The organism is Algibacter amylolyticus (assembly GCF_014202225.1).
GTDB classification, from domain to species: domain Bacteria; phylum Bacteroidota; class Bacteroidia; order Flavobacteriales; family Flavobacteriaceae; genus Algibacter_B; species Algibacter_B amylolyticus.
In genome coordinates, this window is record NZ_JACHGE010000006.1 from 115343 (window position 1) to 173013 (window position 57671).

Consider the following 57671-nt stretch of genomic DNA (forward strand, 5'->3'; position numbering starts at 1 on the left):
CCATTATCTTCACGCTGCTTTACTTCGGCCATTTTATCTATATATAAATTAACTAATAATCTGGGTAATTGGATTTTACCATCTTCCATGAGTATTAATATTTTTCCATATTCAGTAGGTAACCCTATTTGATTGGCGAAAAAATTATTAAATTCAAAATCGAAAAAATCATCTTTCCAATATTGAAGAGCAAGTACTATTTTATTATATAAATTAACATCTTGATAATGCACACTTTCATCGCTAATATATCCAGCTACCATGGTAAATATCCTTGTTATATGCTTTTTTACAAAAGCCGATTGTACATTGCGATTGGCAGTTAAATAATAATTAATATCATCACTATTCACGGTAACACCATTGACTACGTAAGTCCCTTTCATATCAAGAAACTGCCCATTGGTGTCAACTAAACCCATATGCTCGGTTATAAACGGATCATAAGTATCTTTAGTTTGGCTAGTAAATTTATAATCATCAATTAACGTGTTTTTATAAATTTCAAAATCAATATTTTGGGTACTAGCACTAGTGCTTAAAATAATAAAGAATAAAAAAAGTAAAACTAGCTTACTATAAAAGGATAAAAATCTTGCTTGCATTAAGTTATTAGTTTCCATGGTTTAGTTTCGTTTAAATTATTATTAATTTTTTTGAATAATGGCTATTTACAAATATCTTATAGAGTTATAAATAGTTTTTTAACCTTATTTAATTCTGAACCCTTGTGGATTTTGAAGCAATTCACTTAAATTTATAGGACCTATAGGTATAGGCGCTATATATTGAGCATCTGTTGGAATTCTAACTAAATTGACCGCTTCAGAAGGATCTCTTTTATTAGCCATTTCTGCTACGCGCTCTGTTCTAACCAAATCAAACCATCTTTTATACTCCGCGGCCAATTCCCAACCTTTTTCGTCTACAATTTCATTTGCAGTAGCAGTAGCAACATCTACAGATCCATTTGGACTTAAATAAGGTAGGCCCGCAGCTCTTCTTTTTACTTGATTTAATGCTTCAATAGAAGTTACATTCTCACCAATATGCGCTTGAGATTCAGCATAAATTAATAGAACTTCTGCATATCGATATAAGTCAATTGCTCTGAAACTTTCGGGTCTATTACTAATGGTTAAATCTTCTGAAAGCACATATTTTTTATACATTGGGTGCCCTCTATCAGAATCTGGCCAAGGGATAGTTGCTGGATCTCTAGAAGTTATTACACCACCTGGAGCAAACCTATTAGGAATGTCTAAAATAAATGTAGCATCTTTTCTAGGACCTTCAGGGAAATCATTAAAAAATTGTAATTCTGGAAAACAATCTGAAAAGCCTCTTCCTTGATGAAATGTGAATGCTGTGGCCTGATTTCCACTAATACTTTGATCATCTGAATATCTTAATGAAAAAACGGTCTCTCTACTAACGGCACCTTCAGTTGTCCATAAATCCTCAATTGGAATTAATTCATAATAATTAAAATCTATCACTTCTTTTGATTTAGTTGCTGCAAGTTGATATTTACTAGCATCTTTAACTGGCCATCCAGCCCATGTTAAATACAAATCGGCAAGAACTGTTTTGGCAAACCCTGCAGATGCACGTCCGGTATCTTCTGTCCCTGGTACTGGAAGTATAGCTTCGGCAATTAGTAAATCACTTTCTATTAGTTGGTAATTCTCTAAAACAGTTGCACGTCTTTCGTTACCAGTTGGCAATACTCCATCTAGTATTAATGGCATATTACCATAAACTTTTACTAGATTAAGATAAGCAAGAGCTCTAAATACTCTAGCTTCAGCACCAGCTAATTCCAAAAGATTTTCAGAAGCACTAGAAGATTTTAAACCATCTATTAGTGTATTACAGTAGTAAACGGTTTGCCAATAGGCATTCCATGGTTCATCCAACCAATTAATATCTGAATTTTCTCCACTTCCATAATCAAACCTATCAAATACTCGCAATGGTGCTTTATTACCCGCGGCCCATGTAGTGATATCGTCTCCACCGTATGTGCCAATTCTTGCTCGATGAGGAGCTGCGTGCAATTCTAGCAGTCCTCTATAAATAGGTGCGATATTGGCTTGGATATCTGAATCTGTTTCTATTTTACCTATGGTAAGTAAACTACTAGTATCTTCTTCTAAATCTGAGCATGAGTTGCCTAAAAAAACAACTAATACAATTAATAAAATTTTATTTAAATTTTTCATGTTATTTAGTTTATGTTTTTAAAATGAAAGATTAACTCCAAACGTTACAGTTCTATTAAGCGGAAAAGTATTAAAGTCTATCCCTACAACAGCGTCTTGGTTACTTACAGACGCAGACGCTTCTGGATCAAAACCTGTATAATTTGTTATTACGAATAAATTTTCTACACTCGCATATACACGTGCATTAGAACATCCTATTTTTTCCAAAAATTGGGTATCTATATTATAGCTTAATGCAATGTTTTTCATACTTGCATAAGATCCGTCTTCTAAAAACTGTGTAGATATGGTCTGAGTTCCATCGGTTCCTGAAGGAATATTGCTTGGGTTGGTAGGTGTCCATCTATTTCTATAATCACCATGTACAGCATGAAATTGTTGAGCACCTAATCCCATTAATCGAGCTCTTGCGAAATTATAAATATCGTTACCTTGAGAACCTGTAATTAAAAAGTTTAAATTCCAGTTTTTATAACTTACATCCCAATTCCATCCCCAAACAAAATCTGGATTACCATCACCAACTTTAGTGATATCATCCGTGGTTATAGCATCATCTCCATTTATGTCTTTGTATTTTGCATCACCAGGAACTCTATTAAACAAAGCCGCTTCTGCTTCTTCTCCTATTTGGTAAACGCCTTCAAAAATATAGCCTCTAAATGTGCTAATAGGTAAACCAACTTCAACTCTTGTTGGGCTTATTGGAGAATCTACATTTGAGCCTATTTCTATAAATTCAACATCATCGTTAAGACTTAGTACTTTATTTTTATTACTTGAAAGATTTAATGTTGAGTTTATGCTCCAATTATGGTTTCTTAATATTCTGGTTCCTAAAGTAATTTCAAAACCTTTATTCTCTATTTCACCTGCATTAACAAACTTTCTTGTTGGTCCAACAAATTCTGGTAATTGGGTATCAAGTAATAAATCGCTTGTGTTTTTTTTGTAATAATCTAATGATAATGTTATGGCCGAATTGAACACCCCAAGATCTGCACCTACATTTATTTGTTCTGTAGTTTCCCATGTTAAATCTGGATTAGAAACTCTATTAGATGGAGCAACTCCTGTTGTTATTGAACCATCGAACGGATAATTAATATCTGCACCTAGTACAGCTCTTGCTCTTGTACCAAAAGGGTTAATACCTTGATTACCCACTTCACCATAACTTACTCGAAATTTAAGATTATTTATGGTTTCTATATTTTTAATAAAATTTTCTTCAGAAACTTTCCATGCCAAAGATGCAGATGGAAAATAGCCCCATTTATTTTTCTGAAAAACACTCGTACCATCAGCTCTTAAAGATGCAGTAAGTAGATATTTATCCATAAATGAGTAATTAATACGTCCAAGAAAAGATTCTAAATCTCTGTTACTTTCCGAATTCTCAACAACTTGAATATTGGCTGCAGACAAATCTTTAAACGTTACAACATCTGTAAAGAAATTACTTGCGGTAATATCTGTACTGTTACTTTTGTTTACCACCAACTCATGTACAGCATCTATTTTTAAACTATTATTTTCATTAATATCTATAGAATAGGTTAATCTATTTGTATTGAACAAATTAGATATAGATGTGTTTTCTAGAAAAGCAACACCAATTGAACTAGAAATTAATGGATCATAAGCATTATTATCTCTTTCAGTTCTTACAAGTCCTAAAGAGGAATTAAATACTAAATTCTTAGCGACGTCCCAATTAAAATATCCATTTACACTTAAACGATCTGTTGTGTTTTCTCTAATATTATTTTGTGCACCAACTAAAGGGTTTGTATTAGACGTGGCAACATTTTTAATAGAATTAAAATTATAATCACCATCTTCATTAAAAGAAGCTGTTGTTGGATCCCAAGCTAAACCTCTACCTATATCTGCTTTAAAACCATTTGTTTCTTCTTGTCCTAAATTGAAATTAAGACCAACTTTTATTTTATCCGATAGTTTGGCGTTAAAATTACTTCTTAAATTAAGTCTTTTAAAGTCCTGATTAATTACTGTAGATTCTGCATCATAATAATTTCCAGAAATATAATAGTCCATTTTTTCACTTCCTCCACTAGCTGAAATTTGAAAATTATTGGTATATCCTGTTTTTAATAGACGTTCTTGCCAATCTTCTCCACCAGAAGCACGCAAAGCCTCTATTTCTTCGGTAGTGTAAAAAGGGTTTGGTTGATTTGGATCTACGCCTTCAACAAAATTAACACCTTCTGCAAATTGGACAGCGCTCATTAAATCTAGTCTTTGAGTGACGCTAGATACTCCACTAAACATATCCACACTTATTTTTGCCTTTCCAGGTTTACCTTTTTTTGTAGTTATCAAAATCACACCATTGGCTCCTCTTGTTCCATAAATAGCAGTAGCCGAAGCGTCTTTAAGCACCTCCATAGATTGAATATCATTGACATTAACCGTTGAAATAGAAACAAACTGCCCATCAACTACATACAATGGATCATTACCACCCGTAATAGAGTTTGCTCCTCTAATACGAATTTTAAAATCGCCTCCCGGCGCTCCTCCCGTTTGAGATACCTGTACACCTGCTGCTCTACCTTGTAAAGCCTGACTTACGTCACTTAAAGGCTGCTTGTCAAAATCTTTTGATGAAACTGATGTTAATGCACCGGTTAAATCACTGCGCTTAGCAGTACCATAACCTACTACTACAACGGCATCTAATTGAGCGGCATCTTCCTCCATTATTATATCGATTGTTGTATTGTTACCAACAACTTGTTTTGTTGTTTGGTAACCTAAAAAACTAAATACTAGTTTGTCTTTTGGTAATGCATTAATCCTGTAATTACCATCAAAATCAGTAGCTGTTCCAATATTAGTGCCTTCTACGATCACATTAACTCCAGGTAATACTATGCCATTTACATCTTTTACGATTCCTGTAATAGTACTCGTATTTTGAGCTGACCCCAGAATACTAGCAAAACATATTACAACTAGAATACATTTTTTAAAAATACGTTCATTCATAATTACTTAAATTTAGTTATAGTTAGTTTTTAGTTAATTTCAATATTTCAGTTCCTAATAACACATAAGCACCAGCACCATAAGCCATGGTCGTATTTTTATCTGTATCGCCAGGTGCTGCTCCTATAGGTTGTACCCATCCTATCATACCGGTTTCTTCATTTATACATTGTGATAAACTCACCCACGCCTTTTCAACTACAGGTCTATAACTTTCTTCATCTAACAAACCATTATTAATACCCCAAGCCAAAGCAAACGCATTAAATGCAGAACTTGATGTTTCTTTTTTGGGAACGTCATTTGGATCAAGTAAATTACTTCTCCACATGCCATCTTCTTGTTGTAAACTAGCAATCTTTTTTGCCATGTCTTTAAATAAGTTTATGTAGGGTTGCTTCATTTCCTCATCATTAATAAAAGGGATTTGTCTAGCTAAACCAGCAATCACCCAACCATTACCACGCCCCCAAAAAACTTTTTCACCATTAGGACTTTTTTTATTAAAAAATCGAGCATCTCTGTAAAACAAGTTCTCATCTTTATCATATAAATAATCATACACATCCCAGAACATTTTATCGGAGTAATCAAAGTATTTTTGATCATTTAAAATTTCACCGGACATCATATAAACAGGAGGAGCCATAAATAAAGCATCGCACCACGACCAGTCTTTTCTTCCTGGAATTGCTGTTACTATAAGGGAGTCCATACGTTTTTTTAATTTTTCAACGTAGAAAACATTTTTTTTATGCCTATATAAATCTAAGAATACTTGACCGCATGCTAAATCATCTGCATGTCTTAACCGAGGAGCACAATCCCAATCAAACGAATTTCCCCAATCTTCAACAGCATTTAAATACTTTTCATTGTTTGTCGCCTCATATAAAGGAACAAGGGATATATAAAAGGTTGACGGAACCCATCCATTATCAAAATCATTATTTTTCTTTATGTTATTTCTTGAAGGATTTGCTAACTCGTAATCAGCAACTTTCTGCATATTTAAAATAATCGTTTCTTTTTTCAAATATTCTTTATCACATTTACTAGAAAGAACTAAAAAGAATAGTAAAATAATTGTCAAGTACTTCATGCTAAAATATTGTTTAACTAATTTGTAGAATTACAAATGTGAATATTTTAAACGAAAATTAAATGACGACAAATTCCAAATATTAGTTAATTGTGTCAAATCAAATAATTATTAAAAAAATTGACCAAATATTCGGTTATTTGTTTCAAAATTTAATATTTAAATTTCACCTTAACCTATATTGGTTTGAAAATCAACAAATTAAAACACACAGAAAATCAATTTTATAAATCTTTGTTAATTGACAGCATGAGCAGTTAAAAGCTTCATGTTTTTTTAACTAAATTTGAGAATACTAGTTTATAAAGGAATGAACAAATTTATTCATAGCGCCTTCTTAATTATTGTTTTAAACACAACAAGTAATTTATTTGCCCAAATTCATTTTGAAAACCTGAATACAAGAGCTGGTTTATCACAAAACACAGTTCTATCTGTTTGTCAAGATAGTTTAGGTTTTATGTGGTTTGGAACCGGAAAAAATGGCCTTAACAAATACGATGGAAACTCTTTTACGTATTTTAAACATCAACAAAACAATATAAACAGCTTATCATCTAACCATATTACAAAACTTCTTTCGGGTAAAAATGGATCTCTATGGATTGGAACGGAGAATGGTTTAAACTATTACAATGCCTTTAACGAAACAATTACTAGAGTTAACTACAAAACCCAAAACGGAATAATATATAGCTTTGATAAACAAGTGGTAAGGTCGTTAAAAAAAGAAAAAAATGGCACCCTTTGGTTAGTTACATCGGCCGGCTTATTTATTAAAAGCCCAAAAGACCCCATTTTTAGGGAATATACAACACCTTTGACTTCTCCAATTTTAGAAATAGAACCGCTTAATGATGGTAAATATTTAATTTCTTCGGGTAAGTTTGTTTATCTATTTAACAAGAACAAAAATGAACTTCAAAAAACAAGTTTAATAGATTCTAATAAAGTAGCAGCTATTACAACAATCTATAAAGATATCTCAGGAAATCTTTTTTTTGGTAACAGCAGGAATGGTTTTGCCGTGTTTTTAAAAAATGAAAATAAAACGATTTACTATTTGGCAGGAGAATCAAATGGCTTAAAAAACGGTGTAATTAGGTCGTTTTGTGAAAATAAAAAAGGTGAGGTTTTTATAGGAACTGCAAATGGATTATATATTTTTAATTCTGAATCTTTAAAATTAAAAGGCTATTTTTCTGAGCAAAAGAATGATGTAGGTCTCAGTCATAACTCCATACACAGTATTGTTAAAGATGTTTCGGGCAATTTATGGTTTGGTACATTTAGTGGTGGTGTAAATATTAAATATGCTACAAATTATTCTTTTAAATCCTTTAAACATTCTGAAAACTTAAACAATTCAATTTCATCAAATATAATTAATACCTTTTATGAAGATGAATACGGTATGTGGATTGGTACAGATGGAAAAAGTATATCACTACTTAATAATGGAAAGTTTAAGAACTTTGTAAACTCAAATTTATCTAGCCATATAAAGGCAGTTTATAAAAAGGATAAAAATCACCTTTGGCTTGGTAGCCATGACTTAGGAAAAGATGATTATGGACTTGTTTTATTTAATGAGGATTCTGGACTAGTTGAAAAAAAACTATTTCAAAACTTTTCAGTTTATGGAATTCAAAAAGATAAGAGTGGCATGTTATGGCTCGCATCAAATACTAAAGGACTACTCTTCTTAAATGAAAACACATTACAATTAGAAAAAAGATTATTACCAGATGAATTAAAAAGTAAAACTAAAGTTATAACATATTGGAAAAAAAAGGACATAATGTTTATTTGCTCTACCAATAATATCTTTATTTATAATTTTAACCTGAATCAATTTATTGAAATACAAGACAATCCACTAAAAAATTCTACTTACGAAATAAATGACCTATTTATTGACTCAACCGATAATGTTTGGATAGGTACATCAAATGGCTTATTAAAATTAACGCATTTAAACCTAATTAATGGGAACAATACTATCCATAAATTAGAAACCTTAAATATAAATGTGAAATCAATAAATGAAGGTGTAAATAATTCTATTTGGGTTAGCTCTTTTGAAGGATTATCTCATATCTCCAAAGACTTTACCAAGATTCAAACTTATGATCAACAATATAAAATTCAAGGTAACGAGTTTATAAACAAATCGAGTTATAAATCTAAAGACCATACACTTTGGTTTGGTGGAAATGAAGGATTTACAAAATTTCACTCTTCAAAATTAGAAAAAAACTTATACGTACCGCCAATAGTACTTACAAAAATTGAAATTGACAATAAAAACTATTTACCAAAAGATAGTACGGGATTAGATATTGAAACTATTACATTTAAAAAAAGAATAGATTTAAAATATTACCAGAAAAACATAACCCTAACTGCAGCAGCTTTAAATTATATTATACCAAATAAAAACCAATATGAATGGGTTTTATCTAAGGATAATGAATCAATTATTAACGGAAATAGTCCAATTATAAATATAAACAACCTAAATACGGGGAGTTATATTTTATCCATCAAAGCATCCAATAATGACGGTGTTTGGGTGGATTCTCCTTTAGAGTTAGAATTAAATATACTTCCACCGTGGTGGAAATCTAATTTTGCATATGCGATATACTTTTTTCTAGGAGCTTGCATAGTTATGCTAGTCAGAAAAAAATATAAAGACAGAAAAAAAATTCTACATGAATTAGAATTAGAAAAAATAGAAAAAATAAAAGACAAGGAATTACAGGAAGAAAAACTAATGTTTTTCACAAATGTTTCGCACGAAATTAGAACCCCATTAACACTTATTTCTGGCCCCATACATCATGCTTTATCAATTTCAAACAACAATGAAATTACAGAAAATCTATTAATAGCAGAAAAAAACACCAATTACTTAAAGGAACTTGTTAATCAAATTTTAGATTTTAGAAAAATAGAAAAAAATGCTAAATCGTTAAAACTATTTAGAACAGACATTAATGCTTTTATAGAAAATATCTGTTACTCATTTAACAATCCATCTGCAAATAGCAATACAAACATAACTTTCAATTCTACTTTTGAAAATAGAATATTTATAGACAGAGATGTGATAAACAAAATAGTACGCAATTTAATATCGAATGCTATTAAATTCAATTTAAATGAGTCTCCAATTTTAGTCAATTTAAGTGAAAAGCCCCTAAAACAAATTTCTAAACTTCATAATTCTTTTTCGGTAGGTAAAATAAATAAAAAAGAACAAATAGTAATTATTACTGTTGAAGATAGTGGTATTGGTATTACAAAAAACTTGCTTCCTAAAATATTTAATCGCTTTTTCCAAGTCGATGATTCAAAAAATAAACATTTAGGCTCCGGCATTGGTTTATCTTTGGTTAAAAGTCTTGTTCTTCTGCATAAAGGAAGCATTAAAGTTGAAAGTGAGCACAATAAAGGCACCAGATTTACGGTAACTTTACCTATAAATAAAGATTACTACAATTCAGAGGAGTTTGTGTTTAAAAGTGAAACAATTGAGAAGCAGAAAACCGAAAAAATAGCCTATAAAATTAAAGAGAATAAGCTAGAAATAATCAAGAATAAAAATACAGTTTTACTTGTAGATGATAACGAAGAACTTTTAAATTGGATGGTTTCCTTCCTTTCTAAAGAATTTAATTGTTTAACAGCAGAAAACGGCAAGAAAGCCATAAACATCGCAAATAAAATGAACCCAGATATTATAGTATCAGATGTTATGATGCCCAAAATGAATGGTTTTGAAATATGCAAAACATTAAAAAACAAAATTAATACTAGCCATATCCCTATTATTCTGCTTACAGCCAAAACCTTTGAAGAAGATGTTAAAGAAGGGTTCGACTCAGGTGCAAATTCATATATCAATAAACCATTCAATCCAGAAATATTAATAAAAACAATAGGAAATTTTATTAATTTAAAGAAAACCATAGTTGATAAATATAATGCCAATTATAGGGATTCTTCTTTAATAGAAAAACTTTCTATACATGATAGAAAAATTATCGACAAGGCTAATTCTTATATTGAAAGTAACATATCTGACACAAATATGAGTGTTGAAAAAATGGCAAGTGACTTAGCCATGAGTCGATCTACTTTATTCAGAAAAATTAAAGTGATAACAAATACATCGCCTAATGATTATATAAAGAACTACCGCTTATCTATAGCATTAGAATTAATAAAAGAAAAAGAATATTCGATAAACGAAATATCTGAAAAAGTAGGGTTTAATGACTTTTATTACTTCAGAAAATGCTTTATTCAAAAATTCGGCGTTAAACCTGACTATGTTTAAACTACTTAAAATCATTTTTGCGTTTCCACAAGAAATGGTATTTGAGCAGCTAATTTGTTATTACTTAACATATAGAATGGTTAATTCTATAAAGCGATACTAAATGTTAATCAACTATTATTAAATAAAATTATTTTACTCACTAATGGACACTAAACTGAACAGATTTTTGAACACCAGTATTCGGAAAGAAATACAAACAAGCTCAGTGAAATATTCATTCAAATAAAACAAAAATTGATTTAAGAAAATAAAAAAACAAAGAGAGGTACGCAATTCCGTACGTAAAAAGCCATACCACTTGTAACGCCCTATAAATACTATAAAAAATAGCATCTGGATAGTTAATCATTCTCCCGACCCTAAAAACAATTTTCGAAAGAATTTAGAAATCAATAACTTTTTCTAATGCAGCATCCGTTTCATTTTGCATAAAATTCGACTGATACAAAATCGTAGTTGTTACTGAAGAATGCCTATATAACTTTTGAAGCATTTGTATTGGAATTCTATCTCCAGAAATATTCCCAAAACTATGTCTTGCTATATGCATGCTCAGTTTTTTTATCAATACCAGCCTTTTCAGCTACTATTTCTAATCTTCGATTAAAATTTCTGGTTGCAGTCTTTATTCTTGTTCGTAATCTTTTATTATCACTTATATTGACCCCCTCTAACTCTTTAAATAGATAGATTGAGTTTTTATCCCTTTCAAGTCTATCAAGAATATTCTGAACTTTTTCTGGCACCTTTAGTGAAACTAATTTACCATTCTTATTCATTCTATAATACAAACGATTATCTAAAAAATCTTCCCATTTTAATTGAAGTACATCACTAACCCTAATTCCTGCAAAATAGAAACTCAATAACCATGCAGAAAGTGCATATTTTTGTGCTACTGTTATGTTTTGAATGTTTTCTAGTAGGGTTATTTCATTAGTATTCAATCCTATTTTCTTTGTTTCTGGAAACTTAATAGAATATTTTCCTTTGCCAAACGGATATAACTTAATATCAGTAAATGAATTTCTTATTGCAAGATTGAAAATAGTCCTAATCGTAATCATATAATTCACCATTGTGCGCCTAGAAAGATTAAGCTTAATTATTAAATAATTTTCAAACTTTTTAAGTAATTCAATGTTCAAATCATTGAAAAACAGTTTATCCCTTTCAAGAAATTCTTTAAATACTTCTATCCTCTTATATTCAATGGCTAATTGATGAGATTTATTTCTATTCTCAATATTCTTTAAATATATCTTTGCTACATTAAAAAATTCACCAGAATGAGTTTTAATTACTTTATTTTTTATACTTATAGATGACAGGTATTCATCTTTAATTTCTGCCTCTAATAATCCCCTATTTGCTTTTGAAAGTTTTTTAAATATTAGTTGATTAATATTTAAAGCGTCCGGATGCGATTTTTTCACCTGTCCCTTATTTTGGTCCCATTGGTTCTTATGGATGTATTGACCTGTATACAGAAAAGAAGTTTTTCTATCTTTAATAATCCGTATTGCAATAGGAAATAATTTCTGAGAATTAGGTTTTGTTCTTAGAACTGCTTTTACTGATGACATGTTTTTAGAATTTATAATATTCTAAAGATAAACATTTTAGGTACAACATAGGTACAACATTTATTGATATTGCTTGATATAAAACAATATCAAATATTATTAAATAACTATAAATCAGTGTGTTTTACTATGCTATAATGATTTTTACTTCATACCGCTTAGAGTTCATAACTCGGAGGTCGCGGGATCGTGCCCCGCTCTCGCTACAAGGTAATTAAAGGAAAAGCTGAAGATTCGTCTTCAGCTTTTTTATTTTAGGTACAACAAATGACCTTTTTTTTATTGTGCCATATCAAACAAACACAAACCTCTTTAAATTTAATTATCTACTACATAACAAAAATTGGTAGGTATTCTGCATCTACAAATTAATAATCAATGTTACTCTAAATAATTTTAATCATAACCACAACACTTAATATTCCCTTGAAAAAAAAAATTACCTATCTCAACTATATACAAGTATCCTCAATTGATTTATTTAACTATTTAAATACTCAATTTTGATGTTCTAATTTATGACTATAAACACTATATAAACATTTTTATGGATAGTTGCTCATTCTCCATAGCAAATAACTTAAATTACACAAAAAAAAGCCCATAAACTTTATGTTTATGAGCTTTTTTCATTTTTATTGTTACTTATTAAAATACAGGATCCCATCCAGCTTCATAAGTACGTGACCACAGTTTCATTGCTTCTCTATTGTACATCATTCCTGTTTGGTTGTCGATATCAAATCCGCTATTTATTCTATAGGCAATATTAGCATAATGCACCATAGCCATACTTATGCTTGCATCGTCTATAGGAGCAGTTAATTTAGCTTTGCCTCTAATAGTATCAAAAAGGTTTATAACGTGTTTTGTAGTGGTATCGCCACCGCCACCTAATGCAGTTCCTGCTTCATTTGATGAGGAATTATATTCTTTAACTAGTTTACCTCTGCGGTCGTATAGCATATATTTACCTCGATCTACAAAAACCGAACCTTCTGTACCATAAATTACTGTTCCTCGCCCTGTGCCGTATGTTTTATAGCTATTTCGTGATTTCCCATCCCACTTTATAACCTTATTATCTTTAAACTTAAAGGTAGCTTCCATATCATCATACATTTCCCAACCATCATTTAAAAAATGGCGCTTTTCTGCTTCCACATAAACGTGTTGCGGAAAATCGACTTGTAATGCCCAACGTGCTACATCTAACTCATGAGTTCCGTTATTTCCAGCTTCGGCAGTGCCATATTCCCAGCCATACCAATGCCAATTATAATCCCATGTTTCCGATGTGTAATCGCGCCTTGGTGCTGGTCCTTGCCACAATTCCCAATCTAAACCTTGAGGAATCGCTGCGTTTTTTTGCAAAGGTACTTGGCCTCTACCATTATTGTAAAATGCTACAGCTTTATAAGGTTTACCGATAACACCATTATGAATTTCATTTATAATCTCGATGGTGTGCCCTGAGGAGCGTTGCTGATTCCCCATTTGCACCACTTTATTGAAATGCTTGGATGCCTTTACCAATTGCTCATTTTCATACATATTATGACTACAAGGCTTTTCGACATACACATGTTTACCTGCTTTCATGGCCATTATAGAACCTGGTGTATGCCAATGGTCTGGTGTTGCATTAATTAAAACATCTACATTTTTATCATCTAGAACTTTTCTAATGTCATTTTCCAATATTGGATTATAATCGATATGCTCTCTAAAGGCCTTTAAACCTTTTGCACGCTGGCTTTCCATAACATCGCACAAATATAAAAGTTTAGCATTACTTTCTTTTAACGCTATGGGTTGTTTAAAAGCAGTCATTCTTCGTCCTAACCCAGCTATAGCAACATGTATACGCTCATTAGATCCCACAATGTTATTGTAACTTTTAGCGCTCATTGCCATAGCTGAATGTCCTATTGTAACAGCTGCTCCGGCTAAAGTTGTTTTTTTTATAAAATTTCGTCTTGATGTCATAATGCTTATAAGGATTTAATTTTAATGTTTTTAAATGCTACACGGTCGCCATGGTCCTGTAATAAGATTTGTCCTTTTTCTAGCAATCCAAAATTTGGCCATTTAGCATATTTACTTTCTGAAACAAGCTTTAAAAACGCTGCACTTCCTCGTTCGTATTCTAAAACTTTCATCCCATTTAACCAGTGTTCCACATGATTGTTTTTTGAAATGATATAAGCGCTATTCCACTCTCCAATTGGCTTAATTGGTTTTTCAGGATTGGCTTGAATTAAATCGTATAAAGAGCATACCGTTCTGCTACCTTCATGACTTCCAAGTTTAGCGTCTGGATGCATTGCATCGTCCAAAATTTGATACTCCAAGCCTATAGAAGATCCAAGACCTTTATTAAGGTTTGTATCTACATAATATTTTATACCGCTATTAGCACCTTGAGTTAATTTAAAGTCTACTTTTAATTCGAAATCGCCATACAACTCTGTAGTAACAATATCGCCGCCTGCTGCTGATTCTGCTCCACCAGAAGATAAAACAATAAGTTCGCCATTTTCTATTACCCAACCTTTATCAGGAAACGATTCTAGTTTAGCACCTCGCCACCCTTTAGTTGTCTTTCCGTTCCAAAGCATTTTCCATCCCTTTTTACTTTCGTCCAATGTTAGTTTGTTTTTAGTAATTACGGGTTGTAATGGTGTTTTTTTGGTATACTTATCTAAATCCTTAGTTAAAATTTTTACATTTTTCCATGAAATTGTCGTGCCTTCTTTTTGTTTTCCGTGAATACTATGCACTTGCAATCCTATAAATCCAGAAGCCGTTTTATCGTCAATTAAATAAGAAGCAGGCACACCGTTTATCCACGTTTTTATGGTGTCTCCAATCGCCTCAATTCTATAATGATTCCAATCATTTTGTTTAAATGCTTTTTGAGCTTCTTCATTACCTTCTAATGTATTTAACCATTTTCTTCTCCCCTCATCAAAAATACCAGCACTCCAAGCTCTTTTAGATGGATCGATTTCTACTTGGTAACCATGTACTCTTCCGTCCTGATAGTGAGGAAAACTATTACTACGAATTTGGATTCCGGAATTCATTGTGGAATCTACTTTATACTCTAATTCTAAAATAAAATCATCGTAAAATTTATTTGTTGTTAAAAAGGTATTAGGAGTTTCTTTTACTGTAGTTCCAGTAATTACACCATCTTCTATACTATAGGTCGCTTTACCTCCCTTTATGTTCCACCCATTTAAGGTGTTATTTTCTATTAAATTTTCCCAAGGTGTTTTGTCTTTTTTATCTCCCGAACAACCTGTAAAACAAGTTACCGCAAAAGCCAATAAAGCCCAATTCCTGAATTTCAACATACTTTTTTTTATTTAATGATTAAAAATTTAAAACAATTTATAGTATTTACTATTATTCTCTATCCTGTACTAGTGGCTTTTATTTATTAAAAAATAACATGTACCCCCGAAAATAAAGGATAGCATACTAAATCCTTACAATGTAATTTTGAAAAAAATGGTTAAAAAAAAGAATCATAAACTAATGTATATGATTCTTTTATATAATTATTTAAGTGTTTTGTACACTTATTGTTTTTGAGAATATTTACTTAAAACTAAAAATAAAATACCACATAATAACCAAGCAGGAAGTGTTACAAAAGATAAAAACACATCAAATTGAATGGATATAAAATAAAACACCCCAAAGCTTATGGCCCATGCCCAAAACACAGACTTATTAAATGAAAGATTAGCTACTTCTGCATAATTCTTGATAATACCCGCCTTTTTATGGAAGAAGTGTTCAAAAACTATAATTGCACCAAAAGGAGCCAATATAAAACCGTATAAAGCCACAAAGCCTAATAATTTCATTGCAAAAGCCGGAAACAACCCTGCAATTGTAGCAATAGAACCTGCCAAAATAGTCACTTTAGCCGTTGAAAGCTTTGGTAAAATAGCCTGAAATGCTAAACCTGCTCTATAAATTGTTGGGTTTGCGGTAGTCCATCCTGCAAGTACTACTGCAATAATTCCAAACACTCCTATAGCGTTATAGGCCATAGGACCTGGAGCCACTGGTGGTGCAGAGTTAGTTGATAAAAATGCTTGTGCTTCGGGAGATTTTAAATAAACTGCATATAACAATGCGGCGGCTATCCACGCCATATAATGACCTACATACATTCCTGCAGCTGTTGCCCAACCTGCTTTAGCTTTTTTAGCAAACCTAAACACAGATAAATCGGACATACCAATATGCATGGCGCCATTAGCAAACCAAGACCAAATAACAACATGCCAAAATGTAAATTTTGTTTGTCCCGGAAAAGGCTCTCCACCGTCTCCCCAAATGTTCCAAAAGTCTGAAAAACTATCCACTCCTAGTTGACCAAGAGCAACTATACCACAGGTAACAAAAGCTAGTACAATTACAGGAGACATCCAGTTTGCTGCTTTTGTAACCGTATCGTAACCTCTGGCTGCAATTACAGATATAACCGCACCTATTATTATAACTATAATAACCCACGTCATTCCATTAGGAAGCGTATCATCTAACTTAGGCATTGGCATATCAAAAGGAATACCAACTGCCGTTGCAGAAACGGTTATCATAGATCCAGCTAAAAAACAAAATAATATACCATTAGCAAGATTATAGCCCGTTACCAACTTTTTACCACAAATTTTTTCTAATTGAAAGTATAGTGTTAATCTGTTTTTAACAGCGATTTCCGCTGTTAAAAATCTCCAACTTAAAACCGCTAAAAGGTTTCCAATTAATAACCCAATAATTAAATCGAAGGCACTAACCCCAGCAGTTAAAAAAAGAGGCCCAATCATAAATTCTGTACCTGCAGCATGCTCGCCAGCATACATACCTATAAAACTTTTCCAGCCTTTTAGTTTAGATTGTGGTACAGGAGTTCTTTCAAATTCTCCTCCCGAAGCTTCTTGTAAAATGTCTTCTTCTTGATGATATTGCGTCATAATTGCGGTTTAGTTTAGTTTTTTTAATAATTAACTTTTTAATAAAGTTACTAAATTATACTCACGAAAATATACTGTACAAATTATAACTCTATCCTGTACTGTGCCGTAATAAAATACCATAAAAAAAACTCAGCCAAAATTTAGCTGAGTTTTTTACAATTACTTTAAAAATATATTATTTAATAGTATTGCGCATAAACTACGCGAGTATGCAAGTACTCTTCCATACCATGTTTGCCATCTGCTCCACCTATTCCAGATTTTTTCCAACCAGCATGAAAACCTTGAATGGCTTCAAAATGTTCTCTATTTACATAAGTTTCACCAAAATGCAGTCCATTTGTTGCACGCATAATGTTATTATAATTTTCAGAAAATATAGAAGATGTAAGTCCAAATTGGCAATCGTTTGATAATGCAATGGCTTCATCTAATGTACCAAACTTCATGACCGGCAAAACAGGTCCGAATACTTCTTCTTGAATAATCTCCATGTTTTGAGACACATTCGTTAAAAGTGTTGGTTTGTAGAAATACCCTTTATCGAATTTCTCGTCGCGTTTTCCTCCTACCAAAACTTCTGCGCCTTCTTTTTTAGCAAATTCTACCATTTCAGAAATTTTATCTATTTGAGATTTAGATACTAGGCTACTCATATCTGCATTAGTTCCTGTTAAAGCATCCTCTACTGTTACTTGACTCATTTTTTTAGTCAATTTATCGACAAACTCATCATAAATACGGTCTTCCACATAAACGCGCTCTGCACAGTTACAAACCTGTCCGCTAAAAATAACTTTAGACGCCACTATGGCATTTACAGCTAAATCTATATTGGCATCAGCACAAACAATTGCAGGAGCTTTTCCTCCTAATTCTAAAGAAACCTTAGTAATGTTTTCGGCCGCGGCACTAATAATTTGTTGGCCAGCACCCACGCTACCTGTTAAACTAATAATACCTGTAATAGCACTTTTTGATAACGCATTACCCACAGTTCTACCCGATCCACAAACAAAATTTAAAACGCCCGCAGGCAAATCTATTTTTTGAATTAATTCTGCAAATTCCATAACGGTATTAGGAGCCTCAGAACTAGGTTTAATAACGCAAGTATTTCCCGTTATAAGAGACGCGGCAACCTTTCTAGCCATTACGAAAAACGGAAAATTCCATGGGCAAATACCAACAGCCACACCAATTGGGACTTTATGAAGGTAAATGTGTTCATTTTCTCGATCACTTTGAATAATTTCACCTTCAATACGTCTTGCCCAACCCGCATTATAATCAAAATAATCGGCTGTTACATCAATTTCAACTTGTGCTAACCCAATAACTTTAGCTTGTTCTTTAGATAATGTTTCTGCTAAAAACACTCTGTTTTCTCTAATAACATCTGCCATTTTATGTAAAAAGGCCGCTCTTTTAATTGCTGGTAAAGCTTCCCATCCCGGTTGAGCTTTTTGTGCTGATTCTAAGGCATGATTAGCATCTTCCACAGTACCTGTAGAGATAGTACTAATAATTTCTTCTGTACACGGATTAAGTATTTCAATAACCGATGTGGCATTGGAAGCTATAAACTGCCCGTTTATATACTGTTTATAATGTTTCATAAGGTTTAAATAGGATTAATTTATATTTAAAAAAAGTCAATAGTATTGCCGTACAATACTCTTTTAGATGGTTTCTAAAAGCATATCATAAATTATAATTAGCAAATATTAATAGTTATTATGGCACTAAATGATATGGAAAATCTGTAGTTTTTTCGCAACATAATTGTTCCATAACTTGCTGTAATTCTGTTTTTAGTAAAGATATGGTATGGTCTCCTCCTTTTTTACCAAGTGCAGAGACTCCGTACATAAAGGAGCGCCCCATAAAGGTAAACTTAGCTCCGCTTGCCATGGCTCTAGCTACATCTGGCCCAGAACGAATACCGCTATCCATCATAACTTCAATTTGGTCTCCGTATTTTTCTGCAATTGTTGTAAGCGGTTTAATTGTAGATTCTCCTGCATCTAATTGGCGCCCACCATGATTAGAAACAATTATTCCATCAATACCAAGCCTTATTGCTTCTTCTGCGTCATACTCTGAAGCCACACCTTTTAAAACCAGTTTTCCTTTCCACATATCGCGAATTGGTTTAATTTTCTCTTCATTTAATCGCCCGCTAAAGGTCTGGTCCATAAATTTACCTAATTGTTTTAAATCTAAACCTTTAGGCATATAAGGTTTAAGCGTTGCAAAATTAGGCTGACCATACTTAAGCGTTTGAAGCGCCCAATCTGGCCTACCAAAAGCTTGTAAAATATTAGATATATTCATTTTAGGCGGCATTGCTAGCCCATTTCTTATATCGCGAGGTCTAAAACCAAAAGTAGGTACATCGCACAAAATAACAAGTACAGGACATTCTGCAGCTTCTGCTCGTTTAATAATATCGTCTCGTAAGGCATTTTCTGTAGGATGGTATAATTGAAACCAAGCTTTGCCTTCAGTTAACTCGCTAGCACGCTCTATACTTGTTGTTGTAACCGTACTAAGTATAAAAGGTATATTATGTTCGAAAGCCGCTTTAGCTAAAATTTCTGGCGAGTTAGGCCACATTAAACCTTGAAGACCAACAGGAGCTATTCCAAAAGGTGCATCATACTCCATTCCAAACAATTTTGTTTTTAATGAAGACCCATGATGTGCTCTTAAATAATTTGGTTTTAATTGAACATCTCTAAGTTCTGAAGTGTTTCGTATTAAATTCACATCTTCATTACAACCACCATCTAAATATTCGAATGCAAATTTTGGTATTTTCTTTTGAGCTCTCGTTCTCAAATCATCTATTGAGGGATAACGGGTATCAAACTTTATAGCCATAATATTTCTTTTTATGATAAAAACTTTTTTCTTAAATCCTCTACCTGTTCATCATTAATAGGCACTAATTCTCCTAACGAATTACCCAAAACAATAGACTTTGCACTAAACTCTGCTACCTCCAAATAATCGAAAGTTTGCAATAATTTATCGCCTGTAATTATTACCGAGTCGTTTTCTATTATTAATGCGGTATCACAATTATCTACAATTTCTGAGCTACAATTTTTTCTGAAATGATTCCCATATTTTACAGCATTAATGTCCTGTAAAAAGATCCAGCTTTCTGGAATTGTTCGCACATTTAAATAGCTATTTGTTACTCCAAATGCCATTAAATATGGCGATTGCGTCATGATTATGGAATTAACATTTGGGTTACGATTATATATTTCTTGATGAATCCAAGAGGCTCTACTAGGTTTTTTTCCTGCTTCGCGTTTACCATCTTTTATTTGGACAATATCATCAATTTCTAAGTCCCATCTATTTACACCTGTTGGCGTAATAAGAAAGTCATTATCCTTCCAACGCATAGACACTGTACCATACGAACTTATCATTAAACCTTGCTGACAAGACCGTTGAACAATCTTGCAAATTTCTAAACGTTTTTCAACTTCGTCTGCAGGATAGGAAGTCGATTCCATTTCTGGTAAAACTCCTGTAGCTTGAGCCTCAAACTCATCTATCTGCTCATCGGTTAAATAATTTGGTGTTCCTATTTGAGAACCGTACAATATCGTTTTAGCACAAAACTCTAGGGCTTCAAAACGTTCAAAAGCATCGGTTAGATTACTACCACCTAAAACCACACCATGGTTTTCCATAATAACCGCCTTGTATCCTTTATTAAATTCGTCTGCAATAACCTCACCCAAGTCTTCACTTCCTGGTAATCGATATTTAGCATAACCAATTGGTCCGCAAATATGTTTTGCTTGAGATATAATATTAGTATTAGGGATTTGGCGAACAATACTAAAAGAAACTAGTGCAGGTGGATGCGCATGAATAACCGATTTAATATCTGGTCTTGCTTCGTAAATGGCTTTATGAAATGGAAATTCTGACGAGGGTTTATGTTTACCAATAATAGTTCCGTCTTTTTTTACGCAAATAATATCCGATGGTCTTAAAGAGCCTTTATCGATTGCCGATGGTGTTACCCATATATCGCCTTGCTCGTCAATAATAGATATATTACCTCCAGAGGTTGTAGTCATTCCCCGTTTATAAATTCTATCTATAATTTCTGTAATCTGATTTCTGGGGTGTATTAATTTTATGTTTTTAGACATTTTTAATGATTTGGAGTTGGAATATTTGTTTTATAAACTGCTGCTTTTTACGCTCCTTTTTTAAAAACATTTAACCGCTAATTATAAAAGGCACATGCTTTTTTAGTGCGTAGTTTTTTTTAAGAAATTTAGAATTTAACTTGGTATCCGATATAGAAATTGCGGCACCCAATGCCGAGCCTAACGAGGCATTTGTTGTTCTTAACTTTTTATCTCTAAAATAATGTGATAGTAATTTAATATAAACATCGTTATCACTAAAACCACCATCTACGTAAAGTCTAGAAATAGTATCGTTTCCTATTGCTTTTTTAATACACTTAATTTGAAGCAACACTAATTCGGTCATTAATTGATGGTAGGCGTACTCATATTTGGTATAAGCAATTTGAGTTTGCTGTGGCATATCTTCGTCCGTTAAGCCTTCCCACTTATAGCAATGCTTAAAGTCTTTCATGATTTCAGAATACATATCATAATCAAACTTTACAGAGCGATGATAATCGTCGTTAACACCAAAATGCTTATCTAATTTTGCAACTTGTATTTTATATTCGTTACCTAAAAATAAACGTGACGCTTTTACAGGTTTTCCATTAATACGCATATAGTTAATAGCGTCTTTATCATTAGTATCTTCGGAAATAGGGTTTTTGGTAAATGGATTAAACGCAATACTCCACGTTCCTGTAGAAATTAATATGAATTTCTTTTTAATACTTCTTACATAAGGAAGCAATGCCGCAGAACTATCATGAATACCCACACCTATTTTAATGCGATTTCCGTTATAGTTCATATTTATACTTGTTTCAGTTGAAACAATAGGCGGTAAAATTTTATTGATTTCGGACTTATAAACCCAAGTATGATAATCTTTTTTACCATAATCCCACAATGCTGTATGGCACCCTATACTTGTATATTCACTTAATGGAATACCGGTAAAAATGTAACTTAAGTACTGCGGTAAGTGCAAGGAATACTTAATTTTTTTATACACTTCTGGTTTTTCGGTTTTTAACCAATACAGTTGCATGCCCGAATTTAGCATACTCAAATCTGCACATCCGGTATTCTTTAAAAATTCTTCTCTAGGACCATACGCATCAAAGAATGCCGTTACTACTTTTTTCGGCAGTGGTTTTGTGTAGTTATAGAGTGGTGTTAAAGGTTCACCGTTTTCATCTATATGTACAAAACTAGCTCCGTAAGTAGAAAAATTAATGGCTTTAACATCAAACTCTTTAGCGTTTAAAATTCTGTTGAATACCTGCTTAAGCCATTTTTGTAACGCAGGAAGATTTTCGGTTGGATGTCCGTCTTCATCTGTAATTTCATCAAAAGAGATATATTCTTTATAGACTTCTTTAAAATCCTTATCGAAAAGAAAAAACTTTTTATTGGTTTTACCTATATCAAAAACTGCGGTTACTTTTGTTCTCATCCTTAAAAAATTATAGTCCTGTGGCTACAGTATTTTTACCTCTTTCTTTAATAAGATGACCTCTAACATCTAAAGATCGGTATGCGTTTATTGGATTTAAAACCCCACCCTTATTTAAGCGAGCTTTTTCAAGTAGTGGTCTTACATCAGTGCGGTAAGCGCCTTGTAAAATTTCTTGACATTTAACAACATCATTATCCAATTGTGCCGCTTTTAATGCTTTTTGGTCTATTAATAACGCTTTTGCATAAGCTTCCTGAATAGCTTCTAGAGATTGAATTAAATCTTCTAAAGGATCTTTAATATTATGACTAGCATCAATCATCCAAGCTAAATCTGGGTTTTGAGGGTTGTTTTCCATACCATAAACGAGCTCGTTAAAAATTAAGAAAAGTGCATATGGCTTAATACTTCCAACAGTTAAATCGTCGTCTCCATATTTACTATCGTTAAAATGGAATCCTCCTAATTTACCTTTTAATTGTAAAATTGAAACTATTTGCTCGATATTACTATTAGGTAAATGGTGTCCTAAATCTACCAATGTATACGCTTTATCCCCACACCCATTGGCTAACATTAATGATGCGCCCCAATCTTGAATAACTGTACTGTAAAAGTTTGGTTCGTATGGCTTGTACTCCACTAACATTTTCCAGTCGTCCGGTAAACCTTTGTATATGTCTATTAAGCTGTCTTGTGTGTTTTGGAAAGCCGTTTGAAAGTTGTTTTGACCAGGAAAACTAGAACCGTCTGCTAACCAAACCGTTAAGGCTTTAGAACCTAACTTATCTCCAATTTTAATAACATCTAGGTTATGTTGGATGGCCTGTTCTCTAACCGCTTTACTTATATTGCTTAACGACCCATATTTATATGTTTCGGCAGCATCTTTCTGATCTTGAAACGTATTAGAATTAACGGCATCGAACTTAATATTTAAAGCATCTGCTTGCTCTTTAATAGCAGCATAATCTGTAGGAATATCCCATGGAATATGTAATGATACGGCTCCGGCAGTTTGAGTTAAACTATGTAAAACAGCAATATCATCAATTTTTTGCTCTAGTGTTGAAGGTTCGCCGTAAAAAGAAAAACGACCAAAACGCGTACCTCCTGCACCTAATGCCCAACTAGGGATAGCCACTTGAAATTCAGCTAATTTTGAAACAATATCAGAAACATTATGTCCTTGTTTACTTAATTTATTAGCTAAAAAATCGAAATTATCATTGTGATTTTCTAAACCTTTTTTATTGTAATCTGAGATTTGTTCTTTTTGTATTTTCATGTGGTATTATTTTATTTTTTTAAAGGTAATATACCGAACATATATAGCCCTTAACTTAAGTATTAATTTGAATTATAGAGTTGAATAATAATTTTAAAATTTAAGAAAAAAAGAAACTCCCATAAACTTCAATTTGAAACTACGGAAGTTTTCTTTTACTAACTAAACAACTACTAAACTAATTTCTATATTTTATCTAACAAATGCATTTGCCATTCCTCCATCTACATTAATAATGTTTCCTGTAGATTTATCTAAAATACCAACTAAAGTAAATACACCATTAGCAATATCGTCTGGCGTAATAATTTCATTTAACAAGTTTCTTTTAGCATAAAATGCTGGCAACTCATCAACAGTAATGCCGTTTGCTTTAGCACGACCTTCTGCCCAAGCACCTTCCCAAATTTTACTTCCAACAATAACACCATCTGGGTTTACGGTATTCACTCTAATTTTATCTTTTGCTAATTCTGCTGCTAATAAACGTACCATGTGCTGTTGCGCCGCTTTAGCTGTTCCGTAAGCCACGTTATTTGGACCCGCAACTAAACCATTTTTACTTGCTATAGAAATGTAGTTTCCACCCAAGCCTTGCTTACGCATAATGACCGCAGATTGTTTTGCTAAATCGAACTGTCCTTTAACTAAAATATTTTGTAAAATGTTCCAATCTTTATCGGTAGTATCTTCTAAAGGTTTCGAAATTGCTAATCCTGCACTGTGTACAATAATATCTACACCTCCAAATTCAACGCAAGCCTTTTTATAAGCCGAGGCAATTGATTCTGTACTAGTAACATCGCAAATAGCATAAGTAGACACGTCTCTTTTGTAAGTAGCGTGTGCTTCTTTTAAACTATCTTCATTAATATCTGTAAGAACTACATTGGCACCTTCGGCAGCTAATTTATCTGCAATAGCTTTACCAATACCTCCTCCGGCACCAGTAACAAATGCTACCTTACGAGATAATGGTTGTTCTTTTGGCATACGTTGTAGCTTAGCTTCTTCCAATAACCAATACTCAATATCGAAGGCCTCTTGTCTTGGTAACGATGTGTACTCGGTAATAGCTTCTGCACCACGCATTACATTAATAGCATTAATATAAAACTCGTTTGCAACACGCGTAGTTTGCTTGTTTTTAGCAAAACTAAACATACCAACTCCTGGGTAAATTATAATAACAGGGTTTGCATCACGCATAGCAGGACTATTTGCTTTTTTACAAGTATTATAGTAATCCGCATACTCTTTTCTGTAAGCTTCAAAAGCAGGTTCTAATTTCTTTAAAACAGCATCTGTATCTGTTAAATCTTCATTTTTATCTAAATCTAATACTAATGGCTGGATTTTTGTTCTTAAGAAATGATCTGGACAAGATGTTCCCATAGGAGCTAAACGCTCTAAATCGTTACTATTAATGTATTCCATTACCACATCGGTATCAGAGAAATGCCCTATCATTCTATTTTCAGAAGAACATAACCCTCTTAATAAAGGCATAATTTGAGCCGCTTTATCTAAACGCTCTTCTTTTGGTAAACTTTCTATTTTTTGTCCGCCAAAAACAGAACCTTTTTCTTTAATTTTCTTTTCTATAAACTCAGAAGCCATTTCAATAACCTCTAAACTATTCATATAACATTCAAAAGAAGTGTCTCCCCAAGTAAATAAACCATGAGAACCTAAAACGATACCTCTAATACCAGGATTATCTGCTAAACATTTTTCTATTTGAAGTCCTAAATCGAACCCTGGACGTTGCCAAGGCACCCATCCCATAGTATCACCCCAAATTTCTTTGGTTACTTTTTCGCTATCTTTTGCTGCAGCCACGGCAATAAGTGCATCTGGATGTAGGTGATCAATGTGTGCAAATGGTAATAAACCATGTAACGGCGTATCAATTGATGGTGCTTTACTATCTAAATCAAAAATACAGTGATTGAATAATCCAACCATACGATCTTCATCTTCTAAACCGCCGTAAACATTTTTTAAATCACGTAATCGTTTTGTATAAATGCCTGCAATACCACTTCTATTTAAAGTTCCTATGTCTCCACCAGAACCTTTAATCCACATCACTTCAACATCTTCATTTGTAAGAGGGTCTTTTTCTATGGTTCTACAACTTGTATTCCCACCGCCGTAATTTGTAATTCTTAAATCTGCTCCTAAGATATTTGAACGATATAAAAATAAATCTACTTGATTATCTCCAAACTCAGCTGCCTTTTTATCGTCCCATAAATAATCGACGTATTTAAAACTCTTAGTAATTTCTTTCATGTTAAATATATTTAGATAAATAATAATACCAAAAATATATCCCTAAATAAACTTTTGTATCCTGTACTGTACCGTAATACTAAATAATGCCTAATAAAAAGTTGTGTTTTTTGCTAAAAACATAAAATAACAACCTGTTTTTTAGTCGATTAACTAAAACACACGTGTTTTTTTAATGGTATATTAATTAAACATTACCAACCTAAGCTTTGCAATTAGTTAGAACACATTGTTAAGTATAAAACTAATTATTTAGAAACTACCTCTACATGTCAGGATACCGCAGGATTCTTTTCCTTAATACAGCTAGTACTTTTGACTCCATATAATATATAGGATAATATCATTTAACTATAAAAGGTAAATCTGCTCATTAATTATGGATACAAAACACACAACACTAGGAGAATTTATTATTGACAACCAAAAACATTTTAAATACTCGTCGGGAGAACTTTCTAGATTAATAAACTCCATTCGATTAGCTGCAAAAATTGTAAATCATGAAGTTAACAAAGCAGGTTTAGTAGATATTTTAGGAGCCGCTGGAGAAACCAATATACAAGGAGAAGACCAACAAAAACTTGATGTTTATGCAAACGAAGTGTTTAAATCGGCATTAATAAACAGAGAAATTGTATGCGGTATTGCAAGTGAAGAAGAAGAAGATTTTATTACCGTACAAGGTAAATATAATGCCCACGATAATAAATATGTTGTTTTGATTGATCCTTTAGATGGCTCTTCAAATATTGATGTTAATGTTTCTGTAGGCACTATCTTTTCAATATACCGAAGAACTACACCCCTAGGAATGCCCGTAAAAAAAGAGGATTTTTTACAAAAAGGTAAGGAGCAAGTCGCCGCTGGTTATATTGTTTATGGCACTTCAACTATGCTCGTATATACAGCTGGTTATGGTGTAAATGGTTTTACCCTTAACCCAGCGATTGGAAGCTTTTATTTATCGCATCCGGATATGAAATTTCCTGAAACCGGAAATATTTTCTCTATTAATGAAGGAAACTATGCCCAATTTTCTCAAGGTGTTAAAGATTACATTAAATATTGTCAAGCTGAAGAAGACGATAGGCCTTATACCTTTAGATATATAGGATCTATGGTATCAGATTTTCATAGAAACATGATAAAAGGCGGTATTTATATTTATCCTGCTAGTACCAAAGCACCAAAAGGGAAATTACGATTATTATATGAATGTAATCCCATAGCTTTTTTAACAGAACAAGCTGGTGGTAAAGCCACCGATGGATTTAATAGAATAATGGATATTCAACCTACCGAATTGCACGAAAGAGTCCCTATATTTTGTGGTAGTACTAAAATGGTTGAAAAAGCCGAATTGTTTATGAAGTTAAATAAAGAATAAAACCTTATAGAAATCCCTTTATTCAGTTACTTTTTTGTATTATTAAATTCTATTTGTAGAAACACTATTTAATTAAATTTTTACAATTTTTGCTATCTACCAAAAACGTACACTAATGGATCTAATAAAATTCATAAAAATAGACGAAAACTCAAGGGTTCCAAAATACCAACAAATTATAGATTCTATAATTGATAACATCTCTTTAGGTAATTTAACAATGGACCAAAAGATTCCTTCTATAAATATGTTTAGTGAGGAGTTTTACCTTTCTAGAGATACGGTTGAGAAAGCATATAGTATTTTAAAGAAAAGAAACATTATTACCTCTATTCGTGGTAAAGGCTACTATATTTCTAGAACTAAATTAATATCGAAAGTCAACATACTATTTTTAATTAATAAATTAAGCTCTTATAAACTAAGAACCTACAATCATTTTATTGACGCCATTGGAGGCAATTCGCATACCGATTTACATATTTATCATTGCGATGAATCGTTGTTTTTAAACCTATTGGATAAAAATAAATCGGCTTACGATTATTTTGTAATTATGCCTCATTTTAAAACCGAAGATTTAAAACATATTAGCTTAACGGATAATGTTACTAAGGCTCTTAAAAAAATACCTGAAGATAAACTAGTAATTCTAGATAATAAAAAACCTAACATAAATGGAAGTTCAGTAGAAATCTACCAAGATTTTGAAAATGATATATATTTTGCTTTAAAGGAAGCTTTACCTAAAATAAAAAAATATAAAAAAATCATGCTAATCTATCCTGAAAAGGCAGTTTATCCTTACCCAAGGCGAATTTTACACGGTTTTAGAAAATTTTGCGTGGAACATAAACTTGATTTTGAAATTCTAGAGAAGGTTTATGACGATATGATTTTGAAAAAAGGCGATTTATTTATAACTATTGAAGAAGCCGACTTAGTAAACCTGGTTAAGCAAGTGCGCGAAGACGAATTTAGATTAGGTAGTGATATTGGTATTATATCCTACAATGACACACCATTAAAGGAACTTTTGGGCATTACGGTAATATCTACAGATTTTAAAGTAATGGGAGAAACCGCCGCCACCATGATTTTAAATAAGCAGAAGGGAAAAGTAAAAGTACCTTTTAATTTTATTGATAGAGATTCTTTGTAAAACGCTTTTAAACCTTATTAATTAGAAATATAGCATCCTATTTTATTGGTTAAATTCTTTGTAAATGCATTTATTTTCCTTTGTATTTATTACCTCATTTTTAAAAATCAACTTTTCACCTTCTCCAATGTAAATGTTTTGCAATACCTCTTTTTCATTTAATGTGATTACAGCAAAAGTGCCTTTAAAATAAATATTTAATTCTTTATCTTGAAAAATGGAACCTTTCGATTGCGTGATAACGTATTGTACTAATGTTTCAGTTGCAGTATTACTCAAAATTTTTAAACCTTTATAAACACCTCCTTTCTCAATTTTTTCAACCGAAGAAATTGTTGGTGTTTCAGTTTGGTTATATGGCTCATAAACAACCACAAAAGGATTGTCCCAAGCAGCACCTCTATTGCGAATTACCAATGTAGGCGTTGGTAAAGTATCGTAAGGCTTTGGGGCTTCAAAAGTATGCGGCGCTTTTACTTGTGTATATTCTCGGTTTTCAAATCCTGGAATGTGCATTTGCATATATATTGAACCTGGTTGCAATTGTTCAACATTGAAAATTGCCTTAACAGCCTCGTTATAAGGTTTTGATGTTTTTACATCCTCAAAAAAGTGCCATCCAGGGTTTCTATATGTTCCTCTATCCCATTTAGCATTAGCATTTTGGTTGTATTTTTCTGGTGTACTTTTAAAAGCCATATTTCTGTTTTCAAACGCCAAAGTATCCCCAATATTGTGATATAAATAATCATGAAACTGGTTCGGTAATTTAGATTTTGAACGAAAAACATCTACATAATATCCTGTGGTTGGTGAAGTTCTAACTAATGCAAGCGTACGTTCTTGCGTAGCTTCTGCTTTTTTGCCACCATTATCTTCAAAAGTTGTTTGGCTAAATGAATGGTATGGCGAAACGCACTTTGCTCCAACTTGAGGTTCCATGGAAACAACTTCAACGGTATTAATACCTAAATTACTCCAGCCACCTTCACCTTGCGAGCTGCCATTTACTATTACCGTGTTATGCGCTGCAAATATTCTTGAATAGTTTTCATGAATATCTTTAGCATATTTACCTCTACCATTATCGACACCCAATACTTGACCTTCTCCATACAGCTCAATATTCATACCTTCTGCATGCCCATGTACCATGTGCGCCCCACCTACAAAACACATGAGTCCGTCTTCCGGCTTATTTGTACTGCTTGGGTTTCTTTGCATTACTATACCTGCATGATACACACGATCTGTTATAGGTAACTGGAAGTCATTAGGGTTTCCTTCAATTTCAGAATTGAGCAAAAAAACAGACTCCATATCACTTCTTTTGTAATTACCGTTTTCTAAAACACGATTTAAAATAGGCCCCATTTTATCTATAATTTCTATAGAACCATCCATTTTAGCTAAAGCATAAGCATGATCGATAGCCTCGTAAGGTGCTTTACCTTTTCTGTGGCCATCTCCCCACCTTACCAATTCGTTATTAGGATACACAAAATAGTCTAATCTGGGTAAAGCATGTAAGATATTAGGATATTCTTGAGATAGTTTTAAAGATGGATTATACCTATTTACCACCAGCATAAGTTTTGTTAAAATGGCTGTAGAATGGTTTAGGTACTGCGATGTTTCTGGCCAAATATCGCCTTTTTCTTTATAGTTTTTAGCCATTACATTAAGCGCATCTTGGTTTTTGGTATTTTCAGTTAGAAAATAAGATAGTAATTTTTCTCGCTCCGTTTTATCGTCCATGGCAAGCGCGTTATACACCAAACTTGGTGCTTCTAACACAGAATGATTGGAACCTGTATGCCCATAGTTTATAGTGATATCTGCGTAAGTTCTAAACACATTTTGAGCTTCATTAAAAGGAAAGTCAACTTTATCACCCTTTATGATATCTAAAGATTTACCACCGTTTTGAATATATGGATATACAAAATCGTAAATTAAAGGTAGCTTATAGCCTATAACACGTACTTCTCTAAAACCATCATAAGGAAATAACCAACCACCTCTACTATGCCAATTAGATAGTTCTGCCTTTTGCACAGATTTTATAAAACTATATAAAATACTACTGGCTACGTAGGCGTATTTTTCGTCTTGTGCAACATAGTAAATCATGCTACAATCTAAGGCTACTTGCAGATTTTTAATTAAAAGTTCGGCAGGTTTCCATTCTTCATCTGTAGCATTATCTAAATTTTTATGAACACCATTTTCTATATGGTCTGTTTTATAAAATGGTGGGAACTGATTCTTTTGAGCTTCATCGCAATTAAATGGTAATTGTTTAACGTAACTTTCTGGATTTTTATAAAACAAATCGACTTCGCTATCTGTTTTTTTTAATAGCTTATTATAAATATCTTGAGCCCACGGCTGGGTTTTTATTTTTTGAAGTATTTGTGGGCGTTCACTTGATTTTACTAGAATAAAAGGACGTTTGGCGTCTTGAGCATATATTTTAACCCCTACTAATACGAAAAGAAATATTATACTGTATTTAATTTTCATTTTTTATTTTTCAACCTTTTGTTATACTTTTTATTTAAAGCTAAATTTATCAATAATTGTTGTAGTTTTTTTAAACCGATCTACCCTTGTAATATTCACTTTTTTGTACCAAAACAACAGTAATCGTATACATTTTGGTCGTCTGTTAAATAAAATATCGAGCGTTTATATTTTGTTTAAACTATAACCCTACTGACCAAATCCATTTATTATTATTACTATTATTATTATTGATTACAGCCTAACAACTAAAAACACCAAAAATAATTCTACTCCAAATAATTGTTTTTTTCTTGCGTGGAGCTTGTTTTGGCCTTTATTTATTTTTAATTAAATTATCTATCAGCACCAATAACTTTAACAGGCCTAATGTCTTCTCCATTTACGCGTTCCTTTTGTTCCACAAAATAGGGTTGAAAGGTGTAATTAGATTTTTCATCCCATTTAGAATTTAAAGTTGGCAATAGCTTTTGTAATAACTCAATTTTATGCTTAAATTTAGGATTATTAGCTTCGTTATACCACTCATTAGGGTCGCTACTATGGTCATAAAACTCTTCATTTCCATCTTCGTAACGAATGTATCTATATCCATCTGCTTTTATTGCATGGTTATTCATACCAAAGGTTGTTATGGCTCTAGCGGTTTCTAGTCCTTCATCATTTTGCATCATGGCCACTAAACTATTCCCTTCATTTCTACTATAAGCTGGCAATCCACTTAATTCTAGTAGTGTTGGGTAAATAGATAACATCTCGACTGGAGCTTCAATTTTCTTGCCTTTTGGTACATTAGGTCCCACAAACATTAAAGGTGCTTTGGTTGCAGTTTCCCATAAGGCATGTTTAGCAAAGGTGCCTTTTTCGCCTAAACGGTAGCCATGGTCTGACCATAATACAATAATAGTGTTATCTGCATATTTACTATTCTCGAAAGCATCCAGCACCCGCCCTAATTCATAATCCACATAACTCATACAGGCTAAATAGGCTTGTACTATCTTTTTCCATTCGCCACTCTCCTTTGCCCATTCTGTAGATGGCATCATAGGTAAATCATTTATTTGTAAGCCTACAGGTGGAATATCGTTTAAATCGTCTGCTAAATATGGTGGTGTTTCAATGCTTTCCAAAGGATGTAAATCGAACCATTTTTGCGGTACATAAAGCGGCACATGTACACGTAAAAACCCGAGTCCTAAAAAGAATGGCTTATCGTATTCTCTTTGTAACCGTTCTATAGTCCAATTTACAGATTGATGATCTGGCATTAAAGTATCATGTTCTGGAAATGCGCCCCAGTCTGTGCTGGTTCTGCCGTGCGTTCCTTTAATACCTTTTCCAAAACCATCCCAAACAAAACGCTTTTCAGGATAGGGACCAAAACCTTTAACACGACCTCCAGATTCAATAAATACACTATCTGGTGCATGAATATGGAACAGTTTTCCTACACCCATGGTATGATAGCCGTTATTCTCAAAATATTCTGGTAAAAATGTAATATCTTTAGTTGCTTGATTGCCTGGTCTTCGGATTTTATTATCTGGAGTCATGCCATAAATCCCAGTTGTAGAAGGACGCAATCCCGACAGGATAGATGCTCTAGATGGTCCACATAAAGGTGCTTGAACATGGGCGTTTGTAAACGTAACTCCCATGGCTGCTAACCTATCAAAATTAGGCGTTTTCGCATTGGAAAATCCATCAATAGGCGATATCCAATTGTTTAAATCGTCAACCGCAATGAATAAAACATTTGGCTTCGACACTTCATCTTTAACGACTTTCTTTTTTTCATTATTACATGAAAAGATGAATGTTAAAACTAGTACTAATAACAAAAATGTTTTTTTCATAATACGTACTTTTTATTCTGCTCTAAAACTGGCAATTTGTTGTTTCAATTTTTCAACTATTTCAGGATTGTCTTTTGCTATATTATTTTTTTCAAAAGGGTCTATATCAATATTAAACAATTGAATATTTTCTTCAGTCTTTCTTATAGCATCTGGAACTATTAATTTATACGGCGGTGCAATAGCAATATTGTAAAACATGCTTGACTCTATAGTATTAAAATCGTGCGCATATATTTCTCCGAAAATAACTTCACGATTGTTTAATTCCGTTTCATTTAAAACACTTATACCAGGTAAGTTTTTAGGTTTATTAATATCTAATATATCTAAAACGGTTGGCACCATATCAATACTACTTACAACGGTTGTAGTATCCTTTTTAGGTTTTATTTGTCCTGCCCATTTATACATAATTGGTGTGCGCATACCCAAATCGTAAGGAGAGCGTTTTGATATTTTATCGTAACTAGAATCGTTTAAGTTTTGTACCCATCCATTATCGCAGACATAAACAAATACTGTGTTATCAGTTACCCCTCTTTCTTCAATGGCATCAAAAAGTTCACCGCAAGTTTCATCAAACCATTCACACATGGCCCAATATTTAGCTACATGTTCAGTCGGCGCTTTTGGAAGATACTTATCTAGTAAACGTTGTGGCGGATTGTGCGGTGCATGTGGTAAAAATGGTGCATACCACAAAAAGAATGGTTTCTTCTGTTTTACAGCAACATCTATATAACTGTTTAACGTATCCATGCCTTTTCGTCCAATTTCTAATCCGTAATCACCATGACGACCGCCTCGGTTTGGGTTGCCATGCGTCATCCCATAATCAAAACCACCATTTTTATGGTTTCCTATCCACCATTTTCCGGTTTGAAATGACAAATACCCCTTATCTTTTAGTAGATCTGGAAGTGTATTTAAGCTTTTAAAATTCTCAATTACTGGCTCATAATTTTTAGCCCGCCATTCCTTTTTGTTTTCTCTTGTGTTACCCGGAAGTACTCTGTCATTCCCTAAAACACCATGATTTTTTGGATATACTCCTGTAATTATAGTTGCTAAAGAAGGCGAACATAAGGATGTTGGTACATAACCTCTAGTAAAGGTTAAACTCTCTGAAGCAAATTTATCTAATCGAGGAGTTTCAATTTGTTCATGCCCCATAAACCCATAGTCTGTCCATGCTTGATCGTCGGAAAGTATGAATACAATGTTAGGTAATTTTTTACTTTCAGAGTCTTCATTCTTTGCCTTACTTTTTTCTTTGTTTCCACAAGAAAACACAAAACCAATGAGAAGCAAAAGGATACTAACTTTTTGTACTGTTTTCATTTTTGTCTAATTTATGTTAGTTTAATATTTATTTTAATTCTTTTACAACAGATATATTTATTTGAACAGGCCCTAATAATCCTGAGCTTCGCAACTCATCATTTTTATTATAGTGCTTCCAAGACGAAAACGTGGTTCTCTTACTCGGTCGTTCTGTATCATTTAGCAACCAATTTGGTAAGCTTTTTGTTTTTTCTCCTTTTCTTTCAAAATCTAACGATAAATTTTCGTCTCCAATTAATCGATTTGGCCACAGGTTGGTTACCCTAACTTCTAGCGTATTTTGTCCTGCTTTTACAAAAGCATCAATATTAATTCTAAACGGTGCTTTCCACAATATACCTGCATTTTTACCATTTATAATTACTTCTGCTATTACACCAACACTTCCTAAATCTAACTCAAAAGAGGTGTCTTTTTTAAATATCTTTTTAGAAATATTAAAGTTTTTTTGATATGTTGCTGTTCCTGAATAATATTTAATAGCATTATTATCTGAATTAGACCACGACACCAAATTATTAAATACGGTTTTAATTGGTGTACTTAAATTTTCTTTAAATTCTATATTCCAGTCACCTACTAACTCTATTGGTTTTGGAACCGATTTTACTTTAATCGTTTTATTCTTACCCAAAGAAGTTTGGTATGTTATTTCTCCTGGATAAGATGTTACCCAATTTACTTTTCCATTAGTATTAACCAGTTTCGTTTTAGAAATATCTTTAGACAGGTTAAGCACTCTTCCTTCCGGAACAGAAACAACATGCTCTACCCCATCCGTAGAAAAAGTAAGACGCAATACTTTGTTTTTACCTTCGGTAACATGACCATCTATTAAAGATTTTTCTATCGGAATTTCTAAAACTCCAGAGGATACCATGCCTTTAATTTTCTCTGTAATATCAAATGTTTTATAATATTTAGGTACCTCTTTAGTTTCTGGCTTAAACTTTCCAAAAACTGCTTTTAAAATGGTTAAAGATCCTTTATCAGTAGCATCTATATTTACAAACTCTCTTTCTTCTACGTATATTCGCTTGATTTCTTCACCTATTTTATATTCCATTCGGAATTCCTTTTTATACCCCATTGCAGGATCACAATCGCAAAAACCTCTTCCTGCCTGTAGTTTTAATTTATTATCCTCTACAGCTGCCTTTACCTTATCGGTGATATCTACCAATCCGTCTTGTAAAAATGAACCATATTCTGCCTTAATAATTTTCAAATTAGATAAAGGTTCTAATTGAGGTTTTTTAAGTGTTTCAGAAATTTTTGTAATATGAGCAGATGCTGCAACTGGTTTTCTAAATATAACAAAAACAGATGCTTCCATACCTAATTGAATAGGCACGCTTGTTGTTCCGTCTTCATTATCTACCCAAACAGCAAGACTTTTAACCTCACCACTTTCTGAATTCCATAATTCTGGTTGCTTTCCTTTTACTCTAAATCGTCCTGTAATTTCTCTACTTTCTTTTTTAGCATTGGCAATAAAATAGATATCTGCATCTTCTGTTTTTCTGTGGATAAAACTGATGTCTGATGCGTCTCCTTCTTCAATTCTAAAATCAGAAGGTGTTTTACTTTTTGATAAAAATTCTTGAATTGTTATTTTTTTTACCAAACCAGAATTCCATAAGTTTTCTGCAAGTTTATCAATCTTATCATCACTTTTTGGGTAATTTTCGAGACTTGGAGATTTATAAGGACGCTCACCAATTACCTTTGCACCTGCTTTTGTAAGTGCTGCTATTTTAGAAAGTGTTTCTGGTTTCATCCAACTAGAAGTTGGTAAAACTAAAACTTTGTATTTATTACCAACTGATGTATAAATATCTCCATTTTTAACCGTTAATCCTGCTAATTTATTGGCTCCAATTAAATCATAATCAAAACCCATGGCTTTAATTTCTGGCATTAAAAAAGCTGTGTTAGGAGATGATTCTCCTGTAAAAACCAAAACATCTGCTACATTTTGACCTTGTTGAAGTAAAAATTGAGACCTAGCAATATAATCCATAAAGCCTTTTCCTTGACTCCACCATGTATTTAATCGGTTAAAATCTGTACCATGATAACTTAATGCTAAACCAGGAGCTACATCCCAAGGTTGGTGTACATACGTATGAAAAATAAAACGCGTAATACCTTGTGCCCAAGCTTGGTCTCCTATAGATTTTAAAACAGCAGGATGCTCGTCCCAACCACCAATTCCTGTAAAAGACTCGGCACCAACAATAGAACTTCCGTTTAAATGTGCTATCGAAGAAACGAATTTAGGAGAATCGAAAAACGGGTATCCACCACTCCAGAACTCACACATTACTATATCTCCAGTTGCACCAACTTGCATATTGTCAAATGGCCCCCAATAGGGTTCTACAGAAAATTTCATGCCATTTTCACGGCATAATTCTCCAAAATGAGCATAATAATTTTTTGCCATTAAATCTCCTATCGTTCTTCTAAAATCCCATAAAAAACGTTCTGATACTTCACCACTTTCTACGTAATAACCTGCTAAGGTTGGTAAATAGCTTGTTAAATTATAACCTCTTAATTTTTTAAATTCAGTATCAAATCCGGCAGTCCAATTGGTAGTTCCTACTTCATAACTATCTATCAAACAATTATTAACAGTTGTTCCTATTAAATCTCCCAATTTATTAATAATAGGTTGTATACCGCCTTCCCAATAGACATCAACTGCTTTTTTACTCATTTTATCAACTTCTAAACCACGGCCTCCTTCTGGTGCTGGGTGGTTACTTTTACCTGTTGGCGTGTGTCCTAATCTTAAAATAATCCATTCTCCTTTTGGGACGTTCCATTCAATAAATCCGTTTTTTGTAATTTTTGAAGTTAAATCAATAATGTCATTTTTATTAATTACGGCAGAAGCAGTAATCGCTTTTGTATCTGGTAACAAATGATTTCGAATACGATCTGTTAAATTTTTATAATCTAAACCATCTATTTTTATATCTGTTTGAGGTTTAGGAAATGCCAATACTGCAATATCTTTGTAATAATTTAATTTGGTTTTAGGTTGTGGTAATTGATCTTTAAATAATTTTCCGCCTTGTACTGTAACTTCCGTAAACACGGTTGTTTGCATAGCATATTCTGGTGTAATCCATGGACCACCTGAAGATGACCAACCTGCACTGTTATGAAACGTAAGTTCTAATCCTAATCTTTTAGCTTCTTTTGCAGAAAAATGAAATAAATCTAACCACTCTTCACTTAAATATTTTACAGGTCCATCTGGAAATTCTAATTTAACATTAAACAATTGTGCTTCTTGAATACCAACTTCTTTCATCGCTTCTAAATCTTTTGTAATTCCAGATTTAGATACGTTTCCGCTAATCCAATGCCACCAAGTTCTTGCTTTAGCTTCATTTGGTGGGGATTGAAACCCTGTTTCAAGTATGCTATTTTTGTCGAATGTACTATCTTGTTTATACAAACTTTGCCCAAACATTGGGTTAACAGATAAAACAACAATCCATACTAGCAATAAAACCTTTTTCATTTTTAATCTTTAAATTAATTTAATTTTTACCTTAATCAATAAACAACTCATCAATAAAGGGTCCGCTGTGGCCAGCTGTTTCAATCCTAATATTATTTGCTCCGGCTTTAAGTCTTAATATGGCAGGAACGAATTTCCATTCTTTTTCCCAACCTCCAGTTGGTTTAAATTCTAGAGTTCTTATAAACTCATCGTTTAGATATAACTTCATGGTATGTAATTCCCCTTCATTATTATGCATATACCTAAAACGCATACCATAATCACCTTCTTCACCATCGTTTTCTTGATAGAACGTTATAGCGCCTTCTTTACCATCAAACCTTACAAATCCACTACCTTTATAACGGTGTGCCTGCTTACTAACTTTTGCATCACCTTCTAAAACACCTTCTTCCGCAGAAATGTTTACCCCTCTTCCTATCCACATATCTTTAGAGTGTTCGTTTCCCCAAAATAAGCCTTTGTTTTTACCAAAGGTTTCTTCCATATTTAAAACAACTTTGCCATTTTGTTTTACTACTGCTTTTACTATTGTAGCATCTGCAACTTTAAAAGCACCTTTATAAATAACACCTTTTGTTTCTGGATTTTCGCCATTTACAGTATAAAGAATTTCTAAACCATCTGTATTTGAAGTCCCAAAAACTTGAATCTGTTTGGCATCAATGGATATTTTATTTGAAGTGTATAATGCCTTATCTCCTAAAATTGAAGCTGTTATTAGTGAAGCTTTTTCTGCATTTGGTAACGCTCTTAAAAACAATCTCGTTTTCCCGAAAAACAAGGCTCTAAAATCTGATTTTGTTCTACTTGTAGGGTCAATAGGATTTCCATTTTCCATAGAAATTTTCTTTACATCACCTTGAATATTATAGTAAACTTTATTTTCGCCGTAGGGATATAAATTATCATTTTCGTCTAATCCTTCTGAACTGATAATATAACTTGTGGTAAAAGAATCTTCGGCAGCTAACTTTTGAATACTTGTCTTTAATTTTGATGGTTGCTTGCTGGTTGAAAAAGACGTGCGTTTTACCTCTTTACCACCAATGTATGCCACGGCTTCTAGTTTTCCGTCTTGATAAGGTACCATCCATTCGCATTGCATTTCGTTCCAAACAGTTCCTGGTTTGTCTTTTCCAAGTGATTTTCCATTTAAAAATAATTCAACTTCATCTGCATTAGAATATACCCAAACCGGAATAATCGTTCCTTTTTCCATTCTGGGATGCGTCCAATGAGGAAGCATGTGAATCATAGTTTCTTTGGTCCATTGACTTTGATAGAAATAAAACAAATCTTTTTTAAATCCTGCTACATCTAAAGCACCTCCCATAAATAAATTAAATGGTAAACCTCCATGTACTAAACCTGCTTCACCATAATAATCGAAACCTGTCCAACGGAAATGACCACTATGCCAAGGATTATCTCGCATTACTTCCCAGTATTTTCTAGCTGATACTCTTACCGTAGCATTATCGTAAGACGAATTGAAACTTTGTTTTCTGTTTCGCCAATTTTTAGGGTTGATTCCTTCATAAAAAAAGATTTCTTTTTCGGTTAAATTTGGCAATTCGTAAGTTCCTGGTAATTCGTTATCTCGCCACCAAGTTTGTGTTCTGTAATAACCTCTTGTTTGCCAAGTATGTGGCGCTTCGGTAGAAATAAATGGTTTATCAAAGGTTTTACTTTCTATAAACGATTTGGTTTCTGCCCCTCCGTTAACACCTGTAATATCCATATCTTCTGGATTTCCTGCGCCTGATGTAAATAATCGTGTTGGGTCTAAACTTTTTCCGAATTTCACCAATTCTGGTGCAACATCACTATGGGTTTCGTTACCTAAACTCCACACAAAAATACTTGGATGATTGCGGTCTCTGGTAATCCATTCTTTTACATCGCGTTGCCACCATTCATCAAAGGCTTGTTTGCCATAATCTTGAGGTGCTTTTTTGTGCCAACCATCAAAAATTTCATCCATCACCAACAGACCAATTTCATCACATAAATCATAAAACATTGGAGGAGTTGGGTTGTGCGACGGGCGAATGGCATTAATCCCCATATCTTTTAAAGATTGTAATTTCCAGCGTAACAAAGGCTTTGTCCAAGCGCCTCCAACAGGTCCGCCTTCCCAATGCTCACAAACACCTTTTAATTTTACGTTTTCGCCATTTAACCAAAAACCTGTTTTAGTTTCCCATTTTACTGTTTTAAAGCCGAACGTTGTTTCTACCTCGTCAATTACTTTTTTACCATCTAAAATTTTGGTAATAGCTCTATATAAGGTTGGCGTTTCTGGACTCCATAATTGTGGTTTTTCTATTTCAAATTGATAAGTTGGATTTGATCCTTTTAAGCTTTCATTTTTTTTAGTCAATTCTTTTCCCTCTGGAGAAAACAATTTCACTTCATATTTTAGCTTGTTTACATCGCCATTAATTTCTGCATCAATAGAAACAGTTGCTTTATCTTCTTTAATAGAAGGCGTTTTTATAAAAATACTATTGGGTTTAAAATGCGTTGGATTTACGACTACTAATTTTACTGGGGCATAAATTCCACAAGGATGATACCAACGTGCCGATGGCTCTAAACTATTATCAACTCTTACAGTAATACTATTTTCACCTTCTTTTAAATACTTTGAAATATCATATATAAAACTAATGTAGCCATATGGTCGTTTGCCTAAATGATTGCCATTTATCCAAACTTCGCTATTCATGTAAACTCCATCAAAATTGATGTATGTTGTTTTAGAAAGACTTTCTTTTTTTACGTTAAAAACTTTCCTGTACCAACCTATACCACCATCATGATAACCACCACCTTGACCTTGATCGCCATCAGCACGAACACCTTTTTCGAAAGACCAATCGTGAGGAATGTTTAATGATTGCCAAGAGGAATCATCATAAATTTCTGCAGAAAAGGCTGGACTATCTTCTAAAATAAAACGCCAATTGTTGTTAAAATTTATTTCAGTGCGTTGAGAAAAACATTGCAAATTAAAAACCACTAATGTAAAAATGATAAAGACCTTATTTTTAAAGCAAACTTTCATACTGTTTTCATTATTCGTTTAAAATAGTTACCAAAAAATAACTTAAAATAGGATTTCACAAAATTTTTTATGCTTAAGTCCTTTCCCTATTATTTTAAAGTATCTAAACAAACATAATTCTAAAAACAAACTCTTTTATCCTGTGGTGTCATGGCATTAAATAATACTTAAAATACAACTTTCATATTAACACCATGAGTGTTTAGGTTACAGATTTTAACCTTGGTAGTTTATGTAGTTTTAAATATTAATTTTATTTTTAGAAGTAAAAAAATCAGGATAAAAACTAATAAATTTATAAAGACATATTCGCACTAAAAAGAGCGGTCGCTTTTATAATTACACTTATTTACTTAAACGATATTGAGCCGACTTTCCAGCTTGATCGCCTTGAGGCAATTGGATTGTAAGTTGGGTTTGCCCCTTGCTATAAGTGCTACCTTCAAATGCATAATGTCCTTTTAAATTCACTTCAATTTCAGTCAGTTTATGAGAAGGATCGCTAACCGACAATACCAATGCATCTTGCTTACGCTCCAGCATTAATACACATGGTTTATTTACAGAAATCCCTCCGTATATTTCTGACAGGCCTTCACTATAAAAAACAATACCTGCCCAAGTTCCATCATTAGATTCAACGGATTGTTGTGCTTCGGAATTTACAATCTTAAAAGGTTTGTTTTTATTTAAATGAATCATGGCATCTTCTGAAGCATTAGGAATAAGGATGTATTCATATTTTTCATTCTTGGGTTGTTTACCGTGCTCTAAACATAATTTAAAAATGTTTTCGGTAAGTATTACAGGCCTGTAACGCTTAGCAACATTATTCCAACTTCCTTCTAAAATTTGAGTAGAGAGTTTTACCTGCCTTTGATTTGGAAATAGATACCCAATTTGGTCGTGTAATACCCAATTTATTTCCTGAGATGCTCCTATTCTTGATGTTTTCTTTACACTATTGTTTTCACTTACTAAAACACTTCCTTTTAAAAAGGACTGATTTATGGTAGTCGTTACAGGAAAAGCTGAATTTGTTGTAATACCACTGCCCAAGCAAACTACTTTATCATTAATCATAAACCATGATTTTTTAGCAGCTAACCCATCTCGATTATAGTTCATTACAGCAATACCATTTTTACCATCGCAAACTCCACCAACAAAAGTACCATTGGTTTTAAAGCCACTAAACTTAATAATAGGTAATGCTGATGTGTCTTGAATTATAGTTGTACCGGGAAGCTTTTTCCAATCCCAAAAAGGAAATACATTTCTATATGCTTCACCATGGGTAGATAATAAAGCTACACCATCTCCCATGTAATACCCTTGTATATTTTCTTGATTAACCGACTCCGTACCTACAACACGCTTAGAACTCATTTTAACCGAAAAATAAAAATCTTGCCTTCTATGTACATGAAAATCCGATTTCCAAAAGTGTTTGTTTCCTAATAAGGTTTTAGTATTTAAGACATCCTCATAAGCCTTCGTATGCGTTGTATCAAGGGTTTTCATCTGCTCTAAACACCTTTTTAATCGTACTGCTTTCTTTTCTTGCTCATTTTCAAAAAGTTGTCTGCCAGATGCATTTACATCGTAAGTATTATTCCAAATTACCCATTGCTGCCCCTTTAAAATATACTCTCGTAAAAATTCAATTTTATGATCTTCAAATTGAAAAGGTGTATTATTCACAAACGTGTAACACTTAATCATATCTTCTAAATAAGACAAACCGTAATTTCCAAATTGAAGTTGAGCACCGTGCTCATGATACGACCAATCTGACTTAACACCTACACCATTAGCTATTTTTAATTCATCTTGAATAGCTTTACTAGCTATTGAAACCGAATCTTGCTTACGAAGCAACAACGAACGCAATAAAACATTAGTAGAAAGCCAAACTTTATTTTGCCCAGACATTTTTATTTTAGCTCGATTGAGTAAAACGATAGCTTTATCTTGTTGCTGTTTAGATAATTCGTTTTCCATTAAAAAAAGTGTTGGCAGTAATAACTCAGGAACTCCAATATGTTGGTCGTGCCAATTGGTACTTAAAAAATCATTATCCAACCAATAATTTAATGCCTTATGAATTTTATGTGAAACATCTTTATCCTTGTAAAAACTAGAGGTTTTATTTTTATAATGAATGGCTAAACTTTGGACATGTTGTACATGATTTTTTACTGGCCAACCACCTCGAACCTTATTAGAATAATCTATAGTTGACCAAGATCCATCTTCCTGTAAATTTTCTAATAATAGATTAATAACATCATCATTAATTTCATAATTTAGATAATAATTAATAACATTTTTATGAAATTCTTCTAAGTCCGATGGATATCGCACATTAATGCCTTTATCCGAAACAAAAGTATTGCAACTAAGCCCCAAAAACATTACACAAAGACCTAGTAATTTTATTATAACCTTATTCTTATTTATCATAATACGTCTTGTTAAATATATGGGCTTAATAGTCATTAAAACTAAATGGCTTAAACTTACTAAGAACTATGTAGTGGATTAACACATGAGTTAATCGATCGTTGGAATACTTCCCCACCATGTTTTATTGGGTTCCCAATTTTTATCTAGCATGCCTTTACGCAGGGATTCATGAAATTTAGTCATATCTGCCTTCTTTTTTATTATAGCAAGCTGTTCTTTTTGTGGATTATAGAGTGGATCGGGACTTGGGTATTTAGCCCCAACTTCTTGTAACCATTGCATTAGGTTTTTATACATTTCTTGAGTGCGCATGGGTTGCTGCACAGCCAAATCATTATCCTCATGAATATCTATTGCTAAATTGTACAATTCATTACTTCCATCTTCCCAATAATGAATAAGCTTCCAATTACCTTCTCGTACTATTGAAACCGGTCTTCCTCCCTGATTTCCGTAATGCGGATAATGCCAATATAATGGTCGTTTCTGCATTATTTCACCTTTAAGAGCTGGAACGATACTTTTTCCATCTACGTGAACTTCTGGAAGTAATGGTAATCCTGAAAGCTCTAATAAGGTTGGAAAAAAATCTGAGCCCGATACCGGAGTTTTATTCTTTTGCCCACCATGATTCATCCAAGGCACATGCACGAGAAATGGCACCCGAATTCCACCTTCCCACTGATAGCCTTTACCACCTTTTAAAGGTAAACAATTGGTTGAATAATTATCACCAGAAACTACACCGCCATTATCAGAAGTAAAAATTACAATCGTGTTTTTATCTAATCCACTATCTTTTAACTGTTTTAAAACCAAGCCTACAGCATCGTCCATAGTTTCAACTAAACCTGCATAAACCGGATTATCTTGGTGCTTTCGCATGGGTAAAAAGTAGCCGTCTTCAAAACCTTTATCTGCTATACCACTTCTCTGCGCTTTTTCTCGGTATTTATTCCATTTTTCCTTGTTGGTTTGTATTGGACCATGTACGGCATAGAAGGATAAATAAGCTAAAAATGGTTTATCTTTTGTGTTTTTTATAAAATTTACTGTTTCCTTGGCTAAACGTATAGAAAGGTTTTCTCCCTTCTCAGTATCTTTTAATTTAGGGTTATTAAATGGTGCAAAATACCCGCCTGCTGGACTTCCTCTATGATATCCTCCTTTATTATAATCGAATCCATAATCTTCAGGATAATATCCAACATCTCCAAGATGCCATTTACCAGCAAAAAAAGTGGAATAGCCTGCGTTTTTAAATGCTTTTGGTAAGCTTACCAAATTGGTATCTATATTATGTTTATAGGCAGCTGGCAACATTTTAGAATATCGTTTTTTATTTCTCCATTCTTCCCCTATAGGTGCGCCAATCCAATCTGTAATACCGTGTCTTGCTGCAAACTGTCCAGTCATTAAAGTAGCTCGAGATGGACTGCAAACCTGAGAACCAGCATAACCATTTGTAAACACCATACCAGAATTAGCAATAGCATCTATGTTTGGAGTTTCGTAGTATGAACTACCCATGCAGCTTAAATCTGAATACCCTAAATCATCAGCTAAAATAAAAAGGATATTAGGCTTTTCTTTGACAACAATTTCATTGGTTTTTAAAGCACAAGACATAAACAAAAAACCAATACATGCTACTATTATAGATTTGTTCATTTACACAATTATTTATTTTAGCGGTTATTGCATTTTCAGCTTTAGTTTATATTTTTTTAAGACTTAAAACCTATAAGTAAATCTTGTAAGGATAACTGTTTACTACATTATAACTTAATAAAATCACCGTATTTATTTAAATGTAGAAACAAATTTATATGTTCCCGGTTGCACTAATAATAGAAAACTAGTGTCGTTAGTTTTAACTAATTCAACTTGATTATGAGATTTAAATACTTCACTATTTAACTGTAATTCATTGGCCGTATTACCTGGTATAATAACCTTTGCAGTTGTATTTGGAGGAATTACGGTTTCTAAATAAAACTTGCCCTCTTTAACTTCCCAAGCACTAGAGACCTTTCCATGAGGTGTATTTAATGATGCTGAAGCAGAACTTAGTGGCTGTCTAGCTTGTGGTGCGATAAGTATGGTTTTATAACCTGCTTCTAAAGGTGCAATACCAGCAATACGTTCGTACATCCATTCGCCAATGGCACCGTATGCATAATGATTTAAACTATTCATGCTCATAGGATTGTAACCTTCGGTTTTGCTGTAGCTATTCCAACGTTCCCAGATGGTTGTCGCACCTTGATTGATGGAATAAAACCACGATGGGTAGGTTTCATTAAATAATAATTTGTATACCATATCTACTTCTCCCATATCATCTAAAACTCTTGACAATAGTGGTGTTCCTAAAAAACCTGTTCTTAAATGATAATCTGCATCTTTAAGTTTGCGCAATAAATTAGCCTGCGCGTTCTTGATTTTAGATTCAGGTAATAAATCGAATGCTAATGCCAACAAATAAGATGTTTGGGTTTCTGCTACGCCTTTTACTTTTCCTTCATCATCAAAAAACTCATTATCAAATGCTTTTGCTACGGTTTTGTATAGTGCTTCGTACTTGGCATGCTCTTCTGTTTTACCAAGAACTTTGGCAGTATGAGCAGTTAATTTAGCAGAATGCGCAAAAAATGCCGTACCAATTAAATTTCTAGAGGTGTCACCTTTATTATCACCACTTTCAGGAAAAGGTTGCAACCAATCGGAAAACGACATCATATTAGAAATATGTTTATTTGATTTTTTTTGATGATACCCAACCCAATTTTTCATCATCTCAAAATTGTCTTCTAAAAAACCTACATCGCCTGTTCGCATGAAAATTTTCCAAGGAATAATTGTGCCTACATCACCCCAACCCGAACTTGCGATTTTATTTCCTCTTGAATCTGGAACCGTCCAAGGAATGGCGCCATCTTCAAGTTGTGCTTCCCTTACACTTTGCAACCAACTTGCCCAGAACTTATAAACATCGGCATTAAACATTGATGTTGGCCCGAATACTTGTGCATCTCCTGTCCAACCCAAACGTTCATTACGTTGTGGACAGTCGGTTGGGATATCTAAAAAATTACCTCGTAAGCCCCAAACAATGTTGCTTTGAAGTTGATTTAGTTTTTCATGTGATGATTTAAATGTACCATTATCATCAAAATCTGAATACTGTACAATACCTGTTACCCAATCTTCCGTAGGTGTTTTTGAGGTATCAAAACCACTTAATTCAACAAATCGAAAACCATGAAACGTAAATTTTGGTTGATATGCTATATCTCCATCTTCAGCGGCAATATAATAATCGGTAGAATGTGCACTTCTATAATTTTTAGTATAAAATGTGCCATCTGGCGATAGCATTTCTGCAAATCTAATTTGAAGCGTATCTCCTTTCTTCATTGGAACCTTTACAAAGGGAACACCTACCATATTTTGTTTTAAATCAAATATAATTGCTCCATCTTTTTTAGTAATCTCCTGTGGTTTTAGCTCTATTTTTCCTTTTGTAGTTGTATGCCTTTTAGGTTCAAGTTTTACCTTATCATCAAGATTTGCTACTTCTACATTTGTCCAATCCTTATCATCAAAATTATTGGTTGTCCAATGTGGCATTTCTAAATTGGCATTATAAATTTCGCCATCATATATTTCTGCAAACTGTAACGGGCCGTTTGACATTCCCTTCCAACTAGCATCGGATACAATAATTTCTTTAGAACCATCATTCATCGTAATTTCTAACTGGGCTAAAACCTTAGGCGAAATTGTATTATCCCATGGCGTGGTTCCCCAAAGTAAACGACCAGAGTACCAACCGGAAGCCAGTTCAACACCAATAGCATTTTGTCCAGGTTCTATTAAATTTGTAACATCATAAGTTAAGGTTTCAATACGTTTATTATAAGTTGTAAAACCGGGAGACATAACATCATCTGAAACATTTTCACCGTTAATTGACACATCAAAAACACCTTTAGAGGTAATGTATAAACGTGCTGAAGTGACATCCTTAGATAATTCAAATGCTTTTCTTAAATATTGGGGCTTATGTATGAGTACTTTTTCTCGCCCTCGAATACTGTCCTTAGCAGTATCTAGACCAACCCATTTTGCTTTCCAATCGCTATTATTTAACAAGCCCATTTCAAAATGATTAATTTCACTCCATTTTGAAGCTTCTCCATCTTGGTTCCAATACTTAACTTGCCAATATACTTTTTGACGTGATTGTAAAGCTGCTCCTTCATACTTGACCCAAGTAGATTGTGATGATTGTTGTTTTTTAGAATTCCATAAATCTGCATTATCAGGTAACAAATCTGGACTACTAGCCGCTACTATTTGATAGGCAGACTGACTTTTAATGTTTTCTGACACGGGCAACTTCCAAGAAAATGTTGGGTTAGCATCATAAAAACCTAATGGATTTTCAAACCCTTCGGAAACCATTAAATCTTGTGCATTTTCTAATGAGTCATTAGAGTTACAAGACATGATTACACTCAAAAAGACAAAAGCGTATGCTAAATAGTTGAAATTTGATTTTTTAAACATAATTTAAAGTTTAGTTTGAAAGTTATAGGTTCCTGGTTCTGCTAAAATCTTTATTAGACTAGTATCAGAACTCATTAATTTTAAATTTGAATTCTTTGCAAACATACTTCCATTTACAAATAAACGTTCTTTATTGCCATAAGGAATATGTACCTCTGCAGAAGTATTAGGTGGAATTACAACATCAAGTGTAAAAGTATCATTCTCAATTTTCCAAGAAGATGAAGATACTCCATAAGGTGTTTTTACACTTGCAGAAGCCGACGTTAAAAACTCGGTATTTGGCACTGGAGCAATTCTAATCTTCTTATAACCTGGTTCTAAAGATGCTAATCCAGCTAAACGCTCGTACATCCACTGCCCAACAGCTCCATAAGCATAATGGTTTAAGCTATTCATACTTTGCGGATTAAAGCCATCGTTTTTACTATAACTATTCCAACGCTCCCACATAGTTGTTGCGCCTTGATTAATGGAATAAAACCACGATGGATAGGTTTCTTTAAATAGAATTTTATACATTAAATCTATTTCTCCCATATCATCTAAAACCTTTGGTAAAATTGGTGTTCCTAAAAAGCCTGTACCTAAATGGTAATCGGCATTCTTTATCTCTTCAAGTAAATATTTTTTTGCTTTTTCTTTAGTTTCTTGCTTTAATAAATTAAAATGTATAGCTAGTAAATAAGCTGTTTGTGTTTGTTTTTTGCCTATAAATTTTCCTGCATCAAAAAAGGTGTTTTCAAAAGCGTTAGAAACAGCGTTATATAAATCTTTATATTTTTTTTCATCTTCTGTTTTACCTAAAATACTAGCAATTTTAGATAGTAAATGAGCAGAGTGTGCAAAATAAGCAGTATTTATTAACTCTTTTGGTGTATCGCCTCTATTTCCTGTTTTGCCTGTTTTTGCTGGGTATGGTTGCAACCAATCTGCAAAAGAATACATACTTGGAATATAATTTTTAGCCTTAGATTGGTAATAACCCACCCACTTTTTGGACATTTCGTAATTTTCTTGAAGCACACTTATATCTCCAGTAATATTATAAACATCCCAAGGAATAATAACAGAGGCATCACCCCATCCAGAACTTGCATTATTATTCTGAAGAACATCTGGAATAATAAAAGGTATTAAACCGTTATTGTGTTCAGATTGGGTTTCTCGCATACTTTGCAACCAAGCAGCCCAAAAGGCATGCGTATCATAATTAAATAATGCTGTTGGCGCTATAACCTGAGCATCTCCTGTCCATCCCAAACGTTCATCGCGTTGCGGACAGTCTGTAGGCACATCAAAAAAGTTATCTCTTAATCCCCAAGTAATATTACTTTGTAATTGATTCAACTTATGGTGAGAGGATGTAAAGGTTCCGATTTTTTCAAAATTAGAATGTTGCGCTATACCTTGTACCCAAAACGCTTCTGGTTTAGCATTTTTATCGTAACCACTCAGTTCTAAAAATTGAAATCCGTGAAATGTAAATTTTGGAACATATTCTATAACGCCGTCTTTAGATGCAACATAATAATCGGTTGATTTTGCAGAACGATAGTTTTTAGTATAAAAGGTATTGTCTTTTAGCAACATTTCAGAAAAACGTATTTTTAAAGTATCCCCTTTTTTCATAGGTACGCTTACCTTTGGTACGCCTACAATGTTTTGTTTTAGGTTAAAAACTGATGTGTTTTCTTTTACCGAAACAATTTCAACATCCTTTAAAACCATTTGATTCTTTACAGTTTGATGTCTTTTTGGTGCCAATTTAACATCCTTAGAAACAGCCTCAACTTCTACCATTTTCCAGTTAGAATCATCAAAAGTAACAGTATTCCAATTTGGCATTTCAAAGTTTGCATCATATACTTCGCCATCGTAAATACCCGCTAAACGTAGTGGTCCGTTTGTAGTTCCCTTCCAAGATTTATCTGAAATTATGGTTTGTTTTGAACCGTTTTTCATGACAATTTCTAACTGACATAGAATTTTGGGCGATGCAAAATTTTCATACAATGCTCTACCTCTACTAATTCTTCCTGAATGCCACCCCGAAGCCAATTCTACCCCGATAGCATTTTTACCAGCTTTTAAAAATTCTGTAATATTATAAGTAAGTGTTTCTATGCGATGGTTGTATGGCGTCCAACCTGGGGTCATGACATCATCACTTACATCTTTACCATTTAAATGTACATCAAAAACGCCTTTTGCCGTAATGTATAATCTTGCTGAAGCTACATCTTTAAACAATTCAAATCTTTTTCTTAAATATTGTGGCCGATGCATTAAAAATGCCCTAACCCCTTTTATACTATCTTTTGCAGTATCTAAGCCTATCCAATTTGCTTTCCAATCGGAATTGTTTAACAATCCTAATTCAAAAGTATTTACATCACTCCACCCTGAGTTTTTATCTTCTTGATTCCAAAAACGCACCTGCCAAAATACCTTTTGGCGGGATTTTAATGGTTTACCTTCATATTTTACAAATGTAGATTGCGCGCTTAATTGCTTTCCAGAATCCCACAAATCGGCATTATTTGGCAGCAAATCTTTTGACGACGCTACAACTATTTGGTAAGCAGATTGGGATTTGATGTGTTGTGATATCGGTAATCTCCATGAAAACGTTGGGGTATTATTGTAAAACCCTATTGGATTTTTAAAACTCTCGGATATGGTTAACAATTCTGGAGCTATAATCTCTTCCACTTTACACCCTACAATTAGTAGTGATGCTAAGGTACAGTAAACCATTATGCCCCGCAGTATGATACGTTTTGATAATTTCATTCTAAATATGCTATAAACTACTACTTTTAAGACATTTAAAGGTTGAGAAAATATTGTCTAAAGTCCAAATTTTCATTAAATAAACTATCCTGTACTGTCTCGAATTTGTTGGAATACATATTAAAATGCTATCCTTTGATTGAACAGTATAAAAAAGAGCTAGAAATGTTAACATTTACTAGCTCCTTTAAAACTAAATTATTTGTTGCCGTTTTACTTAATTATAAGTTTAGAACGGAAAACTCTTTGATTATCGTCAATTACTGTAATTAAATATAATCCCGATTTAAAACGGCCATTATTTTCAATATCCATTCTATTAGAATTTATTCTGTTTTGCAAAATGACCTTTCCTAGCATATCGTTTATTATAATGTTAGCCTTATTTACGCCATTAAATAAAATGGTGAATTGATGGTTTGCTGGATTAGGAAAAACCTTCGCCGAAAATGAATCCGTCTCCACCTTAGAAGTACTTAAGGTTGTGGATTCGACAATCCATTTAGACCTATCATCAGAATTCCCTATATGCTCTATTATACCACTCGTATTTTGGTACAAGTAATTAGCATTATTTCTGGTTAAAAATTGATATGTGCCGTCGCTACTATTATAAGCGACATTAAATTGTTTATCGCTATCCTCTCTAGGAGCTGAAAAACCAGTATTAATAATATCGTTTGGTGGATTACCAGCAGCTCTTAAAATACCACGATCGGACCTTTTACTTTCAATATTAAAATAATTTCCAGCTTTTACAAATTCCCATTCCTTATCGCCAGCAGCCACGTTGGAAGCATTATCACTTTCAACAACATCGGCACCTACAGAATGTAAATATTTTCCAGTTACAAAATTCTTAATTCGGTAAATATCGCCGGTTAAATCTGTAGGATCTTCTTCTTCAACATTAATTGTAATTTTATTAGAAGACACTGTTTCGTTACTTGCATTGTATGCCACTGCTTGCACCGTATATATACCTTCTGTATTTGGCAACCAATCTATAGCATAAGGCACTGAACTATCCTCGCCAAAAGTAGCACCATTAACTAAAAACTCTACTTTAGAAATACTTCCATTTTCATCTATGGCATCAGCCGAAATTTGAACTGTTTCACCAAGGCTATACGTTTCATCTGGAAAAGGAGAGGTTAACGACACTCTAAAAGGATCCTTTACAATATCTAAATCTATAATTTGTAAATAAAGAGGTTGCTCATTACCAGAGGTTCTATGCATTAAATAATAATACAATTTACCATTAGCAATATATACTTGCCCATGATTAAAAACTTTACCAGAAGTTGCTTGATATACTCTAGTAAAATTATTAGTACCACCTTGGGCTTTTTCTACATAAACCCTTCCGTTAGTTAAACCAATTATAAATACATCATCGCCTGCTGTGTATATGGCTTCTGCTCCTGCAAAATCCTCTGAAGTTATAAAATCTGTTGCTCCAGAAGGTTTATAAGTATGTAAATACTTGGTTACATTAAATTGATTGTCTCTAACTCTACTTATAATATGCACATCCTCATTTTCGGTAACTGTCCAATCAAAATCTTGAACAATATTTATGGCGTCTGTATTGGTTCCTTGAACGTAATCTCCGGGCTCCATGACTTTTATAAACTCGGCATCGTATAAGGGAAGACTAAAACTTTGTCCTTGGTGGTTTTTCCATCCGGTAAAACCATCTTGATCATCGGAGTAGGCATAATACACCCCATTTTGATATTGATATTTATCGCTGTTATTTTGAGACCTTTTTTGAAAACCAATACGCATTTTACCATTAACATATTTTATATCGCCATAAAGCCCCCAGTTATAGGTTATTCCAGATTGGCTTCTAGCATTTAAAACATTAAAATGCGTAAAACTAGACCATGTAGATGTGGTAGCTTCATATTTAGAAAATTTATAAGCTCCGTTATTATTGCCACCTTCACGCATATACATAAACAAATCACCCGAATCATTTAAGAAAAATTTAGGATAGGTTAAAGCCGAAAAATTACTATAATCTTCACCACCGTTTAAACTTAAATGCTTGTATCCGCCGTTATTATTTTGAACAAATTTATCTAAGGTAAATTCTGCATCTGGAAGCTCAGCAGCATTTGCTATGGAAAATGAATATCTAAAATAATCGTTACTTAAACTACCATCTGAAGGTCTTGTATTGCTGTACGAATGCATATCGTATAACAAATGAATGGTACCGTTTAAAGGACTTACTCCAACAGCTATGGTGTTATGAGATTCTCCTATCCACCATTTATTCTGATAGCCCGTATGTCTATGAGGAAATTCAATAGTTGCCATAGTACCAGTTATGGTATTATAACGTGTAAGCATAACATTTCGCTGGCCTTTGCCTCCTTTATACCACGTTGTAAAAACAAATTCGTTATAGCTTGTTATACAGTCGCCATGTGCTGATATTTTATTTCCAAAAAAATAATCGTAGGGTGCAGATTCACCTGTATTAGTTGCACCACTTGAAACTTTAGAACCATCAAAATGCAAACCAATATCGGAAATCTTAACTTCGCTTTCTAAGACTACTTGAGCATGCCCTAAAAAGCATAGGATCAGAACAATAAAGTGTATACAACATTGCTTTTTTGAGTAATTATTTTTCATAGTTTTTCTCTTTTTTTAAACTGCCCGCTTTAAAATATGAAAGGACTAATCAAACAAATTTCTGATTTTAAAAAAAAAGAAGCATCCTGCACTATACTGCTAAAAACTGTTAAATATTTAAGGTATTACTCCATATAAAACAACTCTTCTAACGGAATTGACACCGGAGAATTATCTGGATTCACCTTCATAATATCTGCCATAAAATCCCACCATTTTTTAACAATTTGATTGTTTGCCAAATCTTGAGAACCGCCTGTTCCTGAAACTTTTTGGAACGCGAAAAGTGTACTCGTTTCTTCGTCTAGAAATATAGAATATTCACTTACACCATTGTCTTTCAATAATTTTTTAAGCTCTGGCCAAATCTCGTTATGACGTTTTTTATAGGCTTCCTTTTGCCCTTTATTTAATTTCATTTTGAAGGCTAATCTTTGCATAATTTTATCCGGTTTATTGATTTGCAAATTATAGTAGTGCAACTTTAATTTTTAATGAATGATGTTATTTATCTAGTTGAGGATATGAAGACCTTTGATTTTTAGGAAATTGTTTATCTAATAATTTTTCCATTTTAATTAATTCCTTTTGATAGGTAGGATTATTTTTCAAGTTTACATTTTCGTTCATGTAATCCTGATTGCAAAAATATAGCTCTTTATCCATGAGCTTATTCTCTTTATTATTCCACCACTCCGTATATCTAAACTTACCATTTGTACAGGTAAAGCCCATAATTTTTTTTCCTCTAGGATATAAGCTATAGGCGGCTTCTTCCCATTTTAAGTTAGGGTTATTAACTAGGGGTAAAATACTGTTTCCGTCTAACGATTGTTTTGGTAAACCACATAACTCTACCAAAGTAGGAAATAGATCGACGTTTTCTACAAATGCCTGAGATGTAGCATTAGTTACTCTATTTTTGTAACTAGTTTCTCTACTCACAATAAAGGGTACATTTACATCAATTTCAAAATTACTATGTTTACACCAAGCACCATACTCACCAATTTTATATCCATGATCACTCATAAATACCACCATGGTGTTTTTACGTAAATCGAGATCCTCTAGAGTTTTCATTACTTTTCCCATTTGAGCATCTATATAACTAATGGAAGCGTAATAACCATGAATAAGATCTTTAGTTAAATCATCTTCTAAAGGCCCTTCTTTAGGAATACCATAATAATTTCTCAATTCGCCCCAGTTTGTTAATGCTAATTTATATATATCTTTTGGTGCTACTTTAGCAGGCACAATAAAATCCGATTTATTGTACATATCCCAATACTTTTTAGGCGCATTAAAGGGAAGATGCGGTTTTGTTAAGCCCACAAACATTAAAAACTTTTCATCTTTAATTTTATGAAGTGTTTCGATAGCATCATTAGTGGCACGACCATCTTTATAAGCATCGTCTTCTACATCGGCAAATTCAAAAGCTGGTCCGTTAGATTTAATGCCTGCGTTTTTTAGACTATCTATTATCGCTAAACTTTCTGGTAATACCCAAGAGTTTACTTCCTTAGGAACATGAGTACTCCAACTATCCTTATCGTCGTTAGTATGATGGTACACCTTACCAACGCTAACCGTAGTATAGCCTTGATTTTTAAAAAATTGAGGCATCGTTAGCAACTCTTTATGTTTGGAACGTAATGGTGTGAAAATAGAATAAATACCTATACGCTCTGGACGTAATCCTGTTAAAATACTCATTCGAGATGGGGCACATATAGCTTCTTGTGCATAAGCTTTTTTAAACAGGACACCATCTTTTGCTAAGGCATCAATGTTTGGGCTCTTTACTATTTTATTGCCATAACACCCTAATTCTGGTCTTAAATCATCTACCAAAAAAACAACTACGTTGGGCTGTTGTTGGGCATATAAAGCAAGGCCAAAACTTAAACCTAAAATTAAAAGTAAATTTCTTTTTATTCCAATCATTATAATAGAATTGCTATTTTTATTTATTTAATTTTATATGATGTTTTAAGCCTTCAATATCATTTAATGTACCTACAACATTAGAGTCAGTTGTAACTATTTGGTGGTTTTTGGGTGTTTCAATATATAATTTAATAGCAAAGATTTCACATCTTTAACGGTGCCTTGCTTTAATCCATAATTTTTATTCGCACCGGTTATCCAATATAAAATCATCCCCGCATCAGAACAATCCCATTTGCCTTTTTGAAATTTAACAACATCATCTATTTCGGCCATTTTCCCCATTAACCATACAAACTGAAGACGATCATCATTATAATTTTTAGCCCAATCCCATTTAGATTCTTCCACTTTAAGATTAATATTTTGATCGGGAATTCGAACCTCTTCAATTCCAAAATCTAAAATATCTTGCCATGTATAAAAATCGCCGGCATTATCATTTGCTGGGTGGTGTGTAATAACTTTTACAAATTTATGTTTCTCTTTTGGTGTGGCCTGCAACGCAAAACCAATAATATCTGGTTCACCAGCTTCTACAATCCACAGCGGATCTTTAGCTGTAGATGCATTTATTGCTTTACATAAATCTTTAATAGTTTCATCGGTTTGCCATTTGGCGTCTAAAAATGTAATATGCTCAAAACCTCCCCAACGTCTTGCTGTACCGTCGCAAGTTGTTTGCATCATGGCGTGACGTTCCCTTTCGGCCGCTTCAGATATTCTATGTAATACGACCAAATCGCAACTATGCGAATAGTGAACCAAACGATCTGTTAGCCCCGTAGCCCTAAGCAAAGCTAAAGTAACCGCAGTACCACCAAGGTCATCTGGGTCTGGCGAATTACCATCTGCAACCACCGCTATTCGTCCAGATGGAGGCACAATAGTTTGTGATGATAACATAGATGTACTAATTAATGTAACTACAACTAATAAAATTAACTTATTCATGGTTTGCTATAAAATTTTGGTTTAATGCTGCTAAAACTGACATATAAAGAACTCGTTACCCATTTTACATAGGAGAATAGTTGATATCTTTTGTTAGAATAAATTTATCAAATTCGAAGCCATCTTCACGCATGCTAAATTGAATATCGTGAATTCCCGCAGTTTCAAAATCTAAATAAATTTCATTAGGCACACCACAATGCACTTCTTTTGTTCTTTGTTTGCTCGCCCAAGTCCACTTATTTTTCCCTTCGCACCATTGCATTTTTTGCCCATGTAGCGGCCAAGTATTATTTATACCTACATGAATTCCATTATCTTCACTTCCTGTAGAAAAGGCCCTAACCCAAACATAATACCGTCCTGATGAATTTATTTTTACCTGATAATGTACAATGCCCAATACACCAGGTTTGTCAGAAAAATTATCACCGCAAACGAGCTTATCAGCATGTGTAATCCTTGTATCTGGTAATATTTCGATGTAAGATTGATTGCTGGCATTATTACTATGTTCTGTATCTTGGTAGTTGTCTACACTAGGAACTTCTGCAGTCGATACTCTAAACCACTGCCTAATCTGAGACTTACTTTGCTTATAAAAATGCTCTGCCTCAACCGCTACAAAACCATTTTTTTCTTCAAAGAGAATGGTATCATCAAAAATGGCTTGATTTAATTTAGCAGATTGAGCTATCAATGCGAAGCAAGATATGGAAATCAACAAGAATAGTAACAAAAATGATTTTGTATTCACAAACATATATTTTAAAATTCAGTTTAAAAATACCCAATCATTTAGCACAAACTATCCTGTAGTATCCTTAGGGAATAAGCTCTGACTAGTAATTAAGTTC

Annotated in this window: 32 protein-coding genes (1 of these 32 cut by a window edge); 3 read left to right on the top strand and 29 right to left on the bottom strand. The window is 33.2% G+C overall.

Annotated elements, in window-relative coordinates; genetic code table 11:
- The 4 genes from HNQ90_RS12375 to HNQ90_RS12390 form a co-directional block, all read right to left on the bottom strand.
- On the bottom strand, positions 1 to 623 hold the start of the coding sequence (locus tag HNQ90_RS12375; protein ID WP_144116348.1) for a CBM96 family carbohydrate-binding protein. The gene continues 4309 nt to the left of window position 1, outside the view; only the first 623 of its 4932 coding nucleotides appear in the window; the start codon lies at positions 621 to 623; its stop codon lies beyond the left edge, outside the window.
- 87 nt (positions 624 to 710) lie between these two features.
- On the bottom strand, positions 711 to 2225 hold the full coding sequence (locus tag HNQ90_RS12380; protein WP_144116349.1) for a RagB/SusD family nutrient uptake outer membrane protein: 1515 nt from the start codon (positions 2223 to 2225) through the stop codon (positions 711 to 713).
- An 18-nt stretch (positions 2226 to 2243) separates the two neighbouring features.
- The gene (locus HNQ90_RS12385) at positions 2244 to 5243 is read right to left on the bottom strand and encodes a SusC/RagA family TonB-linked outer membrane protein (protein WP_144116350.1); all 3000 of its coding nucleotides are present in this window, start codon (positions 5241 to 5243) and stop codon (positions 2244 to 2246) included.
- A gap of 22 nt (positions 5244 to 5265) precedes the next feature.
- Complete coding sequence (locus tag HNQ90_RS12390) at positions 5266 to 6345, bottom strand: glycoside hydrolase family 88/105 protein (protein ID WP_144116351.1); 1080 nt, start codon at positions 6343 to 6345, stop codon at positions 5266 to 5268.
- Between the two features lie 310 nt (positions 6346 to 6655).
- Between HNQ90_RS12390 and HNQ90_RS12395 the strand changes: the two genes are divergently transcribed.
- Positions 6656 to 10693, top strand: a complete 4038-nt coding sequence (locus tag HNQ90_RS12395) for a hybrid sensor histidine kinase/response regulator transcription factor (protein ID WP_144116352.1) — start codon at positions 6656 to 6658, stop codon at positions 10691 to 10693.
- Positions 10694 to 11078: 385 nt separating this feature from the next.
- On the opposite strand, the gene HNQ90_RS18025 is transcribed toward HNQ90_RS12395, so the two are convergent.
- The 11 genes from HNQ90_RS18025 to HNQ90_RS12445 form a co-directional block, all read right to left on the bottom strand.
- Positions 11079 to 11246, bottom strand: a complete 168-nt coding sequence (locus HNQ90_RS18025; RefSeq protein ID WP_241678354.1) for a site-specific integrase — start codon at positions 11244 to 11246, stop codon at positions 11079 to 11081.
- Complete coding sequence (locus HNQ90_RS12400) at positions 11227 to 12282, bottom strand: site-specific integrase (RefSeq protein ID WP_241678355.1); 1056 nt, start codon at positions 12280 to 12282, stop codon at positions 11227 to 11229. Before HNQ90_RS12400 ends, HNQ90_RS18025 begins: the two co-directional genes overlap by 20 nt.
- Positions 12283 to 12930: 648 nt before the next feature.
- On the bottom strand, positions 12931 to 14271 hold the full coding sequence (locus HNQ90_RS12405; protein ID WP_144116353.1) for a Gfo/Idh/MocA family protein: 1341 nt from the start codon (positions 14269 to 14271) through the stop codon (positions 12931 to 12933).
- Positions 14272 to 14276: 5 nt separating this feature from the next.
- Complete coding sequence (locus HNQ90_RS12410) at positions 14277 to 15644, bottom strand: 3-keto-disaccharide hydrolase (RefSeq protein ID WP_144116354.1); 1368 nt, start codon at positions 15642 to 15644, stop codon at positions 14277 to 14279.
- A 228-nt stretch (positions 15645 to 15872) separates the two neighbouring features.
- Positions 15873 to 17282 (bottom strand): purine-cytosine permease family protein, encoded by a 1410-nt coding sequence (locus HNQ90_RS12415; RefSeq protein WP_144116355.1) that lies wholly within the window; start codon positions 17280 to 17282, stop codon positions 15873 to 15875.
- 182 nt (positions 17283 to 17464) lie between these two features.
- Positions 17465 to 18904, bottom strand: coding sequence for an aldehyde dehydrogenase (aldA, locus tag HNQ90_RS12420; protein WP_144116356.1), 1440 nt, complete (start codon positions 18902 to 18904; stop codon positions 17465 to 17467).
- 118 nt (positions 18905 to 19022) lie between these two features.
- Positions 19023 to 20171: an alpha-hydroxy acid oxidase gene (locus HNQ90_RS12425; RefSeq protein ID WP_144116357.1), complete on the bottom strand. Its 1149-nt coding sequence runs from the start codon at positions 20169 to 20171 to the stop codon at positions 19023 to 19025.
- 11 nt (positions 20172 to 20182) lie between these two features.
- Positions 20183 to 21472 (bottom strand): class II aldolase/adducin family protein, encoded by a 1290-nt coding sequence (locus HNQ90_RS12430; RefSeq protein WP_144116358.1) that lies wholly within the window; start codon positions 21470 to 21472, stop codon positions 20183 to 20185.
- Between the two features lie 70 nt (positions 21473 to 21542).
- Entirely contained in the window at positions 21543 to 22919 is a 1377-nt protein-coding gene (locus tag HNQ90_RS12435; protein WP_144116359.1) for an FGGY-family carbohydrate kinase, read from the bottom strand.
- A gap of 10 nt (positions 22920 to 22929) precedes the next feature.
- Complete coding sequence (locus HNQ90_RS12440; protein ID WP_144116360.1) at positions 22930 to 24210, bottom strand: sugar isomerase; 1281 nt, start codon at positions 24208 to 24210, stop codon at positions 22930 to 22932.
- 192 nt (positions 24211 to 24402) lie between these two features.
- Positions 24403 to 26508: a bifunctional aldolase/short-chain dehydrogenase gene (locus HNQ90_RS12445; RefSeq protein ID WP_172625868.1), complete on the bottom strand. Its 2106-nt coding sequence runs from the start codon at positions 26506 to 26508 to the stop codon at positions 24403 to 24405.
- Between the two features lie 379 nt (positions 26509 to 26887).
- On the opposite strand from HNQ90_RS12445, the gene fbp reads away from it, so the two are divergent.
- The gene (gene fbp / locus HNQ90_RS12450; protein WP_144116361.1) at positions 26888 to 27898 is read left to right on the top strand and encodes a class 1 fructose-bisphosphatase; all 1011 of its coding nucleotides are present in this window, start codon (positions 26888 to 26890) and stop codon (positions 27896 to 27898) included.
- Positions 27899 to 28013: 115 nt separating this feature from the next.
- The gene (locus HNQ90_RS12455; RefSeq protein WP_144116362.1) at positions 28014 to 29060 is read left to right on the top strand and encodes a GntR family transcriptional regulator; all 1047 of its coding nucleotides are present in this window, start codon (positions 28014 to 28016) and stop codon (positions 29058 to 29060) included.
- Positions 29061 to 29102: 42 nt separating this feature from the next.
- Here HNQ90_RS12455 and HNQ90_RS12460 read toward each other — a convergent pair whose 3' ends face one another.
- The 14 genes from HNQ90_RS12460 to HNQ90_RS12525 form a co-directional block, all read right to left on the bottom strand.
- Positions 29103 to 31586, bottom strand: coding sequence for an endo-acting ulvan lysase-like protein (locus tag HNQ90_RS12460; protein ID WP_144116363.1), 2484 nt, complete (start codon positions 31584 to 31586; stop codon positions 29103 to 29105).
- A gap of 335 nt (positions 31587 to 31921) precedes the next feature.
- Positions 31922 to 33445: a sulfatase gene (locus HNQ90_RS12465; RefSeq protein WP_144116364.1), complete on the bottom strand. Its 1524-nt coding sequence runs from the start codon at positions 33443 to 33445 to the stop codon at positions 31922 to 31924.
- A 12-nt stretch (positions 33446 to 33457) separates the two neighbouring features.
- Positions 33458 to 34789 carry a sulfatase-like hydrolase/transferase gene (locus HNQ90_RS12470; RefSeq protein WP_144116365.1) on the bottom strand — a complete coding sequence of 444 codons (1332 nt, stop codon included), beginning with the start codon at positions 34787 to 34789 and terminating at the stop codon, positions 33458 to 33460.
- A gap of 28 nt (positions 34790 to 34817) precedes the next feature.
- Positions 34818 to 38333, bottom strand: a complete 3516-nt coding sequence (locus tag HNQ90_RS12475) for a glycosyl hydrolase (RefSeq protein WP_206669647.1) — start codon at positions 38331 to 38333, stop codon at positions 34818 to 34820.
- 31 nt (positions 38334 to 38364) lie between these two features.
- Entirely contained in the window at positions 38365 to 41409 is a 3045-nt protein-coding gene (locus HNQ90_RS12480; RefSeq protein WP_144116366.1) for a glycoside hydrolase family 2 TIM barrel-domain containing protein, read from the bottom strand.
- Positions 41410 to 41754: 345 nt separating this feature from the next.
- Positions 41755 to 43875, bottom strand: coding sequence for a polysaccharide lyase family 8 super-sandwich domain-containing protein (locus HNQ90_RS12485; RefSeq protein WP_172625869.1), 2121 nt, complete (start codon positions 43873 to 43875; stop codon positions 41755 to 41757).
- Between the two features lie 90 nt (positions 43876 to 43965).
- Entirely contained in the window at positions 43966 to 45549 is a 1584-nt protein-coding gene (locus tag HNQ90_RS12490) for a sulfatase (protein WP_241678356.1), read from the bottom strand.
- Positions 45550 to 45681: 132 nt separating this feature from the next.
- Positions 45682 to 48453, bottom strand: a complete 2772-nt coding sequence (locus HNQ90_RS12495) for a family 78 glycoside hydrolase catalytic domain (protein ID WP_241678357.1) — start codon at positions 48451 to 48453, stop codon at positions 45682 to 45684.
- Between the two features lie 3 nt (positions 48454 to 48456).
- On the bottom strand, positions 48457 to 51213 hold the full coding sequence (locus HNQ90_RS12500) for a glycoside hydrolase family 78 protein (RefSeq protein ID WP_144116410.1): 2757 nt from the start codon (positions 51211 to 51213) through the stop codon (positions 48457 to 48459).
- Positions 51214 to 51462: 249 nt separating this feature from the next.
- Entirely contained in the window at positions 51463 to 53904 is a 2442-nt protein-coding gene (locus HNQ90_RS12505; RefSeq protein ID WP_144116368.1) for a BNR-4 repeat-containing protein, read from the bottom strand.
- 125 nt (positions 53905 to 54029) lie between these two features.
- Positions 54030 to 54344 (bottom strand): L-rhamnose mutarotase, encoded by a 315-nt coding sequence (gene rhaM / locus HNQ90_RS12510; RefSeq protein ID WP_144116369.1) that lies wholly within the window; start codon positions 54342 to 54344, stop codon positions 54030 to 54032.
- A 64-nt stretch (positions 54345 to 54408) separates the two neighbouring features.
- Positions 54409 to 55857 (bottom strand): sulfatase, encoded by a 1449-nt coding sequence (locus HNQ90_RS12515; RefSeq protein WP_144116370.1) that lies wholly within the window; start codon positions 55855 to 55857, stop codon positions 54409 to 54411.
- Positions 55858 to 55953: 96 nt separating this feature from the next.
- The gene (locus tag HNQ90_RS12520; protein WP_144116371.1) at positions 55954 to 56814 is read right to left on the bottom strand and encodes a hypothetical protein; all 861 of its coding nucleotides are present in this window, start codon (positions 56812 to 56814) and stop codon (positions 55954 to 55956) included.
- Between the two features lie 64 nt (positions 56815 to 56878).
- On the bottom strand, positions 56879 to 57514 hold the full coding sequence (locus tag HNQ90_RS12525) for a hypothetical protein (RefSeq protein ID WP_206669648.1): 636 nt from the start codon (positions 57512 to 57514) through the stop codon (positions 56879 to 56881).
- Positions 57515 to 57671: the final 157 nt, after the last annotated feature.

What these genes read in the sequence shown, in the direction of transcription:
- HNQ90_RS12390 (WP_144116351.1), bottom strand. Translation starts at nt 6,345, where the DNA reads ATGAAGTACTTGACAATTATTTTACTATTCTTTTTAGTTCTTTCTAGT.
- HNQ90_RS12500 (WP_144116410.1), bottom strand. Translation starts at nt 51,213, where the DNA reads ATGGTTTACTGTACCTTAGCATCACTACTAATTGTAGGGTGTAAAGTG.
- HNQ90_RS12385 (WP_144116350.1), bottom strand. Translation starts at nt 5,243, where the DNA reads ATGAATGAACGTATTTTTAAAAAATGTATTCTAGTTGTAATATGTTTT.
- HNQ90_RS12485 (WP_172625869.1), bottom strand. Translation starts at nt 43,875, where the DNA reads ATGATAAATAAGAATAAGGTTATAATAAAATTACTAGGTCTTTGTGTA.
- HNQ90_RS12455 (WP_144116362.1), top strand. Translation starts at nt 28,014, where the DNA reads ATGGATCTAATAAAATTCATAAAAATAGACGAAAACTCAAGGGTTCCA.
- HNQ90_RS12475 (WP_206669647.1), bottom strand. Translation starts at nt 38,333, where the DNA reads ATGAAAAAGGTTTTATTGCTAGTATGGATTGTTGTTTTATCTGTTAAC.
- HNQ90_RS12505 (WP_144116368.1), bottom strand. Translation starts at nt 53,904, where the DNA reads ATGAAAAATAATTACTCAAAAAAGCAATGTTGTATACACTTTATTGTT.
- HNQ90_RS12430 (WP_144116358.1), bottom strand. Translation starts at nt 21,472, where the DNA reads ATGTCTAAAAACATAAAATTAATACACCCCAGAAATCAGATTACAGAA.
- HNQ90_RS12460 (WP_144116363.1), bottom strand. Translation starts at nt 31,586, where the DNA reads ATGAAAATTAAATACAGTATAATATTTCTTTTCGTATTAGTAGGGGTT.
- HNQ90_RS12410 (WP_144116354.1), bottom strand. Translation starts at nt 15,644, where the DNA reads ATGTTGAAATTCAGGAATTGGGCTTTATTGGCTTTTGCGGTAACTTGT.
- HNQ90_RS12490 (WP_241678356.1), bottom strand. Translation starts at nt 45,549, where the DNA reads ATGAACAAATCTATAATAGTAGCATGTATTGGTTTTTTGTTTATGTCT.
- HNQ90_RS12515 (WP_144116370.1), bottom strand. Translation starts at nt 55,857, where the DNA reads ATGATTGGAATAAAAAGAAATTTACTTTTAATTTTAGGTTTAAGTTTT.
- HNQ90_RS12395 (WP_144116352.1), top strand. Translation starts at nt 6,656, where the DNA reads ATGAACAAATTTATTCATAGCGCCTTCTTAATTATTGTTTTAAACACA.
- aldA (WP_144116356.1), bottom strand. Translation starts at nt 18,904, where the DNA reads ATGAAACATTATAAACAGTATATAAACGGGCAGTTTATAGCTTCCAAT.
- HNQ90_RS12445 (WP_172625868.1), bottom strand. Translation starts at nt 26,508, where the DNA reads ATGAAAGAAATTACTAAGAGTTTTAAATACGTCGATTATTTATGGGAC.
- HNQ90_RS12425 (WP_144116357.1), bottom strand. Translation starts at nt 20,171, where the DNA reads ATGGCTATAAAGTTTGATACCCGTTATCCCTCAATAGATGATTTGAGA.
- HNQ90_RS12380 (WP_144116349.1), bottom strand. Translation starts at nt 2,225, where the DNA reads ATGAAAAATTTAAATAAAATTTTATTAATTGTATTAGTTGTTTTTTTA.
- HNQ90_RS18025 (WP_241678354.1), bottom strand. Translation starts at nt 11,246, where the DNA reads ATGCATATAGCAAGACATAGTTTTGGGAATATTTCTGGAGATAGAATT.
- HNQ90_RS12480 (WP_144116366.1), bottom strand. Translation starts at nt 41,409, where the DNA reads ATGAAAGTTTGCTTTAAAAATAAGGTCTTTATCATTTTTACATTAGTG.
- HNQ90_RS12400 (WP_241678355.1), bottom strand. Translation starts at nt 12,282, where the DNA reads ATGTCATCAGTAAAAGCAGTTCTAAGAACAAAACCTAATTCTCAGAAA.
- HNQ90_RS12465 (WP_144116364.1), bottom strand. Translation starts at nt 33,445, where the DNA reads ATGAAAAAAACATTTTTGTTATTAGTACTAGTTTTAACATTCATCTTT.
- HNQ90_RS12520 (WP_144116371.1), bottom strand. Translation starts at nt 56,814, where the DNA reads ATGAATAAGTTAATTTTATTAGTTGTAGTTACATTAATTAGTACATCT.
- HNQ90_RS12470 (WP_144116365.1), bottom strand. Translation starts at nt 34,789, where the DNA reads ATGAAAACAGTACAAAAAGTTAGTATCCTTTTGCTTCTCATTGGTTTT.
- fbp (WP_144116361.1), top strand. Translation starts at nt 26,888, where the DNA reads ATGGATACAAAACACACAACACTAGGAGAATTTATTATTGACAACCAA.
- rhaM (WP_144116369.1), bottom strand. Translation starts at nt 54,344, where the DNA reads ATGCAAAGATTAGCCTTCAAAATGAAATTAAATAAAGGGCAAAAGGAA.
- HNQ90_RS12435 (WP_144116359.1), bottom strand. Translation starts at nt 22,919, where the DNA reads ATGAGAACAAAAGTAACCGCAGTTTTTGATATAGGTAAAACCAATAAA.
- HNQ90_RS12415 (WP_144116355.1), bottom strand. Translation starts at nt 17,282, where the DNA reads ATGACGCAATATCATCAAGAAGAAGACATTTTACAAGAAGCTTCGGGA.
- HNQ90_RS12495 (WP_241678357.1), bottom strand. Translation starts at nt 48,453, where the DNA reads ATGTTTAAAAAATCAAATTTCAACTATTTAGCATACGCTTTTGTCTTT.
- HNQ90_RS12405 (WP_144116353.1), bottom strand. Translation starts at nt 14,271, where the DNA reads ATGACATCAAGACGAAATTTTATAAAAAAAACAACTTTAGCCGGAGCA.
- HNQ90_RS12440 (WP_144116360.1), bottom strand. Translation starts at nt 24,210, where the DNA reads ATGAAAATACAAAAAGAACAAATCTCAGATTACAATAAAAAAGGTTTA.